The organism is Cellulomonas sp. Marseille-Q8402 (genome assembly GCF_965119525.1).
The window spans coordinates 2,162,919-2,217,413 of sequence record NZ_CBCPLX010000001.1; the positions used below are offsets into that span (position 1 = coordinate 2,162,919).

Below are 54,495 nucleotides of genomic sequence, written 5' to 3' on the forward strand. Positions count from 1 at the left end.
CGGGCAGGGCGCCGTCGTACGGGGCGGACAGGGTGGCCGCGCCGGAGTCGCGTGCGGACGCGAGCGCCTCCGCGACCGCGGGCAGCCCCGCCGGGTCCGCCTGGCCCGCGACGAGCCGGTCGAGGACGGAGGGCACGCCGAACCGGACCAGCCGCTCCACCTGGACCTCGCCGGCACCGGCGTGGCCGGTGGGGGCGAGGTGGACCGCGCCCGCGCGCACCGCGGGGCTCGCCGGGGCGGGGACCCAGCCGACGGCGCCGGTGGCGGTGGCGGTGCCGGTGCTGGTGAGGCCGCCGAGCACGCGCAGGTGCGACTCCCACGCCGCGGCGCCGTCGGCCCAGGTGCTCCCGGGAGTCGGCGTGAGCATCGACGCCGAGGTGCAGGCGAGCCGGGTCTGCGTCTCGACCCGTGCGAGGAGCTGCTCCGCGGTGACGGCCAGCTGCGCCGCGGCGCGGTCCTCGGCGCGCTCGCGCTGCTGGCGCCCGTCCACCGCCGAGGCGAGCAGGGACAGGGCGAGGCCGACGGGCACCAGGACGGCGACGACGAGGCGCACCCGCCTGCGGGCGCGACGACGCGCGACGTGCGGCATCCGCACCTCCTCCCCGGCCCGCGGCGGTCCGCGGCGACCCTCGGCGGCCCGCCACGACCGGCGGGCTGCCGTACCCGTCCCATCGGCCACCAGGTGCGCGGACGCGACCCACCGCGCCAAGTTCACCCGGGTGCACCAGGGCGGACGCCTCCCGGCGAGCACGCCGGTCCCGCCCCGCGAGCCGCCGTCCGGGACCGGTCCCGATGCCCCTACACTCACGAGCGTGATCTTCAAGTCGGTGGGCGAGGGCAGGCCCTATCCCGATCACGGCCTCGTCACGCCCAAGCAGTGGGCCGAGGTCCCGCCGCGCCAGGTGCGCCTGGACGAGCTGGTCACCACCAAGCGGACCCTGAACCTGGACAACCTCCTGTCGGAGGACTCCACGTTCTACGGGGACCTGTTCGCGCACGTCGTGCAGTGGCGGGGCGTGCTCTACCTCGAGGACGGCCTGCACCGCGCGGTGCGTGCCGCCCTCCAGCAGCGGCCCGTGCTGCACGCGCGCGTCCTCGTGATCGAGTCCGATGAGCGCTGACCGCACGCCCGACGCCGCACGCCAGCGACGCCGACGGCACACCCGCGAGCGCCAGGCCGTCGTGTTCGGCGTGCTGATCGGCGGGCTCGCCGTGGCCGCGCTCGGTGCCGCCGCCGTCTACACCGGCAGCCTGACGCTGCCGTTCCTGTCGCGGGACTTCTCCTCGCCCGAGCCGACCGGCCTCGCGGCCGCGGACTCGCCCTGCCCGCCCGAGGGCGCCACGCCCGTGCCGTACGGCCAGGTCGCGGTGAACGTGCTCAACGGGACCAACCGGATCGGCCTGGCGGGCGACACCGCCTCCGCGCTCGCCGCCCGCGGGTTCACCATCGGGCAGCAGGTCAACGCGGCCGACATGGGCTACACCGGCTACTCGGGCAGCGCCCGCATCCAGTTCGGCACGCAGGGCGTCGCCGCGGCCTACACGGTGGCGGCGCAGTTCGACACCCCGCAGCTGGTCCTCGACACCCGCGCGGACGCCACGGTCGACGTCGTCGTCGGCTCGTCCTACAGCGCGCTGGTCGCGGCGGCCGACGTAGTGCTGGTCGCGGACCAGCCGTTCGCGGTCCCGGAGGGCTGCATCGCCCTGGACCAGGTCACCGCCGTGCCGCAGCCGACCGCGCCGCCGGCCACCGAGGCGCCCGTCCCGGCCGAGGGCTGACCGCCCCCGGCCGGCGCGCTGCGGCGCGTCGGGCTCAGCGCTCCAGCTCGGTCCCGCCGGGCACCGACGCCGGGGACGCCGGCTCCTGCGTGGTCCCGCGCCACCGGGCCACGGCCCGCATGACGTGGTAGACCCCGATCGCCGCCGCGGTGCCGAGCGCGATGCCCTCGAACGCGAGGTCGCCGACCACCCAGGTGTAGTTGGCGATGCCGACCACCAGGGCGACGGCCGCGGTGGTGAGGTTCACCTGGTTGGAGAAGTCGACCTTGTTCTGCACCCAGATCCGGGCGCCGAGCACGCCGATCATCCCGTAGAGCACCGTGGTCGCACCGCCGAGCACGCCGGCCGGGATGGTGTTGATCAGCTCGCCGAACTTCGGCGACAGGCTGAGCACCAGGGCGGTGGCCGCCGCGACCCAGTACGCCGCGGTGGAGTAGACCTTGGTCGCCGCCATGACGCCGATGTTCTCCGCGTACGTGGTGGTGCCCGAGCCGCCGCCGAGGCCGGCGAGGGTGGTCGCCAGGCCGTCGGCCAGCAGCGCGCGGCCGGTCAGCGGGTCGAGGTCCTTGCCGGTCATCGCGGCGACGGACTTCACGTGGCCGACGTTCTCCGCGATCAGCACGAACACCACGGGCAGGAACAGCCCGAGCAGCCGCGGCTCGAACGTCGGGGCCACGAACTCCGGCAGGCCGAACCAGGCGGCGTCGCCGACGGCGGTGAAGTCGACCTCGTCGCGCAGCGTCGCGACGACGTAGCCGACCACGACGCCCACCAGGATCGACAGCCGGCCGAGGATGCCCCGGAACAGCACGGCGGACAGCACGATGGCCGCCAGCGTGATCACCGCGGTGACGGGCGCGGCGCGGAACCCGCTGCAGACCCCCGCGTCGTCGCAGGTGCCCCAGGCGGTCGGCGCGAGGTTGAAGCCGATCAGCGCGACCACGGTGCCCGTCACGACCGGCGGCATGACCAGGTCGATCCAGCGCGAGCCGGCCAGGTGCACGACCAGGCCGATCACCGCGAGCAGCACGCCGGTCGCCAGGATCCCGCCGACCGCGGCCGACTGCCCGCCGGAGGCCGTCGCCGCGACGATCGGCCCGATGAACGCGAAGCTCGACCCCAGGTACGACGGCAGCCGGTTGCCGGTCACGAGCAGGAACACGACGGTGCCCAGCGCCGAGAACAGCAGCGTGGTCGCGGGCGAGAACCCGGTGAGCAGCGGGACGAGGAACGTCGCGCCGAACATCGCGACGACGTGCTGCATGCCGATGCCGACGGTCCGCGGCCAGGACAGCCGCTCGTCGGGGGACACGACGGCCCCCGGCTCGATCCGCCGGCCGTCGCCGTGCACCCGCCACCCGATCGCGCTCACGCGGTCCGCCTCCTCGACGGCGCACCGGTCCGTCCGGGCGCCGCAGAGGAGGCTAGCGCGTGCGCCCCGTAGGGTGTGGCCGCCCGACGTCCCACCCGGAGGTGCGCCATCCGTGCCGTCAGCCGCCTGCTGCGCTCCCGCGCCGCGCTGTGGACCGCCTTCGTGCTGGTGCACGGCTGGATCGCGTACGTCGGGACGGTGCTGATCCCCGCACGGGCGTTCTGGGACCTGGACCTGTACCGCTGGTGGATGTGGCAGGGGCTGCACCAGGGCGTGTGGCCCGTGATCGACGGCGACTGGGTCTACCCGGCCGGCGCCGTGGTCCCGATGCTGCTGCCGGCGCTCGTGGACGCCGTCGGGACGCAGCCGTACGCGGTCGGCTGGTCCGTGCTGATCACGGCGCTGGACGCGGTCGCCGTCGGCGTGCTGCTGCGGGGCGCACGCGGGGCCGGCGGGCCGGCGGTGCGGGGCGTCGTGGTCCCGTCGCCGCGCGACCCCGCGCTCGGTGCCTGGTGGTGGCTCGCCTTCGTGCTGCTGCTCGGCCCCGTGGCGGTCGGCCGGCTGGACGCCGTCGTCGCGCCGCTGGTCGTCGTCGCGCTCACCGTCGCCCTGCGGCACCCCGCGGTCGCGTCCGCGCTGCTCACCGCCGGCGCGTGGGTCAAGGTCGCCCCGGGTGCGCTGCTGCTGCCGCTGGTGCTGGTCCTGCGGCGGCCCTGGCGGGACCTGGTGCTGCCCGCCGCGGCGGTGTGCGTCGTCGTCGTCGGCGCGGTCGCCGCGGGCGGCGGGCTGGGCCACCTCGCCAGCTTCCTCACCGAGCAGGGCGAGCGGGGGCTGCAGCTGGAGTCGGTGGCCGCGACGCCGTGGGTGCTGGCGGGCCTGGTCGGGCCGGACGTGCGGGTGGTGCTGAACGACGCGATCACCACGTGGGAGATCGCCGGCCCGGGGACCGCCGTCGTGGCCGGGGCGCTGGGCGTCGTGCTGCCGCTGGCGCTCGCGGCGGTGACCGGGCTGCTGCTCCTGGTCCGCCACCGGGGCGGCGAGGCCCTCGACACCGCAGGCTTCCTCGCGCGCGGCGCGCTGCTGGTCGCCGTGACGCTGATCCTGGCCAACAAGGTCGGCTCGCCGCAGTTCGTCGGCTGGCTCGCCGGGCCCGTCGCCGTGGGCCTCGCACGGCCCGGGGCGGCCGGGCTGCGGGCCTGGCGGGTGCCCGCCGCGCTGGTGCTGGTCGTCGCCGCGCTGACGCAGCTCGTGTTCCCGATCGCCTACGACGGCATCACCCTGCAGCAGGCCGGGCCCTCGCTGGTCCTGGTGCTGCGGAACGTGCTGCTGGTCGTGCTGGCGGTGGTCGTGGCCCGCGACCTGCTGCGCACGGGACGTGCGGCGGGCAGGTCGCGGGCCGGCGCCGTCAGCCCAGCTGCGGCATGACCTCGGAGGCCACCAGCTCCAGGTGGTCCAGGTCCTGCAGGTCGAGGACCTGCAGGTAGACGCGGCTCACGCCGAGCTCGGCGAGCGAGCCCAGCCGGTCGACGACCGCGGTCGGCGTGCCGGCGATGCCGACCCCGCGGACCTCCTGCGGGTCGCGCCCGATGGCGGCGGACCGGCGGTCCACCTCGGCGTCGTCCCTTCCCGCGGCCAGGACCAGCGCCACCGACATGGTCAGCGACTCGGGGTCGCGCCCGATGGCGCGGCACGCCTCGCGGACCGTGTCGAGCTTCTCCCCGACCTGGTCCAGCGCCGGGAACGACAGGTTGAACTCGGACGCGAACCGCGCCGCGAGCGCCGGGGTCCGCTTCGGGCCGAGCCCGCCGACGATCACGGGCACGCCGGCCTTCGACGGGTCGAGCGGCGACGTCTGCACCGGCTTGGGCAGCGCGGGGCTCTTGGTGAGCGTGTAGTGCTCGCCGGCGTAGTCGAACCGCTCGCCGACCGGGGTGCCCCACAGGCCGGTGACGACCTCGAGCTGCTCGGTCAGCGGGCCGAACCGCTTCTCCGGGAACGGGATGCCGTAGGCGGCGTGCTCCTCGGCGAACCAGCCCGCGCCGAGCCCCAGCTCGACGCGGCCGCCGGACATCTGGTCGACCTGCGCGACCTGGATGGCGAGCACGCCGGGGTGCCGGAACGTCGCCGACGTCACGAGCGTGCCGAGGCGGATGCGGCTGGTCTCGCGGGCCAGGCCGGCGAGCGTCGTCCAGGCGTCGGTCGGGCCGGGCAGGCCGTCGCCGCCCATCGACAGGTAGTGGTCCGAGCGGAAGAAGGCGTCGAAGCCCAGGTCCTCCGTGGCGCGCGCGACGGCGAGGATGTCGTCGTAGGTGGCGCCCTGCTGCGGTTCGGTGAAGATCCTCAGGTCCATGCGCCGAGCCTTTCACGTCGGCCGGCGTACCGCGGCCGCGGCCCCTTCGGGCGGGTAGCGTCGGGGTCGTGCTGCGCGGCATCCGGTGGTCGAGCCTCGCCGTCGTGCTCGGCGCGTCGGCGCTCGCGCTGGTGTGCCTGGTGCTGGCGCTGCGCGGCCGGCCGTGGGCCCTGCTGGTCGGCGTGGTGTGCGCCGCGACGGCCGTCCGCGAGGTGCGCGCCCTGCGCCGGCTGGACCGGCGCGGGCGACCTGCCCGCCGGCCCGGGGCGTGAGACCGTGAGGTCATGGTGACGCAGCTCGGCCTGGCCCTCGACGCGCTCGCGGTCGCGGACTGGCGGCGGCGCACCGCGCAGATGTACGCCGACGTCCGGCGGCTGGCCGTCGACGACCCCGCCGCCGCGCACGCCGAGTGGGTGACCCGGCGCGACGAGATGTTCGCCGACCACGCCGCGTCGCCGCTGCGGCCCGCCGCGAAGGCCGTCTTCGAGGGGCTGTCGGTCGCCCCGTACGACCCCGCGTTCCGGTTCGAGGTGCGCGTCCGGGCGACGTCGGCGCAGCGGCTGGAGGTCACCACGGGGACCGACGGCGTCGTCCCGTTCGACCGCGTCGGCCGCGTCGAGCTCGAGGGGCTCGGCGGCCTGTCCGTCTGGGCGCTGCGGACGTACGGCGGCGGCATCTTCGTCCCCGTCAAGGACGCCACGGCCGGCAGGGGCACCTACGGCGGGGGTCGCTACCTGCTCGACACCGTCAAGGGCGCCGACCTGGGCCGGGCGACCGACGGCGGGCTCGTGCTGGACCTGAACTTCGCGTACAACCCGTCCTGCGCGTACGACCCGGCGTGGGCCTGCCCCCTCGCGACCCGCGGCAACGTCCTCGCGGCGCCGGTGCCCGTCGGCGAGCAGCAGCCGGACCCCAAGCTCGTCGCGGACTTCGAGCTCGAGCAGGACCGCCTCGGCCAGCACGACCTACGCTGACCCGGTGCCGCTGACGATCGAGACCCGCACCCCCGCCGAGATCACCGCCGCCGACCTGTACGCCGTGCTGCGGCTCCGCGTGGACGTGTTCGTCGTCGAGCAGACCTGCCCCTACCCCGACCTGGACGGCCAGGACCTGCTCGACGACACCCTGCAGGTGTGGGCGCACGACGACGGCGAGCTGCTCGGCTGCATCCGGGTGCTCCGCGCCGGGTCCGACCAGCCCGCGATCGGGCGGGTCGCGACGGTCGGTGCCGCCCGCGGGCGCGGCGTGGCCGGCGCGCTGATCGAGCACGGGATCACGCTGTGCCGGCCCGACGCGACGATCCACCTGCACGCCCAGGCGCACCTCGAGCAGTGGTACGCGCGGTTCGGGTTCGAGCGCGCGGGCGAGGACTACGACGAGGACGGCATCCCGCACGTGCCGATGACCCGGGCACCCCGCGCGGTGGCGTGACCTACCGCTGGCAGGTCGGGCACCAGTAGAGCTTGCGGCCGGCCATCTCCTCCACCACCACCGGGGTGCCGCACGTGCGGCACGGCTCCCCCGCCCGCCCGTAGACCCAGTGCCGCTCGGCCGGGTCGCGCAGCGCCTCGGCGCGACCGGCGTCGTCGAGGTCCTCCCGGGTGAGCATCACACCGGCGCGGATGCCGTCCGCCAGGAGCAGGGACCAGTCGTCCCAGAGCGCGCGCGCCGTCTCCGCGGGCACCCGCCTGCCGGGGGTGTGCGGGTCGAGCCGGGCGCGGTAGAGCAGCTCCGCGCGGTAGATGTTGCCGATCCCGGCGACGACGGCCTGGTCCATGAGCAGCTGGCCGACCGGGGTCCCGCGCGAGGTCAGGCGCTGCACCATCACGTCGGCGGCCGTCCCGGAACCGGGCGCCATGGCGTCCGCGACCGAACGCCCCGGATCCGTCGCGGTGCCTGCCGCCCCCGTGGCCGCCGCGACCGCGTGCGGGTCGGCCATGCGGGCGCGCACGTCGTCCTCGACCGCCGGGTCGGGGCCGAGCTTCGCGAGCGCCGCCGCGGTGGCCGCGGGGTCGAGCACCTCGCACGCCGTCGGGCCGCGCAGGTCCGCGACCGTCGCCTCCGTCGCCAGGCGCACCCGCACCTGGCCGACGGGCGCGGGCGGGAAGTCCTCGGTCTCGGCGCCCTCGTCGCCCTCACGCTCCCCCTCGCCCATCCGGACCGCGCGGCGCACGCGCGGGGCGCCCAGGCTGGCGACGGCACCCCCGCCCTCGACCAGCGGCGACACGACGCCGAGGAAGTCCCACGCCCCGTACAGGCCCAGGTGCACCCGCAGCACGTGGCCGCCCTCGAACCCGAGGAACAGCTGCTTGCCGACGGCTGCCGAGGTCAGCAGCTCGCGGCCGTCGATCAGCGCGGCACCCGCGGCGAACCGGCCCTGCGGCGAGGACGCGGACACCCGGTGACCGACGAAGTCGCGGGCGAACTGGCGGGCGATGCGGTGGACGGTGTGACCCTCGGGCATGCGCCCCAGGCTAGGACGCAGGTCCGACGCCCGCTGCCTGCGGCGACGGGTACGCTGCCGCGACACGACCGGCACGTCCAGGGGGACCCCGCATGGCCACCAGCACGCCACCCGCACCTGTCGACGGCTCCGCCACCGCTGCCGCCCCGGACGGGCGCCGCGGCCGGCGCCCGCGGTTGCTCGTCGCCGGGGTCGCGCTGCTCGTGCTGGCCCTCGTCGTCGCCGGCACCGTCTGGGTCGTCGGGTACCAGCGCGCGCAGGCCCGGGCGCAGGCCGACCTCGAGCAGGCCGTCGCGGCGCTGGAGCCCGCTGCCGAGGAGCTCTCGCAGTGGATCTCGGGCACGCGCGAGGCCATCGCCTCCGCCGAGGGCACCGCCGAGGAGCAGGTGCGCGCCGACGCGACCGCCGTGGTCGACGCAGCGGCGGCGCTGGACACCACCCCGCCCGAGGACGGCTCCCTCAGCGAGCGCGCCGCCGCCGTCCGCGAGCTCCACGAGCGCGTGCTGGCCGAGATCGACGTCATCACCGCGGCGAACGCCGAGGTGATGACCTCGGCGTACGAGGGCACGATCGAGGTCGACGTCGCGCGCTACCAGGAGATGCGCGCCGCGCTCGACCCGGTGCTGGCCGCCGGCGAGCAGGCGTGGGCGGCCGCCCCCGGGGACAGCGCGGCCCGCGGCGCGCTCCGGGCGGCGCTGGACGCCGCGGTGGCGGTCCGCGACACCCCGGTGGAGATGACCGACCAGTACCTGCTCGCGGACCTCGGCATGCAGCTGCAGGACGTGCGGGTCGCGGTCGAGTCCGCGACCGCCGCGGTCACGGGCTGACGTCGGCGCCCGGCAGCGTCCCCGGCGCGTAGACCAGCCGCACGACGCCGGTCGGGAAGATGTCCGACCGCAGGAGCTGCAGGGGGTAGATCGGCTCCCCCTCGTCGAAGAGTCGCCCGCCCGCTCGCGCGGCGACCGGGTGCACGAAGAGCCGCAGCTCGTCGAGCAGTCCGGCCGCCAGCAGCTGGCGCACCACGGACAGCGACCCCGGCACCACGACCTTGCCGACCCCGGGTTCCGCCTTCAGCGCGGTGACGGCCTCGACCAGGTCGCCGCGGAGCGGCTCGGCGTTCCGCCAGCCGAGGTCGGCCGTCCCCCGGGTCGCGACCAGCTTGCGGGTGTCGCCGAGCTGCTGCGCGAACGTCGCGTCCTCGCCGCCGGCCGTCTCCCGCTCCGGCCAGGCGCCGGCGAAGCTGTCGTAGGTGACGCGGCCGAGGAGCAGCACGTCGGCGCCCTCGTAGTCCTCGCCGACCGCGGCTCCCATGTGCTCGTCGAAGTACGGGAAGTGCCAGGCCGGGTCGATCTCGGCCACGCCGTCGAGCGAGATGAACAGGGTCGAGACGATCGTCGCCATCGGGAGTCCTCCGGTCGGTGGGACGGCGCCGCGGCTCGGCGCACGGGTCCATCAGACCGCACGGCGGGCGCCCGGCAGAAGACCCTCCGCCCGGTGGTCAACCGGCGCGCGGGATCTCGTCGACCGACGTGTACACCGGCAGGCCGCGACGCCGGGCGATGGCGACGTCGTCGTCCGCGCCGCGCGACTCCCCCGGCAGCCGGAGCACCGCGTCGCAGTGCTCGAGCAGCCGCTCGGCCGTCGGGTGCAGGACGTCGGCGGCCCGCGGGTCGGTCGGTCCGGACGCGCCCATGCCCGTCAGGACGGGCAGGGCCACCCACTCGCCGATCATCGGGACGTGGCCGCGCTCGAAGACCGGCCACGCGGCCTCCTCCAGGGCGCGCAGGTTGGCGGCCATCGCCGCCGGGTCGCCGTTCGTGCCGGACTGGTAGGGGCCGGCGATCAGGATCATCTGTGCAGTCATGGTGTCGACCGTAGCGTGCAGAACCGTGCAACACTAGGCATCAACAGGAAACGACCAGGAGGCGCCATGCTGCCGGCACAACGACGGGACGAGCTGCTGCGGCTGCTCCGCACGGAGGGACGCGTCGTGGCCAAGGACGTCGCCGCGCGCCTCGGGCTGTCGGAGGACAGCGTGCGCCGCGACCTGCGGGAGCTGGCCGACGCCGGCCTGTGCCAGCGCGTCTACGGCGGCGCGCTGCCGGTCTCGCCCGCCGTCGTCGACTACGCGGGCCGGCGCACGGTCGCCGTCGAGAACAAGAGCCGGGTCGCGCGTCGCGCCGCCGAGCTGATCCGCCCGGGCAGCACCGCGATCCTCGACGGCGGCACCACCGCGCTGGCCGTGGCCCGCGCCCTGCCGCCGGACCTCGAGGCCACCGTCGTGACCCACAGCCCGACCGTCGCGGCCGCGCTGGCCGAGCACCCCACCGTCGAGGTGCTGGTGCTCGGCGGGCGGCTGTTCAAGCACTCCGTCGTGACGTCGGGGTCGATCCTCGCGGAGTCCGCGGCCGGCATCTGGGCCGACGTGTTCCTGCTCGGCGTCACCGGCGTGCACCCGGAGGCGGGCCTGACCACGGGCGACGCCGAGGAGGCCGCCACCAAGCGCACGCTCGCGAGCCGCGCCGGGGACACCTACGTGCTGGCGAGCGCGGAGAAGATCGGCGCCGCGTCGGCGTTCCGCGTCCTGCCCCTGGGCGACGTCACCGGGATCGTCACCGACGTCCCGCTGGACCACCCCGCCGCGCGGGCGCTGCTGGACGCCGGGGCTCCCCTGCTCCCCGCGGGCTGACCCGCGGGTCGGGCGGCGCCGAGACTGCACCGGCTGCGGGGTTCGCGGGGCCCGAACCGCGCGGGTGCCGCAGTCTCGGCGTGGAGCGCCCGCGTGCGCGCGGGGGTTGGGGGGTTAGGGGGCGGTTGGGTGGCGGAGCGCTGCGAGCCAGGCGATGCCGACGACGACGTGCATGAGGGACAGTGCGGCCGCGGTCCCGAGGTCGCGGGCGGCGAGGAACGGGCCCGCCGTGGTCAGGAGCGCGACGGCCAGCCCCGCCCAGGCAGCGGGCTGCTGGAGGTCGGGACGCCGGCGCGCGGCGAGGGCGACGACCGGGGCGCCGAGCGCGAGCGGCCCGACGGTGAGCACGGCGACCGCCAGCGCCGTCACCGGTTGCGGCGTGCCGACCTGGAACGTGACGCCGAGCGCGGTGGCGAACCACAGGACGACGACGTTGGCCGCGAGGGCGACGACGGCCGCGACGGCGACCTGGGGGACGGCGAGAGGGCGGGGCGGCTGGGTCGTGAGCGTGGTCATCGCGGGAGCCCTTCGGTGGTGAGCGGCAGGCAGCCGGGGTCGGCCCCGCTCATGCTTGCTCGAACAGGTAACTCCGGGCCGGCATTCCGACCGCACGTGTGACCGCGCTCACCCGCAGGTCTCTGAGCAGCGGCGACGGCGCCCGGCAGGCCGGCAGAGCGGCCCGTAGACTCGATCCCCGGGCGCGCAGACGGTGGTGCCCGCGGACGACGCAGGCCGAGGAGACGACGTGGACGACGCACCGGGCTGCCCGGAGCCCGCCCGGACCGGCCCCCTGTCGTCGGCCCTCATCCGCGTCGCCAGGCTCCACCGGTTGCTCACCGCGCAGGCTCCTGCGCGAGGTCGGCCTGCACCCCGGCCAGGAGGCTCGTGATGATGCAGGCTCTGGGACCAGGGGCCGCAGCGCCCGGCCGACCTGGTCCGCGTGCTCGGGTCGGACGCCGCCACGATGACCCGGACCGTGCAGCGCCTGGAGCGCGCGGGCTTCGTCCGCCGCGGCGCCTGCGACGGCGACCGGCGCGCGATCCTCGTCGAGTCGACGACCGCGGGCAGCGCGGTGCACGCCCGGGTCGAGGCGCTGTGGTCGCAGGCTCGAGGCCGCGACGGCCGGGACGCTGACCCCGGCCGAGCAGGACGACCTGCTGCGCCGGCTCGAGCAGGTCGAGGCCAACCTCGCCGACGTCGTGCACCTGCCGGCGGCGCACTGACCCCCCGGCGCCGCCTCGCTCAGTCGCCGGCGGTGAACGCGGTGCGTCGCCCGTCGAGCGTGATCAGGAGCGCCACGGCGCCGAGCGCGGCCATCAGCCCGGCGAGCACCAGGGCGTCGGCGTGCTCCAGCAGCACCGCACCGACCACGCCCGCCGCGAAGATCGCCAGGTTGAACGCGACCGGGAGGAACGAGTTCGCCACGTCGGAGTTCTCCCGCCCGGAGCGGCTCAGCGCCGACTGCAGCCTGCGCCGAGGACCCGCCGAACGTGACGCCCCACAGCGCGGTCGCGCCCAGGACGGCCGCCGGCGCGTTGCTCCACAGCAGCAGGACGAGGGCGGCGACGACGAACAGCCCCACGCTGAGGTGCAGGAGCGTGCGCGGGTACCGGTCGATGACCGCCGCCGTGATGACGACGCCGACGACCGAGGCGACGCCGTACACCAGGAGGACCAGGTCGGGGCCGAGCCCGGTGCCCGTCGCCCGCAGGAACGGCGCGATGTAGGTGTAGATCGTGTTGTGCGCGAGCATCCACACCACGATCACCAGGCAGACGACGGCCACGCCGGGCATCAGGAACACGCGGCCGAGCGGCAGGTGCCCGGGCGCCGCGGCGGGCTGACCTGCCGCGTCGGGGACGAAGCGGGCGATCAGCAGGAGGATCAGCAGCGCGAGCACCGACAGGCCGCCGAACGACCAGCGCCAGTCGGACGTCGTCCCGAGCCACGTACCCAGCGGAGTGCCGAGCGCGAACCCCACGGGAGCACCCATCGACACCACCGACAGAGCGAGCCCGCCGCGGTCCGCCGGGCTGATGCGGCGGCCGTAGGCGGCGAGCACGCCCCAGACGATCCCGGTGAAGGCGCCGGCGACGAACCGGGACGCCAGCGACACGGCGACGTCGCTCGACAGCGCGGTGACCGTGTTCGCCACGACGAGGCACGCGATGGTCACGAGGACCAGCGGCTTGCGGCGGAACCGGCGGGTCAGGTTGATGGCGGGGACGGTGACGATGACCGTGCCCAGCGCCCAGACGCTGATGAACTGCCCGACGGTCCCCTCGCTGGTGCCCATGCCGTCGGCGATCACCGGGAGCAGGCCCGCGGGCATCGTCTCGGCGGACACGAGGACGAACCCCATCGCGGCGAGCAGGCTCAGCGCGAGCGAGCCAGGGCATCCGGCGGGGGTCGCCGGGGGTGGTCGCCGCGGGGGCGGGGGCGGGGGCGGGGGCGGGCGCGGTCGGGTGCATCGGGTCCTTCGGGGAGCGGCTGGGCGTAGACCACAGCGGGTGGCGCGACGAGCATCACCCGGCGCCCCGGAACCGCTCCAGGCCCTGACAGGACCCCCTCAGACGTCGGGGCGGCGGACCGCACCGGGTCCGCCCTGCGATCAGCAGGGCATCAGCCCGCGAGCGCCGCCTCCCGCGCACCGGCCCGCACCCGCGCCACCGCCGCCCGACCCACCAGCAGGAGGCCGGCGGCAACCAGCCAGCCCCAGTCCACCGTGACCGGCAGGGCGGCATAGCCGTCCGGCGAGCCCGCGGCACGCAGCACCGCCCGCCCGGCGAGCGTCCGGGCCAGACCCGGCAGCACGCCCGCGGCTGCGAGCGCCACGGCCAGCCACACCTGGGACCCGCGCGGCTCGAGGACGTCGGTCCAGGCGAGCCGGCCCCGTCGCCGCCCCACCTGCCACGCCACGCCGGCGAGCACCACGGCCGCGAGCACGAACGGCAGCCACACCGCCGCACGGGAGAGCAGCGCGTCGCCGCGCGAGCCGAACCCGACGACGTGGGCCAGCGCGACGGCCGGCACCACGTCTAGCGCTCCGTCCCCGGCCACCTGCCCCTGAGGCAGCACCGTCACCCACGCCGCACCCTCGTGCCGGAGCAGAGCCCCGAGCGCGAGCCACACGGCGGCGAGCGCGGACACCACCGCACCGCCCGCCGCGACGCACCAGACCAGCCTGCGGCTCATGGCCACCCCCTCTCGGTCACCGTAGCGGCGCGCACCGGCCTGCCGCGGGCTCTCGAGCGGCGTCCCCACTCCTTCAGGTACTGGTGTCCAGCGCACCGCAGGGCCATTTGGGCGGAATTGTCCCGTTTACCAGCGGTGGCTGCCGCCGTGGGGTAGGCATGACCGGGGCGGACGCCCGGCGCACCGCCGCACGGGGTGCGCCCGCGAGGACGCGGAGGCACAGATGACGGACGCAGTGACGGTGGTCGTGCCGACGTACGACGGTGCGGCGCACCTGAGCGCGACCCTCGACTCGCTGGGAGCCCAGGACCACCCGGACCTCGAGGTGCTGGTCGTCGACGACGGCTCCACCGACGACTCCGCCGACATCGCGGAGGCCCACCCGGCCGTGCACCGCGTGCTGCGGCAGCGGAACCAGGGTGTGGCCGTCGCCCGCAACCGCGGGCTCGCCGAGGCGCGCGGGCGCTGGGTCGGGTTCGTCGACCAGGACGACCTGTGGCACCGCAGCCGCACGTCCACCCTGCTGGGGCTCGCGCAGGACACCGGCTCCCCGGCTGTGGCGAGCACGGAGCGCGCGTTCTCCCTCAGCAGCGACCGCGACGCTCTCACCGCGCTGGCCGACGGCCGGGACACCTGGGCCTCCTCCTGGATCGACGACGGCGACGAGCGCTCGCTCTGGGACGCCGGGACGACGCCGGGTACCGGCACGGTCGAGCACCTGGACCTGGACCGCGTGCGGCAGGGCCCGGTCACCGTGACCACGGCGGTGCTCTACGACCGCACGCTCGCGATCAGCGCCGGCGGCTGCGCGCCGCACCCCCGCGCCCTGGACGACTACGTGCTCCTGTACAACGTGGCCCGGATGATCGGCTCGATCCCCCGCGTCGACTCGTCCGACCTGCTCTACCGGGTGCACTCGCGGTCCACCACGACGGTCTCGCCGCTCGCCGGCCCGTTCCTGTCGACGCACGCAGCCCTGCGGCTCGGGCGGTCCGGGCCGGCCGACCGGGTGGAGTCGGGGTACCTCGACCACCTGCTGTTCGCGCTGCCGCACTCGGACCTGCCGGCGATCGACCAGCTGGCGCTGCTGGCGCTGACGGTGCCGCCGCGGAGACGCGCACGGTGGGTCGTGCGCTGGGCCGCGCGAAGGCTCCACGTGCGCTGACCGGCGTGCGGATGTCGGAGGCGACGGCGCCTGTGAACCCGCTGGAGGACGATCGATGGCTCGGCACACGCCCGGGAGCGCACTCGGCGTGCTGCTCGTCCTCAGCGCCTGCTCGTCCGCGAGCAGCCCGCCGCCGGCGTCGTGGCAGGAGTACGACACCCTCGCCGCGCTGCGCGACGACGCCTCCGTGGTCGTGTCCGGCGTCGCCCAGGGGCGGACCGGGTCCGACGACGGCACGCTGGTCGACGTCTCGGTGACGACGACCCTCGCGGGGACGGCGCCGGCCGAGGACCCGGTCCGGGTACGGCTCGACGCCGACGCCCCCCTCTCGCTCGAGCCGGGCTTCCACTACGTGCTGTACCTGACCGCGGACGACGCCGGTGGCGACTTCGCCGTCGTCGGTCCCGGCGCCTTCGAGCGGCCGCCCGGCGCGTCCCGGTTCAGCCGGGCACCGGGAGCGCCCGACACGCTGCCCGCCTCGGTCGCGGAGGCCGAGCTGGCGGACGAGTAGGCGCGTCGCCCACCGGTCTCCGCTCGCGACCCTCAGCCGAGGCGCCGCAGCAGCTCCGCGGCGACGGCCGCGGACGAGGCGGGGTTCTGCCCGGTGACGAGCCCCCGGTCCGTCTGCACGTGCGACGCGAACGGCGGCCCGGCGACGACCTCGATCCCGGCCGCGGCGAGCCGGTCCTGCAGCAGCCACGGCGCTCGCGGCGCGAGGCCGGCCAGGTGCTCCTCCTCGTTCGTGAACGCCGTGATGCGGTACCCGGCGAAGGCGTTCGCGCCCTCGGGGTCGACGGCCGGGAGCAGGGCGGCCGCGCCGTGGCAGACGACGCCCAGCGGCGTGCCCGTCCGCAGCGCGGCGGCCAGCAGCGCACCGGACTCCGCGTCCGCGGCGAGGTCCTGCATCGGGCCGTGCCCGCCGGGGACGTACACGGCGTCGAACGCGGCGAGGTCGACGTCCCCGATCGCGACGGGTGTCCGGAGCTCGGCTGCCCCGTCGAGCACGGCCCGCACGTGGGCGGCCACCTCCGCACCGCCGGCGGCGTCGGGCGACAGGCTGCCCTCGTCGACGGGCGCGACCGCGCCGCCCGGGGTCGCGACGGTGACGCGGTGCCCGGCAGCGGTGAACGCCTCGTACGGCACGGCGACCTCGTCGGCCCAGTACCCGGTGCGGTGGCTGCTGCCGTCGGCCAGGGTCCAGCGATCGGCGGCGGTGAGGACGAACAGGACGTGCGACACGGGGTCTCCTCGGAGGACGTGGTCAGAGCCGTGCGAGTCCGCGGCGGCTCGTCGACGCTAGCCGCGCCGCCCATCAGCACGCCAATAGGTGCGGCGATGGCAGCCATCAGCGTGCTGATCGCCAGCGGGTACGCTCACCGGGTGGACCAGCCCGGCGACCTCAACCTGCTGCGCACGTTCCTGGCGGTCTACCGCGCCGGGACGCTCACCGCGGCGGCCGCCCAGCTCGGCCTCTCGCAACCCGCCGTCACGGCTCAGGTCCGCACGCTCGAGCAGCAGACCGGCCACGGCCTGTTCGTCCGGCGGGCGCGCGGGGTCGAGCCGACGCCGCGCGCGCACGAGCTCGCCGCCCGGGTCGCCGGCCCCCTCGACGAGCTCGCGCGCGCGGCCGGCGACGAACCCGGCCCCACCGCCCCGTACCCACCGGTGCACCTGGCCGGGCCCGCCGAGCTGCTGAGCACCCGCGCGCTGCCGGCCCTCGCGCCGCTCGTCGCCGACGGCGTGCGGCTCCGCGTGGTCACCGGGCTCACCGAGGAGCTGCTCGACGGGCTGCGCGCCGGGCAGCACGACCTCGTGATCGCCACCCGGCGGCCGGGCGGTCGCGCCGTCCTCACCCAGGAGCTCACGGCCGAGGACTACGTGCTGGTCGCGGGGCGCCGGTGGGCCGAGGTCGTCGCGCCCCGCGTCGCCGAGGCCGGACCCGACGTCGCGCTGCGGGACGTGCCGCTCGTCGCCTACGCGCCGGACCTGCCGATCGTGCGGCGGTACTGGCGGGCGGCGCTCGGCCGGCGCCTGACCGCGGAGGCGGCGGTGACGATGCCGGACCTGCGCGGCGTCGTCGCGGCGGTCGCGGCGGGCGCGGGGTGGAGCGTGCTGCCCCGGTACCTGTGCCGGACGGAGCTGGGCACGGGCGACCTGGTGCTGCTGCACGAGCCGCCGGAGCCCCCCGGCAACACGGTGTTCCTGGTGCAGCGGCCCGCTGCCGCGGCGAACCCCGACGTCGCGCGGGTGGCCGAGGCCCTGCTGGACGCGGGACCGGACTGGTGACCCGCCGACCGACGACGAAGCCCCCGCCAGGACACCCGGCGGGGGCTTCGTACGAGCGGTAGCGGTGGGATTTGAACCCACGGTGGACTTTCACCCACACACGCTTTCGAGGCGTGCTCCTTAGGCCGCTCGGACACGCTACCTCGGGCCAGAACAGTACCGGATGCCAGGCGGAACTCCCGCATCGGGAGTCGTACGGTGTCCAGGTGACACCCCCGCGCCTCCCCGTGCCCGCCCACGACGCCGTCCGACCGAACCCGGGGACGGTCGACGACGCCGTCCGGCTGCTGCGCGGGAGCCGCCTGACGGTGCTGACCGGCGCCGGCCTGTCGACCGACTCGGGCATCCCCGACTACCGCAGCCCGGACTCGCCGCCGCGGAACCCGATGACCTACCAGCAGTTCGTCGGCGACGCGGCGTTCCGGCAGCACTACTGGGCGCGCAACCACGTCGGCTGGCAGCACGTGCACCGCACGCACCCGAACGCCGGGCACCGGGCGCTGGCGTCGATGGAGGCGCACGGCGTGGTGCTGGGGCTGATCACGCAGAACGTCGACCTGCTGCACGAGCAGGCCGGCTCGCGGCGCGTCATCGACCTGCACGGGCGGTACGACCGGGTCGTGTGCCTGCGGTGCCACCGGGTCGTGACCCGCACGCAGCTGGCGGAGCGGCTGGAGGCCCTGAACCCAGGCTTCGCGGAGTCGGTCGGCGCCGTGGGCGACATCGAGATCGCGCCGGACGCCGACGCGGTGATCGAGCAGACCTCGCACTTCGTGGTCGCCGACTGCTGGCAGCCCGACCCGGACGGCGGCGACGGTCCCTGCGGCGGGATGCTCAAGCCCGACATCGTCTACTTCGGGGAGACGGTGCCGCTGGAGCGGGTCACCGCGGCGTACGCCCTGGTGGACGAGGCGGACGCGCTGCTGGTCGCCGGCTCGTCGCTCACGGTGCAGTCGGGGCTGCGGTTCGTGCGGCACGCGGCGGCGGCGGAGAAGCCGGTCGTGATCCTCAACCGCGGCGCCACGCGGGGCGACCCGCTCGCGACGCTGACCCTGGACGCGGGGACGACGGAGACGCTGACGGAGCTCGCGGAACGGCTCTGAGAAGCACGGTTCAGGCCCTGAACCGTTCAGGTCGTGCGCACGACCACTTCGTGCCACAGTGCGCTCGAGAGACACCGTGCAGCAGCGCGCGGATCCACCCGTGATGCTCGCGGCCGTCAGCGTTCCCCTGCGCCCCGTGCGTGGCACCGTCGCCACGCAGCCGTGCGGCTCGGTCGGGCGGTGCCGGCCGGCCGGGCACCCCGGTCGAGAGGGAGGCCTGCGATGGCGACGGAGCTGCGATCCGGGGCGTCGCAGCCGGTGGTCGCGCCGGCCGGACGGCGTCGCCGCCCCGCGAAGGTGCCGTACAACCGCCGCGAGGCGCTGACCGGCTACCTCTTCATCTCGCCGTGGATCATCGGGTTCCTCGTCTTCACGGCCGGCGCGATGATCTACTCGCTGGTCATCTCGTTCAGCCGGTACAACCTGGCGACCAACACGGCGCGGCCCGTCGGGCTCGAGAACTACGCGCAGCTGTTCGAGGACCCGCGCGTGGCCACCGCGCTGGGCAACACGCTGTTCTACGCGGTGCTCGCCGTGCCGCTCGAGATCCTCGTGGCGCTGGGCCTGGCCTCGCTGCTGAACCAGGCCGGCCGCGGCGCCGGGGCGTTCCGCACGATCTACTACCTGCCCAAGATGACGCCCGCGGTGGCGACGGCGGCGGTGTTCTTCCTGCTGCTCAACGGGAACACCGGCGCGGTGAACCAGTTCCTGCGGATCTTCGGCATCGAGGGCCCGCAGTGGCTGGTCGACCCGTCGTGGATCAAGCCGTCGATCGTGCTGATGACGCTCTGGGGCGTCAGCGGCACGATGGTGATCTTCCTGGCCGCGTTGAAGAACGTCCCGCGCGAGCTCTACGAGGTCGCCGAGCTGGACGGCGCCGGGGTCTGGCAGCGGTTCCGCAGCATCACGCTGCCGATGATCTCGAGCGCCATCTTCTTCAACGTCATCGTGCTGTCGATCGCCGCGTTCCAGGTGTTCGACCAGGCGTACCTGCTGTTCTGGCGCGACCAGTCGAACTCCTCCCCCGAGGCGTCGCTGTTCTACGCGATCTACCTGTTCCAGCAGGCGTTCCGGCAGTTCAACTTCGGGTTCGCCGCCGCGATGGCGTGGCTGCTGTTCGTGATCATCATGATCATCACGGCCGTCCAGATGAAGTTCGGCAACCGCTTCGTCTACTACGAGGGGGTCCGGGACTGATGGCCACCACCGGCACCACCGGCACGCCCGCCGTCCGCCAGGTCCCCGGCCTGCCCGACCCGCCGCGGCCCGGCACGCCCACCGGGGCACCGCCGGACCGGCGTCCCCGCACCACACGTCGGGTGCGGCGCACGGTCGTGATCGCCCTGCTGCTCGTCATGACCGTGGTGTTCCTGTACCCGTTCGCCTGGCTGCTGGCCGCGAGCCTGAAGGACCGCGGTCAGGTCTTCGACAACTCGCTGTGGCCGAGCACCTTCCACTGGGACAACTACGTCCGGGTGTGGGAGGAGCTGCCGCTGGACAGCTGGATGCTCAACAGCATCGGCATCGCGGTGCTGGCGTCGGTCTCGGTGGCGGTGTCGAGCTCGCTGGTGGCGTGGGGGTTCGCGCACTTCCGGTTCCCCGGACGCGGGTTCCTGTTCGGCCTCGTGCTGGCCACGATGATGCTGCCGGGCGCGGTCACGATGATCCCGATCTACCTGATCTGGAAGGAGCTCGGGGCCCTCGGCACCTGGATCCCGCTGTTCGGCGCCAACCTGTTCGGCTCGGCGTTCTACATCTTCCTGCAGCGGCAGTTCTACCTGGGCCTGCCGCGCGAGCTGTCCGAGGCCGCCCGGATCGACGGCGCGAACCAGTGGGTGACGTACTGGCGGATCGTGTTCCCGCTGTCGCTGCCCTCGTTCATCATCGTGCTGCTCTTCGAGTTCCAGGCGTCCTGGAACAACCTGCAGGCCGCGCTGATCTACCTCAACGCCGGCAGCCCCGAGGACTTCACCGCGCCGCTCGGCATCGCCTACGCGATGACCAAGTACAGCCCCACCGCCGGGGGCCAGGGCGACTACCAGTACGTGATGGTCGCCTCCCTGCTCGTGACCCTGCCGATGCTCGCGCTGTTCGCCTTCGGGCAGCGCTACTTCATCGAGGGCGTCGCCACGACCGGACGACGCGGGTGAGCCCGCGCCGCCGGTCCCACCCACCACGGAAGGAAACGACGATGAGGAAGTCGCGTCGGGCCGCGGTCGCCCTGCTGCCGATCACCGCGCTCGCCCTGGCCGCCTGCAGCTCGGGCGGGGACGACGGGTCGGGCGGCGAGTCCGTGGAGTTCACGGACAGCGCCTCCGGGGCGCTGAGCGCCTGGGGGTTCGAGAACGCCGACGACGTCGGCCAGTCCCGCCTGGACTTCGCGGAGGAGCAGCTGCCCGACGTCGACGTCGAGCTGGACGCCACCGCGTTCGACGCCCAGAAGTTCACCACCCGCCTGGCGTCCGGCGACGTCCCCGACGTCGTGCAGATGGACCGGCGGTACGTCACGACGTACGCGGCCCAGGACCTGATCCTGCCGCTCGACGCCTGCTACTCCGCGCACGACGTCGACCCCGACGACCGGTTCTACCCCTCGGTGGTCGACGACGTCCGGTACGAGGACGGCGTCTGGGGCGTCCCGCAGTTCTTCCAGCCCGTGGCGATCCTGCTGAACAAGCGGGTGATGGACGCCGCGGGCGTCACCGCCGACCAGATCGACACGTCGCAGCCCGACACGCTGGTCGCCGCGATCGGGGCGATGTACGCGGAGTCCGGCGGGGTGCCGACGACGCTCGGGTTCGACCCGGTCGCGACGGGCCAGGGCGGCCTGTGGGTGCTGGGCCAGGGCGGGCAGCTCATCGATGCCGAGGGTGTGCCGACCCTGGACGACCCGTCGAACGTGGCCGGGCTGGAGCTGCTCAAGCAGATCACCGACGCGCAGGGCGGGTTCGCCGAGGTGAAGTCGTTCACCGACTCCTTCGACACGTTCGGCGACGCCAACCAGTTCGTGACGGACCAGGTCGGCGCGCAGGTCGTCGCCCAGTGGTACCCCAACGTGCTGAGCCCGTACGCCGACCAGGTCGACGTCGAGGCCGTGCCGTTCCTCGACCAGGACGGCCAGCCGTTCTCCGTCGCCTCGGGCCAGGCGTTCGTCATCCCCGCGGGCGCCGAGAACCCCGACGCCGCGTGCGCCTGGATGCTCGAGCTCACCTCGCAGGACGCGTGGCTCGCCGCCGGGCAGGCGCGCGCCGACACCATCGCCTCCGAGGGCGGGATCAACACGGGCCTGTTCACCGGCTCCCCCGACGCCGACCAGGCCGTCCGCGACGAGTTCGTCACCGAGACCGGCGACGCCGGCTTCGACCAGGTGATCTCCACGTTCTACGACGTGGTCGACGCGGGGAGGACGTTCGGGTCGTCCCCCGCCGGCCAGGACATCCAGAACGAGCTGAACAACGCCATCACCGCGACGCTGCTCGGCGACAAGACCGCCGAGGAGGCCCTCGCCGACGCGCAGACCGCCGCCATGCGCGCCTACGACAACGTCACCGGCGGCTGACGCCGCGCGACTCAGGCGCGGTGCTGGGCGAAGAACGCGCGCAGCACCGCGCCGCACTCCTCCTCGCGCACCCCGCCGACGACCTCGACCCGGTGGTTCAGCCGGGAGTCGCGGACGACGTCCCACTGCGACCCGCAGGCGCCCGCCTTCGGGTCCCACGCGCCCAGCACCAGCCGCGGCACCCGCGCCAGCACCGTCGCGCCCGCGCACATCAGGCACGGCTCCAGCGTCACCACGAGCGTGCAGTCGTCCAGCCGCCACCGGCCCAGCGCCGCCGACGCCGCGCGGAGCGCGAGCACCTCCGCGTGACCGGTCGGGTCCCCGTCCGCCTCGCGCCGGTTGCGTCCCGCGCCGACGACGGCGCCGTCCGGGCCCAGCACCACCGCGCCGACCGGGACGTCACCGGTCGCGGCGCAGGCGGCGGCCTCGGTCAGGGCGAGCCCCATGGCGGTCAGGTCGTCAGGGCGCGCGAACATGCGGCCATCCTCGCGCAGGCGCGGCCGCTCGTGCGGCGCGGGCGGTGCGGCGGTCCGCGCGTGGTTGCGCCGGCGACGGCACAGCAGGGGATCCGCGCCGTCGCCGCACGCTGGGTCCATCGTGGCCGCCCGACGCCCGGGGGAGCCGGGACGTCGGTCCCGGTCGGCGCACGGTAGGTTGGGGGCCATGCGCCTGCACGTCGCCGACCACCCGCTCGTCGCCCACAAGCTGTCGGTGCTCCGGAACAAGGAGACCTCGTCCCCCACGTTCCGCAAGCTCGTCGACGAGCTGGTGACCCTCCTCGCGTACGAGGCCACCCGCGACGTCCGCACCGAGCCGGTCGAGGTCGAGACGCCGGTCGCGACGACCACCGGCGTGAAGATCGCTGAGCCGCTGCCCCTCGTGGTGCCGATCCTGCGCGCGGGCCTCGGCATGCTCGACGGCATGACCCGCCTGATGCCGACCGCCGAGGTCGGGTTCCTGGGCATGCAGCGGGACGAGACCACGCTCGAGGCGATCACCTACGCCAACCGGCTGCCCGAGGACCTCACCGGCCGCCAGTGCTTCCTCATCGACCCGATGCTCGCCACCGGCGGCACCCTGGTCGCGGCGATCGACTACCTGTTCGCCCGCGGGGCCCGCGACGTCACCGCGGTGTGCCTGCTCGCGGCGCCCGAGGGCCTCAAGGTCGTCGAGGAGGCCGTCGGCGACCGCATGGACGTCACCGTCGTCGTGGCCGCGGTCGACGACCACCTGGACGAGAACGCGTACATCATCCCGGGCCTCGGCGACGCGGGCGACCGGCTGTACGGCGTCGTCTGACCCGCACGACATCCGGTCTCGACCGCTGAGACCCCGGCGGACGGGCACGGAAAGACCGTGGACACCCGCCGCCCCGCCTGACACGATCACCGGGTGAGCCTCCTCCGCCAGCGCACGACCGACGCCGTCCAGGCGTCCGTCGGCGTACGCGGAGGAGCGCATCGAACGCGCTGTTGGTCCTGACGCACCGCCGTCCTCCCCGACCACACCCGACCGCCGTCGCGCGGTCCCTGCGCACCTCCCGGAGATCCCCGTGGCACGTCCCCGCACCCCCGCCCGGCCCGTCCGCGCCGCAGCACCCGTCCGCGCGGTGGCACCGGCGCCGTCCGCGGGCGGCGAGCCCGCCCGCGCGGGCTTCGTCCTCTACGTCGGCCTGCAGGGCGACTCCCCCGACCTCGACGCGGAGCACGCGGCCGACCTGGCCGAGGTCGCCGAGGCGCTCCGCGACCTCGCGCGCGACCTGCTGCCGACGGCGGAGACGTTCACCGCGCTGTCCCTGGTGCCCGGGACCGGCGGGCAGGACGACGTCCAGAGCCTGCGGGCGCGGCTCGGTGCGCTGCGCCCGCTCGGCGGGTCCGCTGCGGGCGCCGACGCGGACGACGCCACGGACCCGGTGGCCGACAGCGCCTGAGCGGGTGCACCGCGCCTGAGTGCTCCGCAGCGCGCGCCTGAGTGGTCCACCGCGCGCCCCTCAGATCGGGGCGGTCCACCCCTCAGCGAGCGCTTCCCGCTACTCATCCGTGTGCACGACGGCGCTCCGGGACCCTAGCGTCGGAGGTGCCCGGTCGCCCCGGCGCGTGCTCCCTTGTCACGCGCGGCGGCCGGGCGGCGTCACCCGTCGGCCGACCCCCCTGGGCGGCGGGTGGCGCGGCCGGCTCCCGGGGCGACGACCACCCTGCCCCCCCGTCGCCCCGGAGCCGGCGCCCCCCGCACCGGGCCGACCACGCCCCGGGTGCGCCGGTGCCGGGGCGCTCCTACGGTGGAGGGATGCGCATCGCCATCGCCGGAGGCCACGGACAGATCGCCCGCCGACTCAGCCGTCTGCTGGCGGGCCGGGGCGACACCCCGCTCGCGATCGTGCGGAACCCGGCGCACGTCGCCGACGTCGAGGCCGACGGCGCCACCGCCGTGCTGCTCGACCTCGAGTCCACCGACGCCGGGACGCTCGCGGCGCAGCTCGCCGACGCCGACGCGGTCGTGTTCGCCGCGGGCGCCGGACCGGGCAGCGGGGCCGGGCGCAAGGACAGCGTGGACCGCGGCGCGGCGGCCCTGCTGGCCGACGGGGCCACCCAGGCGGGTGTCCGCCGGTACCTGCTGGTGTCCTCGGTGGGGGCGGGCGCCGAGCCGCCGGAGGGCACCGACGAGGTGTTCGCCGCCTACCTGCGGGCGAAGACCGCCGCCGAGGAGGACCTGCGCGGCCGGGACCTCGACTGGACCGTCCTGCGGCCCGGCGGGCTCACGGACGACGCCGGCACCGGCCACGTCCGCCTCGGCCCGGAGATCCCGCGGGGCCAGGTGCCGCGCGACGACGTCGCCGCGGTGCTGCTGGCCCTGCTCGACGAGCCGCGGACGGCCGGGCTGACGCTGGAGCTGTCCGAGGGCCAGGTCCCGGTGGCCGCGGCGATCGCGGCCGCGATCGAGCGCGAGGACTGACCGCCCGGCATGCCGCGACCCCCGGGCCCGGCGAGGGGCACGAGGGTCGGCGGGGGTGACGGGCCGGGCGCGCCGGAGACGTGGGGGGCTCTGCGCGCCGCGGCGCCGTCCGTCAGGCCGGGGCGAAGGTCAGGCAGTCGGCCAGGTCGTGGCCGGCGCCGATCCGCACCGCGTCGGCGCCGCAGGTGAGGTGCTCGTTGTGCGTGCAGTCGGTGCGCTGGCAGGCGCCGACGTGCGAGACGACGCGGTCCAGGCCGCCCTTGACGCTCAGCGGGATGAACGTGAAGCACTGCGCGTCGCCGGTGCCGCCGACCGTGATGGCGGCCGCGCTGCACGCGTGCTCGTGGTTGTACGAGCAGCCGTCCACCGAGCACTCGGAGACGGGGGGCTGCTCCATGAGGGTGCTCATCGAAGACCTCCGGGATGTCGTGGGGGCGTACCTGTGCTGTCCCGGTCGACGGTAGGTGGCGAATGTCGCCGGCGTCTAGAAAGGAAGGCCTGGCTCACTCGCGTATCCGCAGGTCAGCGCACTATCCGGCCGGGAATTGGTCGCCGCCGGAGCGCGCGGGCACCGCGCGGGACGCAAATCGGCCATTTGCGCAACACCGGTGTCGTGCAATTCCCGCCGGCCTCCGGGCTCAGGGCATGGGGATCGTCTCGGACGTCGCCCGCCCCGTCGGGTCCAGCAGGTGCCCCAGGTGCTTGGTGCTGCGCAGGACGACGGACCGGTCGGCGATGGTGACGCCCGGCAGCCGCTCCTCGATGATCGCCTCCAGCCGCCCGACGTCCTGGAGCGTGCGCAGCCACACCGCGACGACCACGTTGTACTCGCCGACCGTGGTGACGACGAGGCGGACCTCGTCCATCCGGCCGAGCTGGGGGCCGACGCGCGACACCATCGCGGCGGGGACGCGCAGGAAGTACCAGGCGTAGATCGGCCACGGCGTGTGCGCCCGGGCCACGTCCACCCGGATGAGGAACCGTCCGGACGCGCGCATGGCGGCCAGGGCGTCGCGGGCGCGCCGTGGCGTCATCCCGACGCGGGCCGCGAGCTCCGCGACCCCGGTGCGGCCGTCCGCGGCGAGCGCCTCGCTGATGGCGCGCCCCTGCTCGGGCCGCACCGCGACGGCGGCACCCGGCGGGCGGGCGTCCAGCGCGGCGACCCGCGCGACCTCGTCCTGGGAGAGCGCGCGCATCCGCCAGCTCCGCGCGTCGGTGACCACCTCCGACACGAGGTGCGTGCGCATGGCGCGGACGCCCGGGACACCGCGGATCCGCTCGAGCGTCCACCGCGCCACGGCGTCGGTCCCGGCGGCGGCCAGGCTGAGCATGATGTCGCGCCCGCCGGCGGTCAGGTCGATGGTGAACGCCTCCCGGTCCGCGGCGAGCGCCTCCGCCACCGCCAGCGTCTCGCCGGGGCTGCACTCGATCTCGATGAGCGACAGCTGGTGCGCGTCGCTCCAGCCGTACGCCGTGACGTAGACGAGCCCCTCCTCGGTGAGCCGGCGCCACCGCCGGGACAGCGTCACCGGGTCGGCACCGAGGACGGGGGCGAGGGCGGACCACGGGGCGCGCGGACTGATCTGCATGGCGTGGATCAGGCGCTGGTCCAGATGGTCCAGGACGTCTTCCTGCACGTGGTGCCTCCTGGCGGTCGCTTTCCTGCATTCTGCACCATAGCGCCGCGGCGACCTCTTAGCGTCTCGCCACCTCGTCGGACCGTCCTCCAGGAGACCTCATGACCGCCTCCGCACCACCCGGCACCACCCGCACCGCGCTCCGCGGCGTCGTGGGCTTCCTCGTCGTCATGGAGCTCGGCTCCGGCATGCTGCAGGGCTGGTACCCCGTGCTGCTGTCCGCCATCGGCACGGAGTTCGGGGTGACCGCTGCGACGCTGAACTGGGTGAGCGCGGCGTACATGCTCGCCACGGTCGTCTGCGTGCCGATCATCGCGAAGCTCGGCGACCGGTACGGCCACAAGCGGATGCTCACGGTCGCCGCCGCGCTGGTGGCCCTCGGGTCGGTCGTCGTCGCCCTCGCCCCGAGCTTCGGCGTGCTGCTGCTCGGTCGCGCGCTGCAGGCCCCGCTGGCCGCGTTCCTGCCGCTGGAGTTCGCCATCGTCCGCGACCGGGACCCGAAGTCCGCCGGCCGCTCCATCGGCAAGCTCGTCGGCGCCCTGACCTTCGGCGCGGCGATCGGCTCCCTCGGGGCGGGCGTGCTCTACACGGCCGTCGGCGACCTCCGGCCGGTGCTGTGGGTCCCGGCCGTCTTCCTGGTGATCTGCGTGCCGGTGGTCGCGTTCCTGGTGCCCGAGTCGCGGGTCCGGGCCCAGGGCAGCACCGACTGGCTCGGCGCCGCGCTGCTCGGGATCGGCCTGCTGGCCGTGCTCGGCGGCATCTCGAACGCCCCGTCCTGGGGCTGGGGCAGCCCGGTCACGTGGACCGCGGTGCTGGGCGGCCTCGCCCTGCTGGCCGCCTGGGTCGCGGTGGAGCGCCGGGTCACCCACCCGCTGATCGACGTGACCCTGCTGGTCCGCGGCGGCATCGGCCTGCCGATCGTCATCGCCTTCCTGTTCGGCGCCCAGCTGTTCGGCAGCCAGACCGCGTCGACCGTCTTCGTCCTCAGCGACCCCGACGTGGTCGGGTTCGGCCTGGGCCTCACCTCGGCCGCCGTCGGCGTGGTGTCCCTGGTCGCCGCGCTCGCCGCCTTCGTCGCGTCGAGCACCGGCGACCGGGTGGCGCAGCGCCTCGGCGTCCCCGGCGCGGTGGCGCTGGGTGGCACGCTGCTCGCCGTCAGCTACGCGGGCTTCCTGCTCGGGTCCGGCTCCACCGCCGTCGTCGTCGCGGCCATGGTGGTCGGCGGGCTCGGCAACGGCGTGCTCATCTCCGTGCTGCCGACCATCGTGGTCACGCGCGCCCCGGCGGACTCCGTGGGCATCGCGTCGGCGCTCTACAACACCGCGCGCACCGCGGCGGGCGCCGTCGCCGGGGCCGTCTTCGCCCTGGTGATGGCGAGCTTCGTGGCCACCTTCGGCTCCGGCGACGCGGCCGTGACCACCACCTCGTTCAGCGGGTACGTCGCCGTCTGGGGCATCTGCGCGGCGGTGGGGCTGGCGATCGTCGTGCTGGCGCGGTTCCTCCGCTCCGCAGCACCCGCAGCGCCCGAGGCGGTGGCCGCCCCCGCTCCGGCCGTCGCCACCGTCCCCGCCGTCCAGGCCGTCCCTGCAGGAGAGCACGCATGACCGTCACCGAGCCCGTCACCGATCCCACCCTCGGCCTCGACCTCGACCTCGACACGGCTCGGCGCCGCACCGCCGAGGTCGTCGACCGCTGGCAGCAGCGGCTCCTGGGGGTGAGCCACGAGATCCACGCCCACCCGGAGACCGCGTTCGCCGAGCACCGCGCGGCCCGCCTGCTGGGCGACGCCCTGCGCGACGCCGGGTTCGACGTGACCGTCGGGGCCTTCGGGCTCGACACGGCGATCGAGGCGACCGCCGGCTCGGGGGAGTTCGTCGTGGCCGTCTGCGCGGAGTACGACGCGCTGCCCGGCCTGGGCCACGCCTGCGGCCACAACATCATCGCCGCGGCCGGCCTGGGCGCGGCCGTCGCGCTGGCGTCGGTCGCCGACGAGGCGGGCCTGACGGTGAAGCTGCTCGGCACCCCGGCCGAGGAGCACGGCGGCGGCAAGGTGCACCTGCTCGAGGCCGGCGCCTGGGAGGACGCGACCATCTCGCTGATGGTGCACGGCGCCCCGGGCGTGGACGTGCGGTGCGACGACTTCTCGAGCCAGGCCGTCGACCGGTTCGAGGTCGTCTACACCGGGCGGGCGGCGCACGCGGCGGCGGCACCCCAGGCGGGGATCAACGCGCTGGACGCCGCGACGATCGCGCTGACGTCGATCGGCCTGCTCCGGCAGCAGCTGCCGGGCACCGTCCGCACCGCGGCGGTGCTGACCTCGGGCGGCGAGGTCACGAACATCATCCCGGCGCGCACCGTGCTGCAGGCGGAGGTCCGCTCGTTCGACCTGGACGAGCTGCGCGACGCCAAGCGCCGGGTCCTCGCCTGCTTCGAGGCCGGCGCCCTCGCGTCGGGCTGCACCTGGGAGACGCGCCGCACGGAGCCGCGCTACGACCCGCTGCGTCAGGAGCCGCTGCTGGCCGACGCGTGGAACGCGGCGCTCGCCGCGCTCGGGCGGCCGACCGTCAGCCACTCCGGCGCCGCCGGCGGGTCCACCGACATGGGCAACGTCTCCCAGGTCGTCCCCTCCATCCACCCGGCCATCGCCGTGCACGGGTCGACCGCGGCGCCGCACACCGTCGGGTTCGCCGCCGACGCCGTGTCGCCCGCGGCCGACGCCGCGGTGCTCGACGCCGCGACCGCCCTGGCGTGGGCGGCCTGCGCGGCCGCGCTGTCTCCGGAGGCCCGCGCCGACCTGCTGGCGCGGCAGGCGCTGCGCCCGGCGGGCGCGACCACGACCCCGCAGGCCGACGCGTGACGGCAGCACCGGTCCGCGCGCGCGAGGATGCAGGGGTGTACGTCTCCGCCCTCGAGCTGTTCTCCATCGGGATCGGCCCCTCCTCGTCGCACACCGTCGGCCCGATGCGGGCGGGTGCCGACTTCGCCCGCCGGGCCCTCGACGCGCTGCCCGGCCGGGTGACCCGGGTGCGGGCCGTGCTGTACGGCTCGCTGGCCGCGACCGGGCTGGGGCACGGCACCCCGGACGCGCTCGTCGCCGGGCTGGCCGGGCTCGCGCCGGAGACCTGCGACCCGGCGGCCGTCCGCGGCGCCTGGTCGGGCCACCCGGCGGGCCGGCCGCTGCTGCTCGGCGGCGTGCTGCCCGTGCCGTTCGACAGCGCGGACGTCGTGCTGGAGCCGCGCGTCCGGCGCCCCGGGCACCCGAACACGCTGGTGCTGCGGGCGTGGGCGGACGGCGCCGACCCGGCGGGCGAGCCCGCGCTGGAGCGGACCTACGAGTCGATCGGCGGCGGGTTCATCCGGTGCGTGGACGACGAGCCGCCGGCGCCGCCGTCCACGGCCGGTGACCCGGGCGCTCCGGTGTTCCGCTCCGGCGCCGAGCTGCTCGCGCTCTGCGCCGACGGCCGGACCGTGGCCGACGTCGCCTGGGCGAACGAGGTCGCGCACCGGGACCCCGCCGAGGTGCGCGCGGGCCTGGACGCCGTGTGGGACGCGATGCGGGCGTGCGTCCGGGCGGGCACGACGACCGAGGGCACGCTGCCCGGCGGGCTCCGCGTCCGCCGCCGCGCCGCCGCCATGCGGGCGAGCCTCGAGGCCGCCGAGGCGGAGGGTCGGCACGTGCAGGGCGAGTGGCTCCAGGTGGACGCGCTCGCGGTCAACGAGGAGAACGCCGCCGGCGGCCGGGTCGTCACCGCGCCGACCAACGGCGCTGCCGGCATCCTGCCCGCGGTGCTGCACCACTACTGGCGCACCGAGCCCGCGGCGTCGACCGACGGCGTGCACCGGTTCCTGCTCACCGCCGCGGCGGTCGGCTCCCTGATCAAGGCGAACGCGTCGATCTCCGGCGCCGAGGGCGGCTGCCAGGCCGAGGTCGGCTCGGCCTGCGCGATGGCCGCGGCCGGGCTGTGCGCGGTCCTCGGCGGCACGCCGGCGCAGGTCGAGAACGCCGCCGAGATCGCGATGGAGCACCACCTGGGCCTCACCTGCGACCCGATCGCCGGCCTCGTCCAGGTGCCGTGCATCGAGCGGAACGCCATCGCCGCGACGACGGCCGTCACCGCCGCGCGCCTCGCCCTGCACGGGGACGGCTCGCACATCGTCTCGCTCGACGCCGTCGTGGAGACGATGCGGCAGACCGGCGCCGACATGAGCGACAAGTACAAGGAGACCAGCCGCGGGGGCCTCGCGGTCAACGTCGTCGAGTGCTGAGCGCGACCCGGCAGGCCCGAGGGCGAGCGACCTGGCGGCGTCCGTGACATGCTCGAACAGGCCGTCGAGAGGTCGGCGTGCGCGAAGCGATGTCGAGGTCCGTGCCGTGCAACCACTTCCCCAGACCCGCCAGGTCCTGGCCTTCCTCGCCGTGTCCGGCGGGAGCGAGGTCGAGGACCGCCTGCGCTCCGTCGCCGACCGGATCAGCGCGCTGGTGCCGTCGTGCGTCGGGGTCAGCCTGACGATCCCCCAGGAGGACCTGACCCTGACCTTCGTGTCCACCTCCCCGCGCGCGCTGGCGCTCGACATGGCCCAGAGCGCGCACGGCGGGCCCTGCGTCCGGTCGGTGCGGACCGGTGAGGAGCTCTCGGCGCGGGACCTGCTCGACGAGGACCGGTGGCAGCGGTACGCGACCACCGCCGCGGCCGAGGGCGTGCGCGCGAGCCTGTCGCTGCCGCTGCTCGACGACGCCGGCCGCGTGACGGCGTCGCTCAACGTCTACGCCGGCGACCCGGGCGCCTTCGACGACGTGGTCGAGCCGCTGCGCGGGCTGGCCGGGGAGATGACGGGCCCCGTCACGACCAACGCCGACCTCTCCTTCACCTCCCGGGACCGGGCCGAGCGCTCGGCGGAGGAGCTCGAGCGGCGACGCTCGGTCGACGTCGCCATCGGCTGCCTGATGGCGATGCACCAGATCGGCCCGGCCGACGCCCGGGCGCTCCTGGAGTCCGAGGCCGAGCTCTCCGACGTCGACCTCGCCACGGCGGCCGACGTCGTGCTCGAACGGCTCGACCAGCGCCGGAGGTCGTGAGAGCCCTCGGGCGCGGACCCAGGAAGGACAGCGCCGTGGACATGGTCGTCGTCGACCGGCTGGACGAGCTCGTCGAGCTGCTGGACGTCACCGGACCCGCCTACGTGCGGTTCAGCGCGGGACCCGACGCCGACGCGCGCCGGCCCAGCGTCGACGGCGAGAGCGGTGCGGTCCTGCCCGGCTGGAGCGTGAACCGCCTCCAGCCCGAACCCTGGTGGGACCGCCCGGCCCGGGTGTGGGTGGCGCGTCGCCTCTGCCAGTACGCGCACCTCGCGGACGAGGTCACGTTCGCCTGGGTGCTGACCGGCGTCGAGGTGGGTCGGGGCCCCGACAACGAGCCCTTGGTCGACCAGGTGGTGCCGGTCGCCCGGCTCACCCCGCGGCTGCTCGCCGAGGCCGTCGAGGAGTACCACCGCGAGCTCGACGCGGGCCGCCTGCACTGAGCGCCGCCTGGCGATCAGCGCGACGACCCCGCGCGAGCCCGCACCATGAGCACCACCGCCACGACCTGGAGGCAGGCCACGACAGCCGTCAGCGCGAGGGGGGCGTCCGCGGCGAGCGCCCCGGCCAGCCCGCCACCGGCCACCGCCGCGACCCCCTGGACGGCGGCGAACCACCCGTACGCCGTCGCACGGCGTCCCGCGGGGACCAGCTCGGCCACCCGCGCCTTGACCGTCGAGTCGAGCAGGCCGCCCGCCAGCCCCCACACCGCGATCCCGGCCAGGACCGCCGGCAGGGTGGCGCCGAACGCCAGCGGCGGCACCGCCGCCACGAGCACCGGGACCGCGAGCACCACCCGGGAACCCCAGCGGTCGTGCAGCGCCCCGACCACCAGCGCGCCCACGGCGGCGGCCAGCATGGCACCGGCGTAGACCACCGGCACGAGCGAGGCGCGCAGCAGTCCGGTGTCGACCAGGTGGTACGAGATCACCGCGAAGGTCGTCAGCCCGGCGGTCGCGGCGGCGGACCCGGCGGCGAACAGCCAGAAGTCGCGCGGCAGCTCGCGGGCCGGCCCCAGCCAGCCCGGCCGGCTCGAGACCGCCCGCACCGCCTCGACCGGCGCCACGGGCACGTCGTCCGGAGCCAGCCGCCGCACGGCCACCAGCAGGACCAGCACGACGGCACCCGGCACGGCGAGCACCGCCAGGGACGGCACGAGCGAGCCGGTCAGCGCCAGCACGCCGGCCACGACCAGCGGGCCGACGAACGCGCCGAGCTGGTCCATCGCCTTGTGGACGCCGAACCCCCGACCGAGGCCGACCTGCTCGGCCGCGCGCGCCAGCAGGACCGACTTCGACGGGCTGCGCACGGCCTTCCCGACCCGCTCGACCAGCAGCAGAGCGCACGCCACCGCGGCCCCGGCAGCACCGAGCAACGGGGTCAGGGCCAGCAGCGGCACGCCCACCGCGGTGAGCCCGTAGCCGGCGAGGGTCGTCGGCCAGTACCGTCCGGCGCGGTCGGCGCGCGCGCCGAACGGGAGCCGCAGCACCAGCGCGGCCGCCTCGCCCAGCCCCGTCACCAGCCCCGCGACGACCATCGGCACGCCCAGCGTCGCCAGCAACGGTCCGGTCACCGACCGGGCACCCTCGTAGACCATGTCGGCCGCGAGCGAGACGACACCCAGGCCGAGCACCACCCGCCAGGCCGTGGACCGGGCGACGGGCGCGGTGGTCGTCATGGCCGTCCGCCGCGGCTACCGCAGGAGCCGGCCGTACGCGTCCCTGCCGCCGTTGGCGAGCAGGACGATGCCGTCGACCACGGCCCAGACCCAGATCGCGGGCGCGACGACGAACCCGATGAGCACGATCATCAGCGCGCACCCGAGGAAGAACCCGAGGAGCTGCGCCAGCCCGATGCCGATCTGGCCGGCGTAGAGGCGGCCCACGCCGCACACGCCGACGAACGGCAGCAGCAGCTGGAGGAGCCCCGCCGTGGTGCGGCTCTTGTCCGACCAGGCGGCGCCGGGCGGGTAGCCCTGCCCGGGCCAGGGTGCCTGCGGCTGCTGGCCGTACTGCGGTGCGCCGTACTGCGGTGCGCCGTACTGCTGGGGCGCGTACGGCTCCACGTCGTACGGGCGGTACGGCGGCTCGTCGCCGGCCGGGGTGCCGGGGTGGTGCTGGTCGCTCATGCGCCGGACAGTAGCGCGTCGCCGGGACCGGGGACGACCACTCCGCGCGTCGCGGTCCGCCTCCGCGGTGGACACCTCGTCCTGCCCGGTGGAGGCGCGCGGTGTCCACGATGAGGACGCCGCAGCCGCCGCGCACTCCCCCCGCCATATTCTGGAGTCATTCCAGTATCGATCGACAGGAGACGTACGTGTTCTGCTACGAGGACGCGAAGTTCGGTGACGAGGTGCCCGCGGTGGCCTTCTGCAAGAACTGCGGGGCAGGCGTGTGCGCGGCGCACGTCCAGGAGTGCGTGGCCACCGGCATCACCAGCACGGGAGTGGGCGCCCCCGTCGTGCGACCCGACGGCCGGGTCCTGCACTGCCTGACCTGCCACCGCGCCGCGCCGTGCGGCACGTCGGATCGCGGCCGGGTCGCCGCATCCCGGGCTGCTGCCTAGCCCGCGACGGCGAGCAGTCGGCATCCACGTGCACGGGGCCGTTGCAGAGCCAGACGCTTTCGGACGACGAGCTCGAGCGCCAGGCCACGTCCTGCGGGACGACCACGTCGCCGTCGAGCGCTGAGCGTCCGTCGGCGCGACGCACGGGTTGACGGACGACGACGCCCCGCCGAGCAGGTGCTCGACGGGGCGTCGGTGCGTACCGGTCAGGACCTCAGAAGTCCCAGTCCTCGTCCTCGGTGTTCACGGCCTTGCCGATGACGTACGAGGAGCCCGAGCCGGAGAAGAAGTCGTGGTTCTCGTCGGCGTTCGGCGACAGCGCCGCGAGGATCGCGGGGTTGACGTCGGTCTCGTCCCGCGGGAACAGCGCCTCGTAGCCCAGGTTCATCAGGGCCTTGTTGGCGTTGTACCGCAGGAACTTCTTGACGTCCTCGGTGAGGCCCAGGGGGTCGTAGAGGTCCTGGGTGTACTCCACCTCGTTGTCGTAGAGCTCGAAGAGCAGCTCGAACGTGTAGTCCTTGAGGTCGGTGCGCTCCGCCTCGGTGAGCTGCTCCAGACCCTTCTGGAACTTGTACCCGATGTAGTACCCGTGGACGGCCTCGTCGCGGATGATCAGGCGGATCAGGTCGGCCGTGTTGGTCAGCTTGGCGCGGCTGGACCAGTACATCGGCGCGTAGAAGCCGGAGTAGAACAGGAACGACTCGAGCATGGTCGAGGCGACCTTGCGCTTGAGCGGCTCGTCGCCCCGGTAGTAGTCGAGGACGATCTCGGCCTTGCGCTGCAGGTTCGGGTTCTCCTCCGACCAGCGGAACGCCTCGTCGATCTCCCGCGTCGAGACCAGCGTGGAGAAGATCGAGGAGTAGCTCTTGGCGTGCACCGACTCCATGAACGCGATGTTGGTGTACACCGCCTCCTCGTGCGGGGTGATCGCGTCGGGGATCAGCGACACGGCGCCGACGGTGCCCTGGATGGTGTCGAGCAGCGTCAGGCCGGTGAACACCCGGCTGGTCATCTGCTTCTCGGCCTCGGTGAGGGTCGCCCAGGACTGGATGTCGTTGGACACCGGCACCTTCTCGGGCAGCCAGAAGTTCCCGACGAGCCGGTCCCAGACCTCGACGTCCTTCTCGTCCTCGACCCGGTTCCAGTTGATCGCCTGGACGCGGTCGACCAGCTTCAGCTTCTCGGCCATCACAGCTCCATGTCGTGTCTTCTCGGGCCGCGATCACCGCGGCGGCGGGGCGGGCCCGCGAGGTCTGCGTCCATCCTGCACCCTGACGCGGGTGCGCCGGCCGGGCCCGGGGACCCGGCCGGCGTCATCGGCTCAGAGCATGCAGGAGACGCAGCCCTCGACCTCGGTGCCCTCGAGCGCCATCTGCCGCAGGCGGATGTAATAGATCGTCTTGATGCCCTTGCGCCAGGCGTAGATCTGCGCCTTGTTGATGTCGCGCGTGGTGGCGGTGTCCTTGAAGAACAGCGTCAGCGACAGGCCCTGGTCCACGTGCTGCGTGGCCTCGGCGTACGTGTCGATGATCTTCTCGTAGCCGATCTCGTACGCGTCGTCGTAGTACTCCAGGTTGTCGTTCGTCATGAACGGCGCCGGGTAGTAGACGCGGCCGAGCTTGCCCTCCTTGCGGATCTCGATCTTCGACGCGATCGGGTGGATCGACGACGTCGAGTTGTTGATGTACGAGATCGAGCCGGTCGGCGGGACCGCCTGCAGGTTCTGGTTGTAGAGGCCGTGCTCGCGCACCGACTCCGCCAGCGCCTTCCAGTCGTCCTGCGTCGGGATGTGCACGCCGGACGTCGCGAACAGCTCGGCGACGCGGGCCGTCTTCGGGGTCCAGGTGCCGGTCACGTACTTCTCGAAGTACTCGCCGGTCGCGTACTTGGAGTCCTCGAAGCCCAGGAACGCCTGGCCCCGCTCCTTCGCCAGCAGGTTCGACGCGCGGATGGCGTGGTACGCCACCGTGTAGAAGTAGATGTTCGTGAAGTCCAGGCCCTCCTCGGACCCGTAGAAGATCCGCTCGCGCGCCAGGTACCCGTGCAGGTTCATCTGCCCGAGGCCGATGGCGTGGCCGCCGCGGTTCGCCCGCTTCACCGACGGGACCGACTCGATGTCGGTCTGGTCGGACACGGCGGTCAGCGCGCGGATCGCGGTCTCGACCGAGCGGCCGAAGTCCGGCGAGTCCATCGCGAGCGCGATGTTCATCGAGCCGAGGTTGCAGGAGATGTCACGGCCGACGTGGTCGTACGACAGGTCCTCGTTGAAGGTCGAGGGCGTCGAGACCTGCAGGATCTCCGAGCACAGGTTCGAGTGCGTGATCTTGCCCTTGATCGGGTTGGCCTTGTTGGCCGTGTCCTCGAACAGGATGTACGGGTAGCCGGACTCGAACTGCAGCTCGGCCAGCGTCTGGAAGAAGTCGCGCGCCTTGATCTTCTGCTTGCGGATCTGGCCGTTGTCGACCATCGCGCGGTAGTTCTCGGAGACGTTCACGTCGGCGAACGGCTTGCCGTAGACGCGCTCGACGTCGTACGGCGAGAACAGGTACATGTCCTCGTTGTTCTTCGCGAGCTCGAACGTGATGTCCGGGATGACGACGCCGAGCGACAGGGTCTTGATGCGGATCTTCTCGTCCGCGTTCTCCCGCTTGGTGTCGAGGAACCGCATGATGTCCGGGTGGTGCGCGTGCAGGTAGACCGCACCCGCGCCCTGGCGGGCACCCAGCTGGTTCGCGTAGGAGAAGGAGTCCTCGAGCAGCTTCATCACGGGGATGACGCCGGACGACTGGTTCTCGATGTGCTTGATCGGCGCGCCGTGCTCGCGGATGTTCGACAGCAGCAGGGCCACGCCGCCGCCGCGCTTGGAGAGCTGCAGGGCGGAGTTGATGCCGCGCGCGATGGACTCCATGTTGTCCTCGATGCGCAGCAGGAAGCAGGACACGGGCTCGCCGCGCTGCGCCTTGCCGAGGTTGAGGAACGTCGGCGTCGCCGGCTGGAAGCGGCCGGACACGATCTCGTCGACGAGCTGCAGCGCGAAGGTCTCGTCACCCTCTGCGAGCGCGAGCGACACCATCGCGACGCGGTCCTCGAAGCGCTCGAGGTACCGCTTGCCGTCGAACGTCTTCAGCGTGTACGAGGTGTAGTACTTGAACGCGCCGAGGAACGTCTGGAAGCGGAACTTCTTCGAGTACGCGTGCTTGAACAGCCGCTTGATGAACTCGCGGTCGTACTGGGCCAGGACCTCGGCCTCGTAGTACTTGTTCTCGACCAGGTACTCGAGCTTCTCCTCCAGGTCGTGGAAGAAGACCGTGTTCTGGTTGACGTGCTGGAGGAAGTACTGGCGGGCGGCCTCGCGGTCCTTGTCGAACTGGATCTCGCCGTTCGCGCCGTACAGGTTCAGCATCGCGTTGAGCGAGTGGTAGTCCATGTCCGGGGTGATCGAGATGACCTCGGTCGCGTCCGTCACGCCGGCATCTGTGAGTGTCGCTGCCAAAATCGTCCCCATCCCTTTCGGACGCGACTGACGTCCTCAGTCGTTCCCATGAGCTCGAAGGCGTACAGGTACGGAACCTGGCACTTCGCCGCGATGATGTCTCCGGCCATGCAGTAGTGCGCGCCGAAGTTGGTGTTCCCGCCCGCGATGACGCCGCGGATGAGGGAACGGTTGGCCGGGTCGTTGAGGAACTTGATGACCTGGCGCGGCACCGCCCCGCCCTCGTTCCCGCCGCCGTACGTCGGGACCACCAGCACGTAGGGGTCCTGCACGTGCAGGGCGGGCTCCGTGGGACGGAGCGGGATCCGCGTGGCGTCGATGTCCAGCTTGTCGACGAACCGGCGGGTGTTCTCCGAGACGCTGGAGAAGTAGACCAGGGAGCTCATGGCTCGCTCACTCCTCGTCCCGGGTGTGGGTCGTGCAGCGGGCGACCGTGCCGCCCGGGTGCTCCGGGCGGCGGCAGCCGCGTCAGGCGACGGAGACCGCGGCGCGGTCGGCGATCGCCTTGATCTGGTCGGGGCGGTAGCCGGACCAGTGCTGGCCGTCGGCCACGACGACCGGCGCCTGCAGGTGACCGAGGGACATCACGTAGTCACGCGCGTCGGCGTCCTCGGTGATGTCGACGACCTCGTACTGCAGGCCGGCCTTGTCCATGGCGCGGTAGGTCGCGTTGCACTGGACGCACGACGGCTTGCTGTAGACGGTGATGGTCATCGTGTCTCCCCGGTCTGAAGGCCTGGCTGGTACGTGCGCCCCCGCGCCCGCCCCGCACTGCTGATGCTGGTTCTCGGGCCGCTGCGGCGGGTCGTCCAGAGGTCTGGGCCCCACGTCCAGCGGCGAGTCAGAACACTACACCTAGGGGTCGGTCCGGCAAGGGACCACTAGGACTGGTGTTACACCCGTGTCGTTCTCCACAGGCTGTGCACGACTGGCCTTTGTCCGACTTCATCCACAGGTTACGGGCGACCACTGACACACACCCCGCGTGGGGACGGCCCTGCAGGCCTGCGGCTTCGTCCACAGGCGTCCCCAGATCCACCCACATGCGGGTGCACATGTGGATGACGTTTCACCCGCTCGGCGGGGGTGACGCAGGTCCCAGCGCACGGCCCGGGGAAGTCTCGGCGTGTCGGTCCGCGTCGGCGTGTCGCCGCACACTCGCCCGCGCACGTCGGCGCCCTGCCGGCTGCGCCCGGCCCGTCGCCGAGATGACAGCTCCTCCCTGCGTGGCGGACGTCGATCACAGGCGCGGAGTGCCATCTCGGCGTCGGGGATCGGAGCAGGTACGGCGCGGTCCGGCGGCCGGAACACGCCCGCGAGGCGGTCGCGCTGGTTAGCGTCGGGGCCATGGTTACCGAGAGCGACGACGCGACGACCGACCTCCGCACCGAGGCGTTCCTGGACGCGATGACCAGCCTCGTCGAGCGCGTCAACGAGCGCAGCGCGCGCCCCCGCGAGGCCGACGGGCCGACGCTCGCCGACGTCCTCGCCGAGCACCTCGGCCGGGACGCGCGAGGCCTCGCGGTGCTGACGGAGGAGGTCGGGTCCTTCCGCGCCGTGGACGCGGACGTCGCGGTCGAGGTGGTGGTCGCCCGGGCGGGCGGCGGCCGCCTGGTCGGCGTCGGCGGGGGCGAGCAGCGCCGCCACTCGTCGTTCTCCGAGCTCGTCGAGCACTCCGCGGCGCACCGCATGTTCCCGGTCGGCGCGGTCGACTACGTCCGCACCCCCGTCGGGCCGGACACCGACCGGCGGGTGGTGGCGTTCGGCGTGCACCTGCTGCGGCACGCCGGGGCGCCTGTCGCGCTGCTGCAGCGGTCCGCGGCGCCGCAGTTCGGCCAGGAGGCCAAGCTCGAGGCGCTGTCGGCGGACGAGGAGGCCGCGGCAGACCTGCTGACGGTGATCCGGGAGGCGATGATCACGCACTCGGTGCTGCGCGGGCAGGTGGTCAGCTTCACGCCCTCGCCGTACGGCCCGTCCGCGGGCGGCATCACGTTCCTGCCGCGGGTGGCCGTGCCGGCGGAGGACGTCGTGCTGCCCGAGGGCACGCTGGACCGCGTGGAGCGCCAGGTGCTCGGGGTGGCGCGGCACCGCGACCGGCTGCGCGCCGCGGGGCAGCACCTCAAGCGCGGCGTCCTGCTCTACGGCCCGCCCGGGACCGGCAAGACCCACACGGTGCGGCACCTGCTCGGCGCGGATCCCGGGACGACGGCGATCGTGCTCGCCGGCCAGACGCTCGGCCTGGTGCGGCTGGCGACCGAGACCGCGCACGCGCTGCAGCCGGCAGTCGTCGTGCTGGAGGACTGCGACCTGATCTCCGAGGACCGGTCGTTCCAGCAGGGCCCGCAGCCGCTGCTGTTCGAGGTGCTCGACGCGATGGACGGGCTCGGCGGCGACGCCGACGTCGCGTTCCTGCTCACCACCAACCGGGCGGACCTGCTCGAGCGGGCGCTGGCCCAGCGACCGGGCCGGGTGGACCTCGCCGTCGAGATCCCGCTGCCGGACGACGCCGCGCGGCTGCGGCTGTTCCGGCTCTACGCCGACGGGCTGGGTCTGAGCCCGGCGGCGCTCGCCGCGGCCGCGGACCGGACCGCCGGGGTCACGGCGTCGTTCGTCAAGGAGGTGATCCGGCGCGCCGTGCTGCTCGCCGCGGAGGACGGGCGGGACGTCGACGACGCCGCCCTCGCCGCCGCGGTCGAGGAGCTGATGGCCGACGGCCAGCGCATCACCCGCTCGCTCCTCGGCGCCGGCGCGCCGGAGGACACGGGCCCGGCCTGAGCACGTTCGCGCCGCGTCGCCAGCGATTTCTCGCACAGTCCCCTGGGAACGCGGCTGGGCGAGCCAGAATCCGCTGGCGGCGCGGCCGTCAGCCCGTCACGGGACCGTGCAGATCACGTGGGCCGTGACGGTCCACGCACCGTTGCCGGCCGAGTTCTGCTGCGCCTGGACCGTCCACTGCGTCGCGGGACTGCCCACGGGCATCGACTGCGTGACCGCCACCTGCTGCAGCGCCTGCGCGGTGACCTCCGCGCCACCACCCAGCGCCAGGGTCCCGGCCGGGCACGTGGCCGTCGCGGTGGCCCGGGCGCCCGGGCCGGGCACGACCGACCCGGTGGACCGCACCACCTGGGTCGACACGACGCCCGCCGGGCCCTGCGCGCCCTGGGGGCCGGCAGGTCCGGTCTCACCCTGCGGGCCGGCAGGTCCGGTCTCACCCTGCGGGCCGGCGGGACCGGGCTCACCCTGCGGGCCGGCAGGTCCGGGCTCACCCTGCGGGCCGGCGGGACCGGGCTCACCCTGCGGGCCGGCGGGACCCACCTGGCCCGACTCGCCCGGTGCACCCGGTGCACCCGGCTCTCCTTGCGGGCCCACCGGGCCCGAGGGACCGACGGGGCCCGTGTCGCCCCGCGGGCCCACCGCACCCGTGTCCCCCTGCGGGCCCTGCTCGCCGGTCTCGCCGCGGGGTCCGGTCGCGCCGGTCGCGCCCTGCGGACCTGGGGGACCGGCCTCGCCCGGGTCGCCGGGCTCGCCCTGGGGGCCGGTCGCGCCCGGCTCGCCGGTCGCGCCCTGCGGACCTGCGGGGCCCGTCGGACCTCCCGGACCCTGCGGACCCTCGGGGCCGGCCTCGCCCTCCGGGCCTGCCTCGCCCTGCGCTCCGACGGGCCCCGCAGGACCGGACGGACCGGTCTCCCCCGGGGCCCCGGTCGCACCGGTCTCGCCCTGGTCCCCCTGCGGTCCGGCGGCTCCCGTCGCGCCCTGCGGGCCGGCCGTGCCCTCGGGCCCGCTCGGCCCGGCCTCGCCCCGCTCGCCCTGCGGTCCAGCGGCGCCGGTCTCGCCCCGCGGCCCCACGGGTCCTGCCGGACCCTCGGGTCCAGCGGGACCGGCGGAGCCGGTCTCGCCCTGGGCCCCGGTCTCCCCGGTCGGGCCTGCGGTCCCGTCCGCACCGTCGGCCCCGGTCGCACCCGTCATGCCCTGGGGCCCTGCGGGACCGGCCTGGCCCTCGGGACCGGCCGCTCCGGTCGCACCCTGCGGACCGACGGGGCCGGCCGGGCCTCCCGGACCCGGCGCGCCCTCCGGACCTGCCTCGCCCTGTGCGCCGACGGGGCCCGCAGGACCGGCCGGTCCGGACGGACCGACCTCGCCCTGCGGCCCGGCGGCACCGACCTCGCCCTGCTCGCCCTGCGCTCCGGTGGCACCCGCCTCGCCCTGCGGCCCCACGGGTCCTGCCGGTCCCTCGGGTCCGGCAGGGCCGAGAGCGCCGGTCTCACCCTGGGCCCCGGTCTCGCCGGTCGGGCCCGTGGCCCCGGTCTCACCCTCCTGGCCCTGGGGACCCGTCTCCCCCTGCGGGCCCGCCGGGCCGGCAGGCCCGGCCTCGCCCTGTGCACCTGCCTCCCCCCGCGGTCCGGAGGGACCCGCGGGACCCGCGGCGCCGTCGTCGCCGGGTGCGCCCGCCTCGCCCTGCGCACCGGCCTCGCCCGCTGCACCAGCCTCGCCGGTCTCGCCCTGCGGCCCCACGGGACCGGCGGCGCCGGTCGGCCCGCCGGGGCCGAGAACGCCCCGCGACCCCGTCGCCCCGGGCTCTCCCGCCTGCGGCTCCGTGGTCGTCCTCGCGCCGGTCCCCGCCCCGAGGCCTGCCGGTCCGGCGACCGCTGCGGGCCGCGCCGGGTCGGGCCACGGAGAGACCGGCCCGGCCGCCCCTGCGCCAGGTGCGGACAGCAGCAGGCCGCCCAGCACGAGGGGTGCGACGACCGGCAGCGCGCGCCGCATCACTGCTCCTGCGGCACGACGGGGCGGACGGACCCGCCGTTCGTCAGCTCGAGGGCATGGCCCTCGGCCGGGGAGTAGACCTCGACCTGGAACGTCGAGCCGGGGAACGCGAAGTACACGCTCGACGGCGCCGACTCCGGCGCGAAGATCAGCGCCCCCGAGGCCGCGACGGTCGTGCCCGCGCCGTCGAGCGCCTGCAGGCTGGCGTAGCCGTCGACGTCGGGGTAGGTCGCGACCGTGAGCGCGGGCTCGTCGGTGCCGGCGGCGGCGCCCGCCGGGAGGTAACGCACGTACGTGGCGGCGCTGCCCGCCGTGACCTCGATGCTGTGGTCGGCGACCTCCCCGGCCCAGTAGACGAGCCCGCGGGAGCCGGCGAACGTCACGAGCTCGGCAGGGGTGACGAGCGTCGGGACGCCCTCGGCGACGGCCGTCGCCGAGGGCGTCCCGGTGGCGGCGGCCGTGGGCGGCGAGTCGTCCGTGCACCCGGCGAGGCCGGTCACGGCCGCGATCAGGAGGAGGGCGGCGGTCACAGGACGGAACCGGGTCCGTCGCGGTCGGACTTCGGGCACGAGCACCTCCGGGCACGGTGGTCCGGCTCCTCGCGGGAGGGAGAGCCGGGACGGGGACGCCGACGACGCCGTCGGTGCGACCGCCGTCTGCGTCAGCCAGCGTCGAGCACCGAGCTCCACGCAGTCGCGGTCGACACCCGGCTCTGAGTGCAGCACGGGTCCGGACAGGGGGATCCTGCGGGTCAGCGCCCCGTCGGTGAGTGGCGACCCGCGACGACCTGAGTGGTCACCTCACGCGACGGTCGACCCGGCCCGGCCCGCACCGCCCACGCATTCTCGCGACCCCTACCGGGATATCGGTGGGCGGAGCGAGAATCCGCGGGCGATGGCTGCGCGTCCCGCGGGCGCACCCGCTCAGCGGGTCGGGTGGGCGAGCGCGCGCGGCGGACCCAGCTCAGCGGGTCGGACAGGCGCGCCCACGCGGCGGACGCAGCTCAGCGGCCGCCGGGTCGCCAGAGCACGATCGCGCCGCGGGCGCCGACGGCGCGGGGGTCCTCGCCCGGCGTCTCCGCGGGCGCGCCGGTGCGCCGCCGCTGGCCGCGGCCCAGCGGGCCCATCGCGACCACGTCGCCCGACGGGTGGGCGGTGAACACCCGGCTGCCGGGCTGGGCCAGGGCGCGCAGGTACTCGACCTGGCGGCTGAGGCGCTCGACCTCGGACTCGAGCTCGAGGATGCGCTTGATGCCGGCCAGGTTGACGCCCTCCTCCTGGGAGAGCCGCTGCACCTCGCGCAGCGTGGCGATGTCGCGCAGGGAGTAGCGGCGGCCACGCCCGCGGGTGCGGCCGGGCTGCACGAGGCCGAGCCGGTCGTACTGCCGCAGGGTCTGCGGGTGCATGCCCGCGAGCTCGGCGGCGACCGAGATCACGTAGAGCTGGGCGTCGTCGGACGCCATCACGACCACCTCCCGTCGGGTCGCGGCGCGGCGGGACGGGTGCACCCCGTCCCGCCGGCCGGCTCGATCACTCCTTGGCTCGGGCGAGCAGGTCGGCGCGCGGGTCCTCACCGGACGTCGCGATGCCGAACGCCTGCACGGCCTCCTTGGCGGCGGCGCTGAGCCGCTGCGGGACGACCACCTGCACCGTGACCAGCAGGTCACCGGCGCCGTCCGGTCCCGGGACGCCGCGGCCCTTGACCCGCAGGGTGCGCCCCGACGGCGTTCCCGCGGGGACCTTCAGCCGGACGGTGCTGCCGTCCAGCGTCGGCACGGTGACCTCGGCGCCCAGCGCGGCCTCGTCGAACGCGACCGGCAGCGTCAGGCGCAGGTTGGTGCCGTCGAGCGCGAACACCGGGTGCGGCGTCACGCGGACGGTCACCTCGAGGTCGCCGGCGGGTGCGCCGTGCTCGCCCGGGCGGCCCTTGCCGCGCAGCCGGATCTTCTGCCCGTCCCGCACGCCGGCGGGGATGCGCGCCTTGACGGTGCGCCCCTCCACGCCGAGCTGCACGGTCGAGCCCTCGACGGCCTGCCGGAACGGCAGCGTGGTGACCGCCGACAGGTCCGCGCCCCGGCGGGCGGTGCGGGTCTGGCCGAAGCCGCCTCCGCCGAACAGCCCGCCGAGGATGTCCTCGAAGCCGCCGCCACCACCGGTGGAGCCGGCACCGCCCTGCGGGAACCGCACGCGGCTGCCTGCCCCGCCGGCGCCGGTGAACACGCCGCCGAACAGGTCCTCGAACCCGCCGTTGGCGCCACCCGCGCCACCGGGCCCGCCGGTGCCGGCGCGGAACCGCGCCCCGCCGGCCATGGCCCGCAGCTGGTCGTACTGCTGCCGCTGCTCGGGGTCGGACAGCACGGCGTAGGCCTCGCCGACCTCCTTGAACTTGGCCTCCGCGACCGCGTCGCCCGGGTTGTGGTCCGGGTGCATGGTGCGGGCCAGCTTGCGGTACGCCTTCTTGATGGCTGCGGCGTCGGCGTCCTTGAGGACGCCGAGCACGGCGTAGAAGTCCTTCTCCAGCCAGTCCTGACCGCTCACGACGCCTCCTTCCGTCCTTCTTCCGAAGGGAACCCGGTCGCGTCAGTCCGCGACCGGGTCCCCATCCTGCTCGTCACGCCTCCGGGTCGACGACCGCCACCCGGGCGGCACGCACGATGCGCTCGCCCATCCGGTAGCCGGGCTGCAGCACCTGCTGCACCGTCGGCTCGGACACGTCGGCCGAGTGGCCGTGCATCAGCGCCTCGTGCACCTGCGGGTCGAACGGCTCGCCGGCCGCGCCGTACCGCTCGATGCCGAACCGGCCGAGGGTCGCCTCGAGCTTCTCGGCGATCGACGCGAACGGGCCGACCAGGTCACCGTGCTGGCGGGCCAGCTCGATGTCGTCGAGGACGCTGATCAGCGCCTCGGCGACCGAGGCGACGCCCTGGTCACGGGCGCCGAGGGCCTCGGCCTTCGACCGCTTCACGTACGCCGAGTACTGCTGCTCGAGGTTGTAGTAGTCGGCGTTGCGCCGCTGCAGCTCCTCGAGCCGCTCGGCCGCCAGCTTCTGCACCTCGACGAGGCCCTCCAGCACGACGGCCTCCTCAGCGGCGGACGCCGCCTGCTCGGCCTCGGCCAGCACCTGCTCCTCGGGCGTCGGCTCGCGCAGCTCGCCCGTCTCCGGGTCGATGCGGCGCTTGTCGGTCACGCGAGGCTGCTCCTCCGGGTCCGGGCCGCCGGTCCCCTGCGTCGGGTCGTCGCTCACTTCTTGTCACCCTCGTCGTCGACGATCTCGGCGTCCACCACGTCGTCGTCCTGGGGGGCGGAGGCACCCTCGGCCGGCTGCTCGCCGGCCGCGCCCTCGGGCGCCTGCTGGTTGGCCGAGTACAGCGCCTCGCCGATCTTCTGGCTGGCGGTGACCAGGGCCGTCTGCTTCGCGGTGACCTCGGCCAGGTCGTCGCCCTCGAGCGCCTTCTTCAGGTCGTCGACGGCGGAGCGGACCTCGGTCTTGACGTCGTCGGACAGCTTGTCGTCGTTGTCGGTCAGCAGCTTCTCCGTGGAGTAGACCAGCTGCTCGGCGGAGTTGCGGGTCTCCGCCTCCTCACGACGCTGCTTGTCCTCGGCGGCGTGCGCCTCGGCCTCCTTGACCATGCGGTCGATCTCGTCCTTCGGCAGGCCGGAACCGCCGGAGATCGTCATCGACTGCTCCTTGCCCGTGCCGCGGTCCTTGGCGGACACGTGCACGATGCCGTTCGCGTCGATGTCGAAGGTGACCTCGACCTGCGGGACGCCGCGCGGGGCCGGCGCGATGCCGGTCAGCTCGAACGTGCCCAGCGGCTTGTTGTCCCGCGCGAACTCGCGCTCGCCCTGGAACACCTGGATCAGCACCGACGGCTGGTTGTCCTCGGCCGTCGAGAAGATCTCGCTGCGCTTGGTCGGGATCGCGGTGTTGCGCTCGATGAGCTTGGTCATCACGCCGCCCTTGGTCTCGATGCCCAGCGACAGCGGGGTCACGTCGATCAGGAGGACGTCCTTGCGGTCACCCTTGATGACACCGGCCTGCAGCGCGGCGCCGACGGCGACGACCTCGTCCGGGTTGACGCCCTTGTTGGGCTCCTTGCCGCCGGTGAGCTCGCGCACCAGGTCGGCGACGGCCGGCATGCGGGTCGAGCCGCCGACGAGCACCACGTGGTCGATGTCCGACAGCTGGATGCCCGCGTCGCGGATGACCGCGTGGAACGGCGCCTTGGTGCGCTCGAGCAGGTCGGCCGTCATCTGCTGGAACTGCGCCCGGGTGAGCTTCTCGTCCAGGTGGATCGGGCCGTTCTCGGACATCGACAGGTACTGCAGGCTGAGGTTGGTGCTGGTCGCGGACGACAGCTCCTTCTTGGCCTGCTCCGCCGCCTCGCGCAGCCGCTGCAGCGCGATCTTGTCCTTGGCGAGGTCGACGCCGGTCGAGTTCTTCACCTGGCCGACCAGCCACTCGACGATCCGGTTGTCCCAGTCGTCGCCGCCGAGGCGGTTGTCGCCGGAGGTCGCGCGGACCTCGATCGTCGAGAAGTCGTCGTCCTTGCCCACCTCGAGCAGGGAGACGTCGAACGTGCCGCCACCGAGGTCGAAGACGAGGATGAGCTCGTCCTCCTTGCCGCGCTCCAGGCCGTAGGCCAGGGCGGCCGCGGTCGGCTCGTTCACGATGCGCAGGACGTTGAGGCCGGCGATCTGGCCGGCGTCCTTGGTCGCCTGGCGCTCGGCGTCGTTGAAGTACGCCGGGACGGTGATGACCGCGTCCGTGACGGGCTCGCCCAGGTACTCCTCGGCGTCGCGCTTCAGCTTGCCGAGCACGCGCGCGGAGATCTCCTGCGCGGTGTACTTCTTGTCATCGATCTCGGTGGTCCAGTCCGTGCCGATGTGGCGCTTGACGGACGCGATGGTCCGGTCGACGTTGGTGACCGCCTGGCGCTTGGCGACCTCACCGACGAGGACCTCGCCGGTCTTGGAGAAGGCGACGACCGAGGGGGTCGTGCGCGCGCCCTCCGCGTTGGCGATGACGGTGGGCTCCCCGCCCTCGAGGACGGCGACCACGGAGTTCGTGGTGCCCAGGTCGATGCCGACTGCTCGTGCCATGTCTGTGCTCCTTCGTCGTGCTGCGTGGTCCGGCGTCCGGGGCCGCCCCGGGACTGGGACGGCGGCGCCTTGAGCCTGCTGCGCTCAAGTCTGCGTCGGCGGTCGCTGGTTGGCAACTCCGCGGCGTCGAACTTGAGTCTGCTTGGCTCAACTACGGACCAGCGCCGCACATTCCCGGCCGCGGCCGGGACCTCACGCACCCGAGCTCGAGGGCGGCCCCTGCCGGCGGTCCGGGTCGAGGTCGGTGCTCACCGCGAGCAGGCCGACACGTCCCCGGACCCGCTGACCACCACCTCGGCGGCCCGACCCGCTAGGAGTGCCCTCCGACCTGGAGCCGGATCCCGGCGAGCAGCAGGTCGAGGCCCGCCCGGAACTGCTCGGCGTCGTCGTGCGCGGCGAACTCCTCGGCGACGTGGTGCAGGAAGGGGAAGTCGTCCTCGTCCAGGGCGAGGAGCCCCGCGCGGAACGTGGCGACGAACTCGTCGCGCTCGACCCGGCCGTCGCGCACCTCCGGCGGCGGGTCCTGACCCCGGTCGGCCGCGACGCCCACGACGTACGCCATGATCGCCGCCACCCCGTCGAACCGCTGCCGCGGCGTCAGGTCGAGCCGCATCAACTGCTGGCCCATCCGGTCGTAGAGCGTCAGCCCGTTGACCTGGGTGCCGGAGTCCTGCAGGAAGTACGCGCCGAGCCACGGCCGGTCCACCGTCGCCGCGTAGAACTCGATCGCCAGCTCGCGCAGCTCCGCGATCGGGTCGTCACCGGTGCCGAGGTGCGCGGTCCGGGCGACGACGTCGGCGAGCACGTGGTCCGCCGCGCGCTCGAGCAGCTCCTCCTTGCTCGACACGTACCAGTAGATGCTCCCGACGCCGCCGCCGAGGCGCGCCGCGAGCGCGCGGAACGTCAGGCCGGGCTCCCCCGCCTCGTCCAGCAGCGCCACGGCCTCCGCGACGACGGCCTCCATCGAGTGCGAGGAGCGCCGCCGGCCGCTCGCAGCGCGAGCACCGCCACGGCGACGGCCTGCCTCCGCCGGCGCACCCGGCGCTGCGTCGTCCCCGAACTCGTCCTTGCGCATGGTTGCACTCTACCGAACGGCGTTCTACCGTACGGAACGTTGTTCGATAACCGAACGCCGTTCCAGTAGAGGACTCCGCATGTCAGCTCTCACCGCGCCCGCGATCACGCGGACCTACCCCTCCCTCCGTGCCGCGTGGATCCCGATGGCCGCGCTCTGCCTCGCCTTCTTCGTCGAGATGGTCGACAACACCCTGCTCACGATCGCGCTGCCGACCATCGGCCGGGACCTCGGCGCCGGCACCACGGCGCTCCAGTGGGTCACGGGCGCCTACTCGCTCACCTTCGGCGGGCTGCTGCTGACGGCGGGCTCGGCCGCCGACCGGCTCGGCCGCCGCCGGGTCCTGCTCTACGGGCTCACCGCGTTCGGGCTCGTCAGCCTCCTCGCCGCGCTGGTCACCACGTCGGGCGAGCTGGTCGCGCTGCGCGCCGCGCTCGGCGTCGCCGCCGCCGCGATGGCGCCCATCACGAACTCGCTGGTGTTCCGCCTCTTCGACTCGCAGGGCCTGCGGGCGCGGGCGATGACCGTGATGATCGTCGTCGGCATGAGCGGGTTCATCCTCGGGCCGGTCCTCGGCGGCACCGCGCTGGCGCACGTCGGCTGGCAGTGGCTGCTCCTCGTCAACGCCCCGATCGCCCTCGTGGCGTGGATCGGCGTGCGCGCGGGCGTCGCTCCGGACGACCCCGCAGGCCTGACGCGCGACCGCCTCGACCTGCCCGGCTCGGTGCTGAGCATCGCCACCATCGGCCTCGCCTGCTGGACCGCCACCAGCGGCGTCGAGCACGGCTGGACGTCGGCGTGGACCTGGTCGGCGGGCATCGGTGCCGCGCTCGCGCTCGTCGGGTTCCTCCGGCACGAGCGCCGCACCGCGCACCCGATGCTCGACCTGTCCGTCTTCCGGGACGGCGTCGTCCGGGGCGCCGCGCTCGCGCAGGTCGGCACCTCGATCGCGATGGCCGGCGTCATGTTCGGCCTGATCCTGCACTTCCAGTACGCGTACGGCTGGAGCCCCGTGCGAGCCGGGCTCGCCAACCTGCCCCTGATCGCGACGATGGTCCTCGCCACACCGCTGTCCGAGGGCATGGCGAGGCGCTGGGGCCACCGCGTCGCCTGCCTCGTCGGCGCCGCGCTGCTCGCCGGGTCGCTCGGCGGGCTCGCGTGGGGCGTCGAGCACGGCTACCTCGCGATCGCCCTGCTCATGGTCACCTTCACGCTCGGCCTGCGCACGATCATGACCATCTGCGCCGTGGCCCTCGTGAGCGCGATGCCCGAGAACCGCACGTCGCTGGGCGCCGCCCTGAACGACACCGCGCAGGAGGTCGGCACGAGCGTCGGGACCGCCCTGGTCGGGACGCTCATCGCGGTCCTCGTCACGACCGTCCTGCCCGACGGCGCGTGGACCAGCGCCCTCGTGGCGTCGTTCTTCCACGGCGAGCGCGTCGTCTACACCACGCTCGCCGTCGTCGTCGGACTGGTCGCGGGCGCCGGCGCCCTGTCCCTCAGCAGCTCACGGGCGGTCGACGAGCACCCGTGAGCCGCCGCGCTCAGGCCAGGTCGACCCGGTCGGCCTGCGGCCCACGGTCGCTCTGCCGCACCTGGAACCGGACCCGGTCGCCCTCGTACAGCGCCTGCCCGTCCCGCACGACCGACACGTGCACGAACAGGTCCGGCCCGCCGTCGTCGGGCGTGATGAAGCCGAAGCCGCGGTCCGCGTCGTAGCGCGCGACGGTGCCCTGGCCACCGCGCTGCGGGGCGCGGGACGAGCGGTCCTGGCTGCCGCGGGCGGGGGCGCCGCGGCCGGGCGCGCCGCGACCGCCGCCACGGGTCGCCGAACCGCCCACCAGCCGCACGCCCTGCGCCTGCGCGCCCTTCTCGCCCTCGGAGAGGCGGAAGCTCACCCGGTCGCCCTCGGTCAGCTCGCCGACGTCCCCGGCCAGCGACCGGGCGTGCACGAAGACGTCCTGGTCCCCGGAGTCGGGCGTGATGAAGCCGAACCCCTTGCCCGCGTCGTACCAGGTCACCGTGCCGTCGGCGCCGTCGGGCCGGGCGGCCTGGCGCGGGGCCGCACCGGCGTCGGCGCCCAGCGGCAGCAGGTGGTCCGCCTGCGGCCCCTTCTCCCCCTCGACGACGAGGAACGCGACCCGCTGCCCCTCGGTGATCACGCCGCCGCCCACGATGGCGGAGCTGTGCACGAAGATCTCGGCGTCGCTGCCGTCGACCGTCGCGAAGCCGTAGCCCTTGGCCGGCTCGTACCAGGCGACGGTGCCGAGCACGCCGAGGGTGGCGTCCGCCGGGAGGTCGCCCGTGACCTTGACGCGGCGGGCCTGCGGGCCGCGGTCCCCCTCGCCGATCTCGAACTCGACCTCCTGCCCCTCGCGGAGCGACCGCGTCCCGTCGTCGTTGCCGACGATCTCGGACGCGTGCACGAACAGGTCCTCGGCGTCGTCGCCGAGGGCGAGGAAGCCGAACCCCCGCTCGGCGTCGAACCAGCGGACGGTTCCCTGGGGCACGGTGGTACTCCTCGTGTTGGTGACAGCTGCTCCCCCCAGTGTCCCCGACGCGGGTCGCGGGCACCGCCCGCGTGCCCGGGCGGTACCGTCGGCGCGTGGTCCGACGCCGCACGACCTCCGCCGCCGCGACGACGGCCCGGGCGCGCTACGCGAGGCGCCGCCGCCGCCGGGTCGCGCTCGCGGACAACGACCTGACCCCGCAGGAGTGGGACGCCCTGGTCGCGGCGTGGGCCGGGTGCGCCTACTGCCGGGCGGAGGCGGTCCCGCTGCAGCGCGACTGCGTCCTGCCGATCTCGCGCGGCGGCCGCTACACGCTGGCGAACGTGGTCCCGGCGTGCGCCTCGTGCAACGCGAGCAAGCACAACGACGAGGTCACCGGCTGGCTCCGGCGCAAGCGGCTCGGTTCCTGGTCCGGCAGGCGACGATCGTGCGCGCGCTGCTACCGGCCGACCCCGACGTCGCCTGACCCGCCACGCGAGCGGGTGTGACCAGTCGCACCCTCGGCTGCGGCGCGCCGCGCGCGTACCATTCTCCGGGCCCGCGGCACACCGCGACGGCCTCTCCCACCCCAGGACGGACGGCGCATGAGCGCGCAGACGACCACGCCCGCGAGCGAGGCCGGCGACGGCACGGACCTCGAGCAGCTCGAGCTGCCCGGCGTCGACCCCGCCGACTTCGCGACGTTCCTGCGGGTCGCGGACCAGGTCGCCGCCCTGCCGCAGACGCACGCGCAGCACTCCGCCGCGCGCCGTGCCGCGTCGGGCCTGTTCAAGGCCGCGAAGAAGCACCGCCGCGGGGAGAAGCGCCGGATGATCGCCGAGGCCGACGCCGCCGTCGTCGCCGCGACCGCGACGGGCAGCCCGGGGCGGATCGACGACGAGACCAACGGCCTCGGTCTGACGTCCGCCGCGACCGGTGCCACCGCCGGCGTCCTGCTGCGGGCGCGGGCCTGCTACGTCTGCAAGCAGGACTACACGGTCGTCGACGCGTTCTACCACCAGCTCTGCCCGGAGTGCGCGGCACTGCACCACGCCAAGCGCGACGCCCGCACCGACCTCACCGGCCGCCGCGCGCTGCTCACGGGCGGCCGCGCCAAGATCGGCATGTACATCGCGCTGCGCCTGCTGCGCGACGGCGCCGACCTGACGATCACCACCCGGTTCCCCCGCGACGCCGTCCGCCGGTTCAGCGCGATGGAGGACTCCGCCGACTGGCTGCACCGGCTGCACGTCGTCGGGATCGACCTGCGCGACCCGGCGCAGGTGGTGTCGCTCGCGGACCACGTGGCCGCGCAGGGGCCGCTGGACATCCTGATCAACAACGCCGCGCAGACGGTGCGGCGGTCCCCGGGGGCGTACTCCCGGATCGCCGAGGCCGAGCTGGCGCCGCTGGCGGACGAGCCCGCCCGCATGATCACGACGTTCGGGCGCACGAGCGACGCCCACCCGCGCGCCCTGGCGGGGTCCGTCAGCGAGCTGACCAGCCCCGCGCTGGCGATCGAGCGCGCGGCCCGGGACGCCGACGAGCTCGTCGCGCAGTCGCTGACCGCGGAGGCCGCGAGCCTGGAGCGGCTGGTCGCGGGCACGTCCATCGACGCCGGCGGGCTGGTCCCCGACGTCGCCGAGACGAACAGCTGGGTCGCCACCGTCGACGAGGTCGACCCGATGGAGCTGCTGGAGGTGCAGCTCTGCAACCAGACGGCGCCGTTCATCCTGGTCAGCCGCCTGCGACCGGCCCTGGCGGCGTCCCCCGCGCGGCGGACGTACATCGTCAACGTGTCCGCGATGGAGGGCGTGTTCGCCCGCGGGTACAAGGGTCCGGGGCACCCGCACACCAACATGAGCAAGGCCGCGCTCAACATGCTGACCCGCACCAGCGCGGCGGAGATGCTGGCCGACGGCATCCTGATGACGGCCGTGGACACCGGCTGGATCACGGACGAGCGCCCGCACCCGACCAAGGTGCGGCTGGCCGAGGAGGGCTTCCACGCCCCCCTCGACCTGGTCGACGGCGCCGCCCGGGTCTACGACCCCATCGTCCGGGGCGAGGCCGGCGAGGACCTGTACGGCTGCTTCCTCAAGGACTACGCCCGCTCGCAGTGGTGACGGCGCGCTACACCGCCGACAGCACGGGCGCGAACGGCACGATCTCCTCCTGCCCGCTGTCGACGACCAGGTAGCTGCTCTCCGGCACCTCGAGCCAGGCGCCCCGCAGGTCGCCGAGCGGCTCGGACACGACGACCCTCGTGTCGTCGGACAGCCCGTGCAGCACCGGGTTGTCGGGGTACTGGCTGCGCAGCGCCGCCACGTCGCGGTTGCGGAACAGCGAGCGCGACCGCCCCTCCGAGGAGTACCGGAACGCCCACAGCCGCTGCCCGTCGGTGGTCGCGACCGTCCCCTGCATCGGGAACGCCACGTCGTGCCGGCGCGCCACGTCCTCGACGAACCCGATGGCCGCCGCCATCGCGGCGGGCGGGTCGTCGGCCAGACCGAAGGTCAGCGCCAGGAAGAACAGCGTCTCGGAGTCGGTCGAGCCCTCGATCAGCGGGAACAGCGTCGGGTCGACCGCGAGCTGCAGGTCGCGCTTGATCGTGCTGAACCCCGCGATGGCGCCGTTGTGCACGAAGAGCCACTGCCCGTGCCGGAACGGGTGGCAGTTGGTCTGCTGCACGGGGGTCCCGGTGGTGGCCCGCACGTGCGCCAGCACCACGCCGGACCGGATGTGCAGCGCCAGCTCCCGCAGGTTCCGGTCGCTCCAGGCCGGCTCGGTGCTGCGGAACACCCCGGGGATCGGCGAGTGCTCGTCGTACCAGCCGACGCCGAAGCCGTCGCCGTTGGTCGGCTCGACCCCCAGCCTGCTCTTCTGGCTCTGCATGACGAGGGAGTTGGTGGGCTTGTAGAGCAGCTCGTCCAACGTCACCGGGGCACCGGTGTAGGCGATCCAACGGCACATGGCGGCCTCCTGTGCGCGGGGCCCACGGGCGCGGGCCCTCCACCGGCCACTGTGCCGTGGCCCCTCGCAGGCGCTACGCGTCCGCCTCCCAGCGGGACGGGACCAGGTCGGCCAGCAGCGTCCGGTGCGCCCACCGCACCCACCCGAGCGCGCTCCACCCGCCGCGTCGCACCAGCGCGTTCCACGTCTCCGGCCCGAGCACGAGCGTGACGAGGTCCGTCGCCTGGTCCGCGTCAAGACCGGCCCGGAGGACGCCGTCGCGGGCGCACGCGTCGACGAGCACCCGGTGCACGGCGCGGCGCCGCTCCTCGTCCCGGGCCGCGGCGTCGCGCAGGGCGGGCTCCCCCGCGGCGCCGAGCCGGACCAGGTCGAGCACCGCGCCGGCGCGGCCCATCAGCTCGGCGGA

56 protein-coding genes, 1 tRNA gene and 1 pseudogene (2 of these 58 running past the window's edge) are annotated in these 54,495 nt (G+C 74.6%); 28 read left to right on the forward strand and 30 right to left on the reverse strand.

Features of this window, described 5'->3' with window-relative positions:
* Nucleotides 1-589 carry the beginning of a bifunctional diguanylate cyclase/phosphodiesterase gene (locus tag ACWPWW_RS09935; protein WP_454050145.1) on the reverse strand. It extends 2,201 nt beyond the left edge of the window, so only the first 589 of its 2,790 coding nucleotides appear in the window; it begins with the start codon at nt 587-589; the stop codon falls past the left edge of the window.
* Between the two features lie 223 nt (nt 590-812).
* Between ACWPWW_RS09935 and ACWPWW_RS09940 the strand changes: the two genes are divergently transcribed.
* Together ACWPWW_RS09940 and ACWPWW_RS09945 are read left to right on the forward strand one after the other, a co-directional pair.
* Nucleotides 813-1,121: a type II toxin-antitoxin system VapB family antitoxin gene (locus ACWPWW_RS09940; RefSeq protein WP_324844520.1), complete on the forward strand. Its 309-nt coding sequence runs from the start codon at nt 813-815 to the stop codon at nt 1,119-1,121.
* Nucleotides 1,111-1,779, forward strand: coding sequence for a LytR C-terminal domain-containing protein (locus ACWPWW_RS09945; protein WP_454050146.1), 669 nt, complete (start codon nt 1,111-1,113; stop codon nt 1,777-1,779). Before ACWPWW_RS09940 ends, ACWPWW_RS09945 begins: the two co-directional genes overlap by 11 nt.
* Before the next feature lie 34 nt (nt 1,780-1,813).
* Here the strand turns inward: ACWPWW_RS09945 and ACWPWW_RS09950 are convergent, their stop codons facing one another.
* Nucleotides 1,814-3,151, reverse strand: a complete 1,338-nt coding sequence (locus tag ACWPWW_RS09950) for a uracil-xanthine permease family protein (RefSeq protein WP_454050147.1) — start codon at nt 3,149-3,151, stop codon at nt 1,814-1,816.
* A gap of 75 nt (nt 3,152-3,226) precedes the next feature.
* Between ACWPWW_RS09950 and ACWPWW_RS09955 the strand changes: the two genes are divergently transcribed.
* Nucleotides 3,227-4,576, forward strand: a complete 1,350-nt coding sequence (locus tag ACWPWW_RS09955; RefSeq protein WP_454050148.1) for a glycosyltransferase 87 family protein — start codon at nt 3,227-3,229, stop codon at nt 4,574-4,576.
* On the opposite strand, the gene ACWPWW_RS09960 is transcribed toward ACWPWW_RS09955, so the two are convergent.
* Nucleotides 4,557-5,501: an LLM class F420-dependent oxidoreductase gene (locus ACWPWW_RS09960; protein ID WP_454050149.1), complete on the reverse strand. Its 945-nt coding sequence runs from the start codon at nt 5,499-5,501 to the stop codon at nt 4,557-4,559. The genes ACWPWW_RS09955 and ACWPWW_RS09960 overlap by 20 nt on opposite strands.
* A gap of 68 nt (nt 5,502-5,569) precedes the next feature.
* On the opposite strand from ACWPWW_RS09960, the gene ACWPWW_RS09965 reads away from it, so the two are divergent.
* From ACWPWW_RS09965 to ACWPWW_RS09975, 3 genes are read left to right on the forward strand one after another with little or no spacing between them, the layout of a single operon-like run.
* The gene (locus ACWPWW_RS09965) at nt 5,570-5,773 is read left to right on the forward strand and encodes a hypothetical protein (RefSeq protein WP_454050150.1); all 204 of its coding nucleotides are present in this window, start codon (nt 5,570-5,572) and stop codon (nt 5,771-5,773) included.
* 12 nt (nt 5,774-5,785) lie between these two features.
* The gene (locus ACWPWW_RS09970; protein ID WP_454050151.1) at nt 5,786-6,475 is read left to right on the forward strand and encodes a DUF1684 domain-containing protein; all 690 of its coding nucleotides are present in this window, start codon (nt 5,786-5,788) and stop codon (nt 6,473-6,475) included.
* A gap of 4 nt (nt 6,476-6,479) precedes the next feature.
* Entirely contained in the window at nt 6,480-6,932 is a 453-nt protein-coding gene (locus ACWPWW_RS09975; protein ID WP_454050152.1) for a GNAT family N-acetyltransferase, read from the forward strand.
* 1 nt (nt 6,933) lies between these two features.
* Here the strand turns inward: ACWPWW_RS09975 and ACWPWW_RS09980 are convergent, their stop codons facing one another.
* The gene (locus ACWPWW_RS09980; protein ID WP_454050153.1) at nt 6,934-7,965 is read right to left on the reverse strand and encodes an Fpg/Nei family DNA glycosylase; all 1,032 of its coding nucleotides are present in this window, start codon (nt 7,963-7,965) and stop codon (nt 6,934-6,936) included.
* Between the two features lie 92 nt (nt 7,966-8,057).
* On the opposite strand from ACWPWW_RS09980, the gene ACWPWW_RS09985 reads away from it, so the two are divergent.
* Complete coding sequence (locus tag ACWPWW_RS09985; protein ID WP_454050154.1) at nt 8,058-8,792, forward strand: hypothetical protein; 735 nt, start codon at nt 8,058-8,060, stop codon at nt 8,790-8,792.
* Here ACWPWW_RS09985 and ACWPWW_RS09990 read toward each other — a convergent pair.
* Nucleotides 8,782-9,366: a dihydrofolate reductase family protein gene (locus ACWPWW_RS09990; RefSeq protein WP_454050155.1), complete on the reverse strand. Its 585-nt coding sequence runs from the start codon at nt 9,364-9,366 to the stop codon at nt 8,782-8,784. The two genes, ACWPWW_RS09985 and ACWPWW_RS09990, sit on opposite strands and share 11 nt — an antisense overlap.
* 97 nt (nt 9,367-9,463) lie before the next feature.
* Nucleotides 9,464-9,829 (reverse strand): DUF4406 domain-containing protein, encoded by a 366-nt coding sequence (locus ACWPWW_RS09995; protein ID WP_454050156.1) that lies wholly within the window; start codon nt 9,827-9,829, stop codon nt 9,464-9,466.
* A gap of 66 nt (nt 9,830-9,895) precedes the next feature.
* On the opposite strand from ACWPWW_RS09995, the gene ACWPWW_RS10000 reads away from it, so the two are divergent.
* Nucleotides 9,896-10,654 (forward strand): DeoR/GlpR family DNA-binding transcription regulator, encoded by a 759-nt coding sequence (locus ACWPWW_RS10000; RefSeq protein WP_454050157.1) that lies wholly within the window; start codon nt 9,896-9,898, stop codon nt 10,652-10,654.
* A 114-nt stretch (nt 10,655-10,768) separates the two neighbouring features.
* On the opposite strand, the gene ACWPWW_RS10005 is transcribed toward ACWPWW_RS10000, so the two are convergent.
* The 3 genes and pseudogenes from ACWPWW_RS10005 to ACWPWW_RS10015 form a co-directional block, all read right to left on the reverse strand.
* Nucleotides 10,769-11,170 carry a DUF6069 family protein gene (locus tag ACWPWW_RS10005; protein WP_454050158.1) on the reverse strand — a complete coding sequence of 134 codons (402 nt, stop codon included), beginning with the start codon at nt 11,168-11,170 and terminating at the stop codon, nt 10,769-10,771.
* Between the two features lie 1,018 nt (nt 11,171-12,188).
* Nucleotides 12,189-13,016, reverse strand: a pseudogene (locus tag ACWPWW_RS10010) (MFS transporter); the annotation flags it as partial.
* A gap of 260 nt (nt 13,017-13,276) precedes the next feature.
* The gene (locus ACWPWW_RS10015; RefSeq protein ID WP_454050159.1) at nt 13,277-13,849 is read right to left on the reverse strand and encodes a hypothetical protein; all 573 of its coding nucleotides are present in this window, start codon (nt 13,847-13,849) and stop codon (nt 13,277-13,279) included.
* A 223-nt stretch (nt 13,850-14,072) separates the two neighbouring features.
* Here ACWPWW_RS10015 and ACWPWW_RS10020 point away from each other — a divergent pair, with 223 nt between their 5' ends.
* Nucleotides 14,073-15,014, forward strand: a complete 942-nt coding sequence (locus ACWPWW_RS10020; protein ID WP_454050160.1) for a glycosyltransferase family A protein — start codon at nt 14,073-14,075, stop codon at nt 15,012-15,014.
* Nucleotides 15,015-15,069: 55 nt separating this feature from the next.
* Nucleotides 15,070-15,525, forward strand: coding sequence for a hypothetical protein (locus ACWPWW_RS10025; protein WP_454050161.1), 456 nt, complete (start codon nt 15,070-15,072; stop codon nt 15,523-15,525).
* 32 nt (nt 15,526-15,557) lie between these two features.
* Here the strand turns inward: ACWPWW_RS10025 and ACWPWW_RS10030 are convergent, their stop codons facing one another.
* Nucleotides 15,558-16,253 (reverse strand): type 1 glutamine amidotransferase domain-containing protein, encoded by a 696-nt coding sequence (locus ACWPWW_RS10030; RefSeq protein WP_454050162.1) that lies wholly within the window; start codon nt 16,251-16,253, stop codon nt 15,558-15,560.
* A 96-nt stretch (nt 16,254-16,349) separates the two neighbouring features.
* Here ACWPWW_RS10030 and ACWPWW_RS10035 point away from each other — a divergent pair, with 96 nt between their 5' ends.
* Nucleotides 16,350-17,300 (forward strand): LysR family transcriptional regulator, encoded by a 951-nt coding sequence (locus tag ACWPWW_RS10035; protein ID WP_454050163.1) that lies wholly within the window; start codon nt 16,350-16,352, stop codon nt 17,298-17,300.
* A 56-nt stretch (nt 17,301-17,356) separates the two neighbouring features.
* Here the strand turns inward: ACWPWW_RS10035 and ACWPWW_RS10040 are convergent.
* Nucleotides 17,357-17,443 (reverse strand) — tRNA-Ser (locus ACWPWW_RS10040).
* Nucleotides 17,444-17,506: 63 nt separating this feature from the next.
* Here ACWPWW_RS10040 and ACWPWW_RS10045 point away from each other — a divergent pair.
* The 4 genes from ACWPWW_RS10045 (at nt 17,507) to ACWPWW_RS10060 (ending at nt 21,962) form a co-directional block, all read left to right on the forward strand.
* Entirely contained in the window at nt 17,507-18,403 is an 897-nt protein-coding gene (locus ACWPWW_RS10045; RefSeq protein WP_454050164.1) for a Sir2 family NAD-dependent protein deacetylase, read from the forward strand.
* Between the two features lie 222 nt (nt 18,404-18,625).
* Complete coding sequence (locus ACWPWW_RS10050; RefSeq protein WP_454050165.1) at nt 18,626-19,600, forward strand: carbohydrate ABC transporter permease; 975 nt, start codon at nt 18,626-18,628, stop codon at nt 19,598-19,600.
* On the forward strand, nt 19,600-20,553 hold the full coding sequence (locus tag ACWPWW_RS10055; protein WP_454050166.1) for a carbohydrate ABC transporter permease: 954 nt from the start codon (nt 19,600-19,602) through the stop codon (nt 20,551-20,553). Before ACWPWW_RS10050 ends, ACWPWW_RS10055 begins: the two co-directional genes overlap by 1 nt.
* Nucleotides 20,554-20,594: 41 nt before the next feature.
* Entirely contained in the window at nt 20,595-21,962 is a 1,368-nt protein-coding gene (locus tag ACWPWW_RS10060; protein ID WP_454050167.1) for an ABC transporter substrate-binding protein, read from the forward strand.
* A gap of 11 nt (nt 21,963-21,973) precedes the next feature.
* Here the strand turns inward: ACWPWW_RS10060 and ACWPWW_RS10065 are convergent, their stop codons facing one another.
* Nucleotides 21,974-22,438, reverse strand: coding sequence for a nucleoside deaminase (locus ACWPWW_RS10065; protein ID WP_454050168.1), 465 nt, complete (start codon nt 22,436-22,438; stop codon nt 21,974-21,976).
* Nucleotides 22,439-22,625: 187 nt separating this feature from the next.
* Between ACWPWW_RS10065 and upp the strand changes: the two genes are divergently transcribed.
* The 3 genes from upp (at nt 22,626) to ACWPWW_RS10080 (ending at nt 24,914) form a co-directional block, all read left to right on the forward strand.
* Nucleotides 22,626-23,261, forward strand: coding sequence for a uracil phosphoribosyltransferase (gene upp, locus ACWPWW_RS10070; protein ID WP_454050169.1), 636 nt, complete (start codon nt 22,626-22,628; stop codon nt 23,259-23,261).
* Between the two features lie 253 nt (nt 23,262-23,514).
* Nucleotides 23,515-23,892: a hypothetical protein gene (locus tag ACWPWW_RS10075; protein ID WP_454050170.1), complete on the forward strand. Its 378-nt coding sequence runs from the start codon at nt 23,515-23,517 to the stop codon at nt 23,890-23,892.
* A gap of 356 nt (nt 23,893-24,248) precedes the next feature.
* Nucleotides 24,249-24,914: an NAD(P)H-binding protein gene (locus ACWPWW_RS10080; protein WP_454050171.1), complete on the forward strand. Its 666-nt coding sequence runs from the start codon at nt 24,249-24,251 to the stop codon at nt 24,912-24,914.
* Between the two features lie 112 nt (nt 24,915-25,026).
* Here ACWPWW_RS10080 and ACWPWW_RS10085 read toward each other — a convergent pair whose 3' ends face one another.
* Nucleotides 25,027-25,323, reverse strand: a complete 297-nt coding sequence (locus tag ACWPWW_RS10085; protein WP_454050172.1) for a DUF1540 domain-containing protein — start codon at nt 25,321-25,323, stop codon at nt 25,027-25,029.
* 229 nt (nt 25,324-25,552) lie between these two features.
* Nucleotides 25,553-26,551, reverse strand: a complete 999-nt coding sequence (locus ACWPWW_RS10090; RefSeq protein WP_454050173.1) for an Lrp/AsnC family transcriptional regulator — start codon at nt 26,549-26,551, stop codon at nt 25,553-25,555.
* A 101-nt stretch (nt 26,552-26,652) separates the two neighbouring features.
* Here ACWPWW_RS10090 and ACWPWW_RS10095 point away from each other — a divergent pair, with 101 nt between their 5' ends.
* The 5 genes from ACWPWW_RS10095 to ACWPWW_RS10115 all read left to right on the forward strand — a co-directional run bounded on the left by ACWPWW_RS10095 (nt 26,653) and on the right by ACWPWW_RS10115 (nt 32,071).
* Complete coding sequence (locus ACWPWW_RS10095; protein ID WP_454050174.1) at nt 26,653-28,155, forward strand: MFS transporter; 1,503 nt, start codon at nt 26,653-26,655, stop codon at nt 28,153-28,155.
* Nucleotides 28,152-29,408, forward strand: coding sequence for an amidohydrolase (locus tag ACWPWW_RS10100; RefSeq protein ID WP_454050175.1), 1,257 nt, complete (start codon nt 28,152-28,154; stop codon nt 29,406-29,408). The genes ACWPWW_RS10095 and ACWPWW_RS10100 overlap by 4 nt, the downstream gene beginning before the upstream one ends.
* A gap of 35 nt (nt 29,409-29,443) precedes the next feature.
* Nucleotides 29,444-30,817, forward strand: coding sequence for an L-serine ammonia-lyase (locus ACWPWW_RS10105; protein WP_454050176.1), 1,374 nt, complete (start codon nt 29,444-29,446; stop codon nt 30,815-30,817).
* Nucleotides 30,818-30,923: 106 nt separating this feature from the next.
* On the forward strand, nt 30,924-31,628 hold the full coding sequence (locus ACWPWW_RS10110; RefSeq protein WP_454050177.1) for a GAF domain-containing protein: 705 nt from the start codon (nt 30,924-30,926) through the stop codon (nt 31,626-31,628).
* Nucleotides 31,629-31,669: 41 nt separating this feature from the next.
* On the forward strand, nt 31,670-32,071 hold the full coding sequence (locus ACWPWW_RS10115) for a DUF6098 family protein (RefSeq protein WP_454050432.1): 402 nt from the start codon (nt 31,670-31,672) through the stop codon (nt 32,069-32,071).
* A gap of 14 nt (nt 32,072-32,085) precedes the next feature.
* On the opposite strand, the gene ACWPWW_RS10120 is transcribed toward ACWPWW_RS10115, so the two are convergent.
* The gene (locus tag ACWPWW_RS10120; protein WP_454050178.1) at nt 32,086-33,306 is read right to left on the reverse strand and encodes an MFS transporter; all 1,221 of its coding nucleotides are present in this window, start codon (nt 33,304-33,306) and stop codon (nt 32,086-32,088) included.
* 15 nt (nt 33,307-33,321) lie between these two features.
* On the reverse strand, nt 33,322-33,756 hold the full coding sequence (locus ACWPWW_RS10125; protein WP_454050179.1) for an NINE protein: 435 nt from the start codon (nt 33,754-33,756) through the stop codon (nt 33,322-33,324).
* A 188-nt stretch (nt 33,757-33,944) separates the two neighbouring features.
* On the opposite strand from ACWPWW_RS10125, the gene ACWPWW_RS10130 reads away from it, so the two are divergent.
* On the forward strand, nt 33,945-34,193 hold the full coding sequence (locus ACWPWW_RS10130) for a DUF2180 family protein (protein WP_454050180.1): 249 nt from the start codon (nt 33,945-33,947) through the stop codon (nt 34,191-34,193).
* A gap of 214 nt (nt 34,194-34,407) precedes the next feature.
* Here ACWPWW_RS10130 and nrdF read toward each other — a convergent pair whose 3' ends face one another.
* From nrdF to nrdH, 4 genes are all read right to left on the reverse strand, one after another.
* Nucleotides 34,408-35,382: a class 1b ribonucleoside-diphosphate reductase subunit beta gene (gene nrdF / locus ACWPWW_RS10135; protein ID WP_454050181.1), complete on the reverse strand. Its 975-nt coding sequence runs from the start codon at nt 35,380-35,382 to the stop codon at nt 34,408-34,410.
* Nucleotides 35,383-35,514: 132 nt separating this feature from the next.
* A complete protein-coding gene (gene nrdE, locus ACWPWW_RS10140) occupies nt 35,515-37,620 on the reverse strand; it encodes a class 1b ribonucleoside-diphosphate reductase subunit alpha (RefSeq protein WP_454050433.1) in 2,106 nt (701 codons plus the stop codon).
* A 35-nt stretch (nt 37,621-37,655) separates the two neighbouring features.
* Nucleotides 37,656-38,072: a class Ib ribonucleoside-diphosphate reductase assembly flavoprotein NrdI gene (gene nrdI / locus ACWPWW_RS10145; RefSeq protein ID WP_454050182.1), complete on the reverse strand. Its 417-nt coding sequence runs from the start codon at nt 38,070-38,072 to the stop codon at nt 37,656-37,658.
* Nucleotides 38,073-38,154: 82 nt separating this feature from the next.
* Nucleotides 38,155-38,400: a glutaredoxin-like protein NrdH gene (nrdH, locus tag ACWPWW_RS10150; protein ID WP_454050183.1), complete on the reverse strand. Its 246-nt coding sequence runs from the start codon at nt 38,398-38,400 to the stop codon at nt 38,155-38,157.
* A gap of 633 nt (nt 38,401-39,033) precedes the next feature.
* Here nrdH and ACWPWW_RS10155 point away from each other — a divergent pair.
* Nucleotides 39,034-40,461 carry an AAA family ATPase gene (locus ACWPWW_RS10155; protein WP_454050184.1) on the forward strand — a complete coding sequence of 476 codons (1,428 nt, stop codon included), beginning with the start codon at nt 39,034-39,036 and terminating at the stop codon, nt 40,459-40,461.
* 96 nt (nt 40,462-40,557) lie between these two features.
* On the opposite strand, the gene ACWPWW_RS10160 is transcribed toward ACWPWW_RS10155, so the two are convergent.
* The 7 genes from ACWPWW_RS10160 to ACWPWW_RS10190 all read right to left on the reverse strand — a co-directional run bounded on the left by ACWPWW_RS10160 (nt 40,558) and on the right by ACWPWW_RS10190 (nt 48,627).
* Nucleotides 40,558-40,821 carry a hypothetical protein gene (locus ACWPWW_RS10160; protein ID WP_454050185.1) on the reverse strand — a complete coding sequence of 88 codons (264 nt, stop codon included), beginning with the start codon at nt 40,819-40,821 and terminating at the stop codon, nt 40,558-40,560.
* Nucleotides 40,822-42,449: 1,628 nt separating this feature from the next.
* Complete coding sequence (locus ACWPWW_RS10165) at nt 42,450-42,980, reverse strand: hypothetical protein (protein ID WP_454050186.1); 531 nt, start codon at nt 42,978-42,980, stop codon at nt 42,450-42,452.
* Nucleotides 42,981-43,453: 473 nt separating this feature from the next.
* Complete coding sequence (locus tag ACWPWW_RS10170; protein ID WP_454050187.1) at nt 43,454-43,912, reverse strand: heat shock protein transcriptional repressor HspR; 459 nt, start codon at nt 43,910-43,912, stop codon at nt 43,454-43,456.
* A gap of 67 nt (nt 43,913-43,979) precedes the next feature.
* Nucleotides 43,980-44,987: a DnaJ C-terminal domain-containing protein gene (locus tag ACWPWW_RS10175; protein WP_454050188.1), complete on the reverse strand. Its 1,008-nt coding sequence runs from the start codon at nt 44,985-44,987 to the stop codon at nt 43,980-43,982.
* Nucleotides 44,988-45,060: 73 nt separating this feature from the next.
* A complete protein-coding gene (locus tag ACWPWW_RS10180; RefSeq protein WP_454050189.1) occupies nt 45,061-45,693 on the reverse strand; it encodes a nucleotide exchange factor GrpE in 633 nt (210 codons plus the stop codon).
* Nucleotides 45,690-47,552 carry a molecular chaperone DnaK gene (dnaK, locus tag ACWPWW_RS10185; protein WP_454050190.1) on the reverse strand — a complete coding sequence of 621 codons (1,863 nt, stop codon included), beginning with the start codon at nt 47,550-47,552 and terminating at the stop codon, nt 45,690-45,692. Before dnaK ends, ACWPWW_RS10180 begins: the two co-directional genes overlap by 4 nt.
* Before the next feature lie 310 nt (nt 47,553-47,862).
* Nucleotides 47,863-48,627, reverse strand: coding sequence for a TetR/AcrR family transcriptional regulator (locus tag ACWPWW_RS10190; protein WP_454050191.1), 765 nt, complete (start codon nt 48,625-48,627; stop codon nt 47,863-47,865).
* Between the two features lie 79 nt (nt 48,628-48,706).
* On the opposite strand from ACWPWW_RS10190, the gene ACWPWW_RS10195 reads away from it, so the two are divergent.
* Nucleotides 48,707-50,161, forward strand: coding sequence for an MFS transporter (locus ACWPWW_RS10195; protein ID WP_454050192.1), 1,455 nt, complete (start codon nt 48,707-48,709; stop codon nt 50,159-50,161).
* A 10-nt stretch (nt 50,162-50,171) separates the two neighbouring features.
* Here ACWPWW_RS10195 and ACWPWW_RS10200 read toward each other — a convergent pair whose 3' ends face one another.
* On the reverse strand, nt 50,172-51,137 hold the full coding sequence (locus tag ACWPWW_RS10200) for a cold-shock protein (RefSeq protein WP_454050193.1): 966 nt from the start codon (nt 51,135-51,137) through the stop codon (nt 50,172-50,174).
* 95 nt (nt 51,138-51,232) lie between these two features.
* On the opposite strand from ACWPWW_RS10200, the gene ACWPWW_RS10205 reads away from it, so the two are divergent.
* Both ACWPWW_RS10205 and ACWPWW_RS10210 read left to right on the forward strand, forming a co-directional pair.
* On the forward strand, nt 51,233-51,625 hold the full coding sequence (locus ACWPWW_RS10205) for an HNH endonuclease (RefSeq protein ID WP_454050194.1): 393 nt from the start codon (nt 51,233-51,235) through the stop codon (nt 51,623-51,625).
* A 96-nt stretch (nt 51,626-51,721) separates the two neighbouring features.
* The gene (locus tag ACWPWW_RS10210; protein WP_454050195.1) at nt 51,722-53,242 is read left to right on the forward strand and encodes an SDR family NAD(P)-dependent oxidoreductase; all 1,521 of its coding nucleotides are present in this window, start codon (nt 51,722-51,724) and stop codon (nt 53,240-53,242) included.
* A 7-nt stretch (nt 53,243-53,249) separates the two neighbouring features.
* Here ACWPWW_RS10210 and ACWPWW_RS10215 read toward each other — a convergent pair whose 3' ends face one another.
* On the reverse strand, nt 53,250-54,089 hold the full coding sequence (locus tag ACWPWW_RS10215) for a class II glutamine amidotransferase (protein ID WP_454050196.1): 840 nt from the start codon (nt 54,087-54,089) through the stop codon (nt 53,250-53,252).
* 73 nt (nt 54,090-54,162) lie between these two features.
* Nucleotides 54,163-54,495 carry the end of a TetR/AcrR family transcriptional regulator gene (locus ACWPWW_RS10220; RefSeq protein WP_454050197.1) on the reverse strand. Its footprint extends 333 nt past the window's final position, so the window shows 333 of its 666 coding nt (coding positions 334-666); its start codon lies off the right edge, out of view; the stop codon is at nt 54,163-54,165.

Excerpts from the sequence above, each read along its gene's own strand:
- ACWPWW_RS09945 (WP_454050146.1), top strand. The coding sequence starts at position 1,111 with ATGAGCGCTGACCGCACGCCCGACGCCGCACGCCAGCGACGCCGACGG.
- ACWPWW_RS09960 (WP_454050149.1), bottom strand. The coding sequence starts at position 5,501 with ATGGACCTGAGGATCTTCACCGAACCGCAGCAGGGCGCCACCTACGAC.
- ACWPWW_RS09970 (WP_454050151.1), top strand. The coding sequence starts at position 5,786 with ATGGTGACGCAGCTCGGCCTGGCCCTCGACGCGCTCGCGGTCGCGGAC.
- ACWPWW_RS09980 (WP_454050153.1), bottom strand. The coding sequence starts at position 7,965 with ATGCCCGAGGGTCACACCGTCCACCGCATCGCCCGCCAGTTCGCCCGC.
- ACWPWW_RS09985 (WP_454050154.1), top strand. The coding sequence starts at position 8,058 with ATGGCCACCAGCACGCCACCCGCACCTGTCGACGGCTCCGCCACCGCT.
- ACWPWW_RS09990 (WP_454050155.1), bottom strand. The coding sequence starts at position 9,366 with ATGGCGACGATCGTCTCGACCCTGTTCATCTCGCTCGACGGCGTGGCC.
- ACWPWW_RS09995 (WP_454050156.1), bottom strand. The coding sequence starts at position 9,829 with ATGACTGCACAGATGATCCTGATCGCCGGCCCCTACCAGTCCGGCACG.
- ACWPWW_RS10000 (WP_454050157.1), top strand. The coding sequence starts at position 9,896 with ATGCTGCCGGCACAACGACGGGACGAGCTGCTGCGGCTGCTCCGCACG.
- ACWPWW_RS10005 (WP_454050158.1), bottom strand. The coding sequence starts at position 11,170 with ATGACCACGCTCACGACCCAGCCGCCCCGCCCTCTCGCCGTCCCCCAG.
- ACWPWW_RS10015 (WP_454050159.1), bottom strand. The coding sequence starts at position 13,849 with ATGAGCCGCAGGCTGGTCTGGTGCGTCGCGGCGGGCGGTGCGGTGGTG.
- ACWPWW_RS10020 (WP_454050160.1), top strand. The coding sequence starts at position 14,073 with ATGACGGACGCAGTGACGGTGGTCGTGCCGACGTACGACGGTGCGGCG.
- ACWPWW_RS10025 (WP_454050161.1), top strand. The coding sequence starts at position 15,070 with ATGGCTCGGCACACGCCCGGGAGCGCACTCGGCGTGCTGCTCGTCCTC.
- ACWPWW_RS10035 (WP_454050163.1), top strand. The coding sequence starts at position 16,350 with ATGGCAGCCATCAGCGTGCTGATCGCCAGCGGGTACGCTCACCGGGTG.
- ACWPWW_RS10050 (WP_454050165.1), top strand. The coding sequence starts at position 18,626 with ATGGCGACGGAGCTGCGATCCGGGGCGTCGCAGCCGGTGGTCGCGCCG.
- ACWPWW_RS10055 (WP_454050166.1), top strand. The coding sequence starts at position 19,600 with ATGGCCACCACCGGCACCACCGGCACGCCCGCCGTCCGCCAGGTCCCC.
- ACWPWW_RS10060 (WP_454050167.1), top strand. The coding sequence starts at position 20,595 with ATGAGGAAGTCGCGTCGGGCCGCGGTCGCCCTGCTGCCGATCACCGCG.
- ACWPWW_RS10065 (WP_454050168.1), bottom strand. The coding sequence starts at position 22,438 with ATGTTCGCGCGCCCTGACGACCTGACCGCCATGGGGCTCGCCCTGACC.
- upp (WP_454050169.1), top strand. The coding sequence starts at position 22,626 with ATGCGCCTGCACGTCGCCGACCACCCGCTCGTCGCCCACAAGCTGTCG.
- ACWPWW_RS10080 (WP_454050171.1), top strand. The coding sequence starts at position 24,249 with ATGCGCATCGCCATCGCCGGAGGCCACGGACAGATCGCCCGCCGACTC.
- ACWPWW_RS10085 (WP_454050172.1), bottom strand. The coding sequence starts at position 25,323 with ATGAGCACCCTCATGGAGCAGCCCCCCGTCTCCGAGTGCTCGGTGGAC.
- ACWPWW_RS10095 (WP_454050174.1), top strand. The coding sequence starts at position 26,653 with ATGACCGCCTCCGCACCACCCGGCACCACCCGCACCGCGCTCCGCGGC.
- ACWPWW_RS10100 (WP_454050175.1), top strand. The coding sequence starts at position 28,152 with ATGACCGTCACCGAGCCCGTCACCGATCCCACCCTCGGCCTCGACCTC.
- ACWPWW_RS10115 (WP_454050432.1), top strand. The coding sequence starts at position 31,670 with ATGGTCGTCGTCGACCGGCTGGACGAGCTCGTCGAGCTGCTGGACGTC.
- ACWPWW_RS10120 (WP_454050178.1), bottom strand. The coding sequence starts at position 33,306 with ATGACGACCACCGCGCCCGTCGCCCGGTCCACGGCCTGGCGGGTGGTG.
- ACWPWW_RS10125 (WP_454050179.1), bottom strand. The coding sequence starts at position 33,756 with ATGAGCGACCAGCACCACCCCGGCACCCCGGCCGGCGACGAGCCGCCG.
- nrdF (WP_454050181.1), bottom strand. The coding sequence starts at position 35,382 with ATGGCCGAGAAGCTGAAGCTGGTCGACCGCGTCCAGGCGATCAACTGG.
- nrdE (WP_454050433.1), bottom strand. The coding sequence starts at position 37,620 with ATGGACTACCACTCGCTCAACGCGATGCTGAACCTGTACGGCGCGAAC.
- nrdI (WP_454050182.1), bottom strand. The coding sequence starts at position 38,072 with ATGAGCTCCCTGGTCTACTTCTCCAGCGTCTCGGAGAACACCCGCCGG.
- nrdH (WP_454050183.1), bottom strand. The coding sequence starts at position 38,400 with ATGACCATCACCGTCTACAGCAAGCCGTCGTGCGTCCAGTGCAACGCG.
- ACWPWW_RS10155 (WP_454050184.1), top strand. The coding sequence starts at position 39,034 with ATGGTTACCGAGAGCGACGACGCGACGACCGACCTCCGCACCGAGGCG.
- ACWPWW_RS10170 (WP_454050187.1), bottom strand. The coding sequence starts at position 43,912 with ATGGCGTCCGACGACGCCCAGCTCTACGTGATCTCGGTCGCCGCCGAG.
- dnaK (WP_454050190.1), bottom strand. The coding sequence starts at position 47,552 with ATGGCACGAGCAGTCGGCATCGACCTGGGCACCACGAACTCCGTGGTC.
- ACWPWW_RS10190 (WP_454050191.1), bottom strand. The coding sequence starts at position 48,627 with ATGCGCAAGGACGAGTTCGGGGACGACGCAGCGCCGGGTGCGCCGGCG.
- ACWPWW_RS10195 (WP_454050192.1), top strand. The coding sequence starts at position 48,707 with ATGTCAGCTCTCACCGCGCCCGCGATCACGCGGACCTACCCCTCCCTC.
- ACWPWW_RS10210 (WP_454050195.1), top strand. The coding sequence starts at position 51,722 with ATGAGCGCGCAGACGACCACGCCCGCGAGCGAGGCCGGCGACGGCACG.
- ACWPWW_RS10215 (WP_454050196.1), bottom strand. The coding sequence starts at position 54,089 with ATGTGCCGTTGGATCGCCTACACCGGTGCCCCGGTGACGTTGGACGAG.